The 57,671-nt window shown below is 28.5% G+C and carries 59 protein-coding genes, 2 pseudogenes, 1 riboswitch and 1 other annotated feature (1 of these 63 running past the window's edge); of the genes and pseudogenes, 52 read left to right on the top strand and 9 right to left on the bottom strand.

All coding sequences use genetic code 11. The annotated features are described in order from the left end of the window. A protein-coding gene (locus ABCM86_RS03775) for a UDP-N-acetylmuramoyl-L-alanyl-D-glutamate--2,6-diaminopimelate ligase (protein ID WP_343003519.1) crosses the window boundary here: on the top strand, nt 1-516 show its final stretch. It extends 939 nt beyond the left edge of the window; 516 of the gene's 1,455 nt are visible here — the last part of the coding sequence; the start codon falls outside the window, past its left edge; it ends in the stop codon at nt 514-516. Nucleotides 517-566: 50 nt separating this feature from the next. Here the strand turns inward: ABCM86_RS03775 and ABCM86_RS03770 are convergent, their stop codons facing one another. Further along, the gene (locus ABCM86_RS03770; RefSeq protein ID WP_195929877.1) at nt 567-1,469 is read right to left on the bottom strand and encodes a LysR family transcriptional regulator; all 903 of its coding nucleotides are present in this window, start codon (nt 1,467-1,469) and stop codon (nt 567-569) included. Nucleotides 1,470-1,813: 344 nt separating this feature from the next. On the opposite strand from ABCM86_RS03770, the gene tyrS reads away from it, so the two are divergent. The 20 genes from tyrS to ABCM86_RS03670 all read left to right on the top strand — a co-directional run bounded on the left by tyrS (nt 1,814) and on the right by ABCM86_RS03670 (nt 21,387). Continuing rightward, nucleotides 1,814-3,019 (top strand): tyrosine--tRNA ligase, encoded by a 1,206-nt coding sequence (gene tyrS, locus ABCM86_RS03765; RefSeq protein WP_295574847.1) that lies wholly within the window; start codon nt 1,814-1,816, stop codon nt 3,017-3,019. A gap of 277 nt (nt 3,020-3,296) precedes the next feature. Continuing rightward, the gene (locus ABCM86_RS03760; protein ID WP_295574844.1) at nt 3,297-4,262 is read left to right on the top strand and encodes a bile acid:sodium symporter family protein; all 966 of its coding nucleotides are present in this window, start codon (nt 3,297-3,299) and stop codon (nt 4,260-4,262) included. A 231-nt stretch (nt 4,263-4,493) separates the two neighbouring features. Continuing rightward, a complete protein-coding gene (locus tag ABCM86_RS03755) occupies nt 4,494-6,128 on the top strand; it encodes an ABC transporter substrate-binding protein (protein WP_343003518.1) in 1,635 nt (544 codons plus the stop codon). 94 nt (nt 6,129-6,222) lie between these two features. Continuing rightward, nucleotides 6,223-7,209, top strand: a complete 987-nt coding sequence (locus ABCM86_RS03750) for an ABC transporter permease (RefSeq protein WP_295761151.1) — start codon at nt 6,223-6,225, stop codon at nt 7,207-7,209. Then, the gene (locus ABCM86_RS03745) at nt 7,209-8,078 is read left to right on the top strand and encodes an ABC transporter permease (protein WP_195929882.1); all 870 of its coding nucleotides are present in this window, start codon (nt 7,209-7,211) and stop codon (nt 8,076-8,078) included. The genes ABCM86_RS03750 and ABCM86_RS03745 overlap by 1 nt, the downstream gene beginning before the upstream one ends. Before the next feature lie 9 nt (nt 8,079-8,087). Continuing rightward, nucleotides 8,088-9,026, top strand: coding sequence for an ABC transporter ATP-binding protein (locus tag ABCM86_RS03740; RefSeq protein WP_195929883.1), 939 nt, complete (start codon nt 8,088-8,090; stop codon nt 9,024-9,026). After that, entirely contained in the window at nt 9,016-9,642 is a 627-nt protein-coding gene (locus ABCM86_RS03735; RefSeq protein WP_295761149.1) for an ATP-binding cassette domain-containing protein, read from the top strand. Before ABCM86_RS03740 ends, ABCM86_RS03735 begins: the two co-directional genes overlap by 11 nt. 231 nt (nt 9,643-9,873) lie before the next feature. Continuing rightward, nucleotides 9,874-10,068: a sulfur carrier protein ThiS gene (thiS, locus tag ABCM86_RS03730; protein WP_195929885.1), complete on the top strand. Its 195-nt coding sequence runs from the start codon at nt 9,874-9,876 to the stop codon at nt 10,066-10,068. Nucleotide 10,069: 1 nt separating this feature from the next. Next, the gene (gene thiF, locus ABCM86_RS03725) at nt 10,070-10,873 is read left to right on the top strand and encodes a thiamine biosynthesis protein ThiF (protein WP_295761147.1); all 804 of its coding nucleotides are present in this window, start codon (nt 10,070-10,072) and stop codon (nt 10,871-10,873) included. An 88-nt stretch (nt 10,874-10,961) separates the two neighbouring features. Next, the gene (locus ABCM86_RS03720; RefSeq protein ID WP_295574833.1) at nt 10,962-11,732 is read left to right on the top strand and encodes a thiazole synthase; all 771 of its coding nucleotides are present in this window, start codon (nt 10,962-10,964) and stop codon (nt 11,730-11,732) included. A gap of 12 nt (nt 11,733-11,744) precedes the next feature. Further along, nucleotides 11,745-12,848, top strand: coding sequence for a 2-iminoacetate synthase ThiH (gene thiH / locus ABCM86_RS03715; RefSeq protein WP_343003517.1), 1,104 nt, complete (start codon nt 11,745-11,747; stop codon nt 12,846-12,848). After that, entirely contained in the window at nt 12,849-13,472 is a 624-nt protein-coding gene (locus ABCM86_RS03710) for a thiamine phosphate synthase (protein WP_343003516.1), read from the top strand. It abuts the gene before it with no gap. A gap of 225 nt (nt 13,473-13,697) precedes the next feature. Beyond that, a complete protein-coding gene (locus tag ABCM86_RS03705; RefSeq protein WP_295733514.1) occupies nt 13,698-14,603 on the top strand; it encodes a DMT family transporter in 906 nt (301 codons plus the stop codon). 111 nt (nt 14,604-14,714) lie between these two features. Then, the gene (locus ABCM86_RS03700) at nt 14,715-16,127 is read left to right on the top strand and encodes an MATE family efflux transporter (RefSeq protein WP_343003515.1); all 1,413 of its coding nucleotides are present in this window, start codon (nt 14,715-14,717) and stop codon (nt 16,125-16,127) included. A gap of 150 nt (nt 16,128-16,277) precedes the next feature. Continuing rightward, on the top strand, nt 16,278-17,228 hold the full coding sequence (locus ABCM86_RS03695; protein WP_295677372.1) for an alpha/beta fold hydrolase: 951 nt from the start codon (nt 16,278-16,280) through the stop codon (nt 17,226-17,228). A 43-nt stretch (nt 17,229-17,271) separates the two neighbouring features. Further along, nucleotides 17,272-18,408 (top strand): aminotransferase class V-fold PLP-dependent enzyme, encoded by a 1,137-nt coding sequence (locus ABCM86_RS03690; RefSeq protein ID WP_343003514.1) that lies wholly within the window; start codon nt 17,272-17,274, stop codon nt 18,406-18,408. Nucleotides 18,409-18,441: 33 nt separating this feature from the next. Beyond that, nucleotides 18,442-18,975 carry a (Fe-S)-binding protein gene (locus ABCM86_RS03685; RefSeq protein WP_295574812.1) on the top strand — a complete coding sequence of 178 codons (534 nt, stop codon included), beginning with the start codon at nt 18,442-18,444 and terminating at the stop codon, nt 18,973-18,975. A 199-nt stretch (nt 18,976-19,174) separates the two neighbouring features. Then, the gene (locus ABCM86_RS03680) at nt 19,175-19,717 is read left to right on the top strand and encodes an NADH peroxidase (protein ID WP_295677365.1); all 543 of its coding nucleotides are present in this window, start codon (nt 19,175-19,177) and stop codon (nt 19,715-19,717) included. Between the two features lie 258 nt (nt 19,718-19,975). After that, nucleotides 19,976-20,590, top strand: a complete 615-nt coding sequence (locus ABCM86_RS03675) for an N-acetyltransferase (RefSeq protein WP_295778949.1) — start codon at nt 19,976-19,978, stop codon at nt 20,588-20,590. Nucleotides 20,591-20,844: 254 nt separating this feature from the next. Further along, the gene (locus ABCM86_RS03670; protein WP_195931491.1) at nt 20,845-21,387 is read left to right on the top strand and encodes an NADH peroxidase; all 543 of its coding nucleotides are present in this window, start codon (nt 20,845-20,847) and stop codon (nt 21,385-21,387) included. 184 nt (nt 21,388-21,571) lie between these two features. Here the strand turns inward: ABCM86_RS03670 and ABCM86_RS03665 are convergent, their stop codons facing one another. The 3 genes from ABCM86_RS03665 to ABCM86_RS03655 form a co-directional block, all read right to left on the bottom strand. Further along, nucleotides 21,572-21,727, bottom strand: coding sequence for a hypothetical protein (locus tag ABCM86_RS03665; RefSeq protein ID WP_195931492.1), 156 nt, complete (start codon nt 21,725-21,727; stop codon nt 21,572-21,574). Between the two features lie 261 nt (nt 21,728-21,988). Further along, nucleotides 21,989-22,414: a cytidine deaminase gene (locus ABCM86_RS03660; protein ID WP_295571789.1), complete on the bottom strand. Its 426-nt coding sequence runs from the start codon at nt 22,412-22,414 to the stop codon at nt 21,989-21,991. Further along, nucleotides 22,404-23,090 carry a Crp/Fnr family transcriptional regulator gene (locus ABCM86_RS03655; RefSeq protein WP_343003513.1) on the bottom strand — a complete coding sequence of 229 codons (687 nt, stop codon included), beginning with the start codon at nt 23,088-23,090 and terminating at the stop codon, nt 22,404-22,406. Before ABCM86_RS03655 ends, ABCM86_RS03660 begins: the two co-directional genes overlap by 11 nt. Nucleotides 23,091-23,463: 373 nt before the next feature. On the opposite strand from ABCM86_RS03655, the gene ABCM86_RS03650 reads away from it, so the two are divergent. The 4 genes from ABCM86_RS03650 (at nt 23,464) to ABCM86_RS03635 (ending at nt 26,199) form a co-directional block, all read left to right on the top strand. After that, the gene (locus tag ABCM86_RS03650; RefSeq protein WP_295571793.1) at nt 23,464-24,006 is read left to right on the top strand and encodes an NADH peroxidase; all 543 of its coding nucleotides are present in this window, start codon (nt 23,464-23,466) and stop codon (nt 24,004-24,006) included. 181 nt (nt 24,007-24,187) lie between these two features. Then, entirely contained in the window at nt 24,188-24,556 is a 369-nt protein-coding gene (locus ABCM86_RS03645) for a GntR family transcriptional regulator (protein WP_295677748.1), read from the top strand. A gap of 1 nt (nt 24,557) precedes the next feature. After that, a complete protein-coding gene (locus ABCM86_RS03640; protein ID WP_343003512.1) occupies nt 24,558-25,442 on the top strand; it encodes an ABC transporter ATP-binding protein in 885 nt (294 codons plus the stop codon). Further along, nucleotides 25,435-26,199 carry a hypothetical protein gene (locus ABCM86_RS03635; RefSeq protein WP_343003511.1) on the top strand — a complete coding sequence of 255 codons (765 nt, stop codon included), beginning with the start codon at nt 25,435-25,437 and terminating at the stop codon, nt 26,197-26,199. The genes ABCM86_RS03640 and ABCM86_RS03635 overlap by 8 nt, the downstream gene beginning before the upstream one ends. 45 nt (nt 26,200-26,244) lie before the next feature. On the opposite strand, the gene ABCM86_RS03630 is transcribed toward ABCM86_RS03635, so the two are convergent. Next, nucleotides 26,245-26,805 carry a hypothetical protein gene (locus ABCM86_RS03630; RefSeq protein ID WP_295572156.1) on the bottom strand — a complete coding sequence of 187 codons (561 nt, stop codon included), beginning with the start codon at nt 26,803-26,805 and terminating at the stop codon, nt 26,245-26,247. A gap of 323 nt (nt 26,806-27,128) precedes the next feature. On the opposite strand from ABCM86_RS03630, the gene ABCM86_RS03625 reads away from it, so the two are divergent. Further along, complete coding sequence (locus ABCM86_RS03625; RefSeq protein ID WP_343003510.1) at nt 27,129-27,476, top strand: hypothetical protein; 348 nt, start codon at nt 27,129-27,131, stop codon at nt 27,474-27,476. A gap of 175 nt (nt 27,477-27,651) precedes the next feature. After that, nucleotides 27,652-28,392, top strand: a complete 741-nt coding sequence (locus ABCM86_RS03620) for a TIGR02206 family membrane protein (protein WP_195931555.1) — start codon at nt 27,652-27,654, stop codon at nt 28,390-28,392. Between the two features lie 91 nt (nt 28,393-28,483). On the opposite strand, the gene ABCM86_RS03615 is transcribed toward ABCM86_RS03620, so the two are convergent. The 3 genes from ABCM86_RS03615 to ABCM86_RS03605 all read right to left on the bottom strand — a co-directional run bounded on the left by ABCM86_RS03615 (nt 28,484) and on the right by ABCM86_RS03605 (nt 30,688). Beyond that, the gene (locus ABCM86_RS03615) at nt 28,484-28,720 is read right to left on the bottom strand and encodes a hypothetical protein (protein WP_195931556.1); all 237 of its coding nucleotides are present in this window, start codon (nt 28,718-28,720) and stop codon (nt 28,484-28,486) included. Nucleotides 28,721-29,287: 567 nt separating this feature from the next. Beyond that, complete coding sequence (locus ABCM86_RS03610) at nt 29,288-29,650, bottom strand: DUF1697 domain-containing protein (protein ID WP_343003509.1); 363 nt, start codon at nt 29,648-29,650, stop codon at nt 29,288-29,290. A 228-nt stretch (nt 29,651-29,878) separates the two neighbouring features. Continuing rightward, nucleotides 29,879-30,688, bottom strand: coding sequence for a MetQ/NlpA family ABC transporter substrate-binding protein (locus ABCM86_RS03605; protein ID WP_295734327.1), 810 nt, complete (start codon nt 30,686-30,688; stop codon nt 29,879-29,881). A 111-nt stretch (nt 30,689-30,799) separates the two neighbouring features. After that, nucleotides 30,800-30,901, bottom strand: a riboswitch (SAM riboswitch). A gap of 324 nt (nt 30,902-31,225) precedes the next feature. Here ABCM86_RS03605 and ABCM86_RS03600 point away from each other — a divergent pair. From ABCM86_RS03600 to ilvB, 25 genes and pseudogenes are all read left to right on the top strand, one after another. Continuing rightward, the gene (locus ABCM86_RS03600; RefSeq protein ID WP_343003508.1) at nt 31,226-32,065 is read left to right on the top strand and encodes a putative ABC transporter permease; all 840 of its coding nucleotides are present in this window, start codon (nt 31,226-31,228) and stop codon (nt 32,063-32,065) included. 102 nt (nt 32,066-32,167) lie between these two features. Continuing rightward, the gene (locus ABCM86_RS03595) at nt 32,168-32,884 is read left to right on the top strand and encodes a hypothetical protein (RefSeq protein WP_343003507.1); all 717 of its coding nucleotides are present in this window, start codon (nt 32,168-32,170) and stop codon (nt 32,882-32,884) included. 80 nt (nt 32,885-32,964) lie between these two features. Beyond that, nucleotides 32,965-34,113, top strand: coding sequence for a DUF362 domain-containing protein (locus ABCM86_RS03590; RefSeq protein ID WP_343003506.1), 1,149 nt, complete (start codon nt 32,965-32,967; stop codon nt 34,111-34,113). 111 nt (nt 34,114-34,224) lie between these two features. Then, on the top strand, nt 34,225-35,493 hold the full coding sequence (locus tag ABCM86_RS03585; RefSeq protein ID WP_343003505.1) for a dihydroorotase: 1,269 nt from the start codon (nt 34,225-34,227) through the stop codon (nt 35,491-35,493). A gap of 152 nt (nt 35,494-35,645) precedes the next feature. Next, on the top strand, nt 35,646-35,969 hold the full coding sequence (locus ABCM86_RS03580) for a hypothetical protein (RefSeq protein ID WP_195931597.1): 324 nt from the start codon (nt 35,646-35,648) through the stop codon (nt 35,967-35,969). Between the two features lie 157 nt (nt 35,970-36,126). After that, on the top strand, nt 36,127-37,344 hold the full coding sequence (locus ABCM86_RS03575; protein WP_295572144.1) for a VanW family protein: 1,218 nt from the start codon (nt 36,127-36,129) through the stop codon (nt 37,342-37,344). 332 nt (nt 37,345-37,676) lie between these two features. Then, nucleotides 37,677-38,729: a Fic family protein gene (locus tag ABCM86_RS03570; protein ID WP_295676950.1), complete on the top strand. Its 1,053-nt coding sequence runs from the start codon at nt 37,677-37,679 to the stop codon at nt 38,727-38,729. A 359-nt stretch (nt 38,730-39,088) separates the two neighbouring features. Then, complete coding sequence (locus tag ABCM86_RS03565) at nt 39,089-40,036, top strand: ATP phosphoribosyltransferase regulatory subunit (protein WP_295734338.1); 948 nt, start codon at nt 39,089-39,091, stop codon at nt 40,034-40,036. 11 nt (nt 40,037-40,047) lie between these two features. After that, a complete protein-coding gene (hisG, locus tag ABCM86_RS03560) occupies nt 40,048-40,698 on the top strand; it encodes an ATP phosphoribosyltransferase (RefSeq protein ID WP_295734341.1) in 651 nt (216 codons plus the stop codon). A 33-nt stretch (nt 40,699-40,731) separates the two neighbouring features. After that, the gene (hisC, locus tag ABCM86_RS03555; RefSeq protein WP_295778874.1) at nt 40,732-41,763 is read left to right on the top strand and encodes a histidinol-phosphate transaminase; all 1,032 of its coding nucleotides are present in this window, start codon (nt 40,732-40,734) and stop codon (nt 41,761-41,763) included. 113 nt (nt 41,764-41,876) lie between these two features. Continuing rightward, the gene (gene hisB, locus ABCM86_RS03550) at nt 41,877-42,455 is read left to right on the top strand and encodes an imidazoleglycerol-phosphate dehydratase HisB (RefSeq protein WP_295778877.1); all 579 of its coding nucleotides are present in this window, start codon (nt 41,877-41,879) and stop codon (nt 42,453-42,455) included. After that, the gene (hisH, locus tag ABCM86_RS03545; protein WP_343003504.1) at nt 42,455-43,063 is read left to right on the top strand and encodes an imidazole glycerol phosphate synthase subunit HisH; all 609 of its coding nucleotides are present in this window, start codon (nt 42,455-42,457) and stop codon (nt 43,061-43,063) included. The genes hisB and hisH overlap by 1 nt, the downstream gene beginning before the upstream one ends. Further along, nucleotides 43,060-43,773 (top strand): 1-(5-phosphoribosyl)-5-[(5-phosphoribosylamino)methylideneamino]imidazole-4-carboxamide isomerase, encoded by a 714-nt coding sequence (gene hisA / locus ABCM86_RS03540; RefSeq protein WP_295778880.1) that lies wholly within the window; start codon nt 43,060-43,062, stop codon nt 43,771-43,773. Before hisH ends, hisA begins: the two co-directional genes overlap by 4 nt. Next, nucleotides 43,767-44,525 (top strand): imidazole glycerol phosphate synthase subunit HisF, encoded by a 759-nt coding sequence (gene hisF, locus ABCM86_RS03535; protein ID WP_295778883.1) that lies wholly within the window; start codon nt 43,767-43,769, stop codon nt 44,523-44,525. The genes hisA and hisF overlap by 7 nt, the downstream gene beginning before the upstream one ends. Before the next feature lie 167 nt (nt 44,526-44,692). Beyond that, the gene (gene hisIE / locus ABCM86_RS03530) at nt 44,693-45,358 is read left to right on the top strand and encodes a bifunctional phosphoribosyl-AMP cyclohydrolase/phosphoribosyl-ATP diphosphatase HisIE (RefSeq protein WP_343003503.1); all 666 of its coding nucleotides are present in this window, start codon (nt 44,693-44,695) and stop codon (nt 45,356-45,358) included. Between the two features lie 197 nt (nt 45,359-45,555). Continuing rightward, a complete protein-coding gene (locus tag ABCM86_RS03525; RefSeq protein WP_343003502.1) occupies nt 45,556-46,350 on the top strand; it encodes a polysaccharide deacetylase family protein in 795 nt (264 codons plus the stop codon). A 15-nt stretch (nt 46,351-46,365) separates the two neighbouring features. Continuing rightward, a complete protein-coding gene (locus tag ABCM86_RS03520) occupies nt 46,366-47,319 on the top strand; it encodes a peptidylprolyl isomerase (protein ID WP_331469818.1) in 954 nt (317 codons plus the stop codon). Between the two features lie 437 nt (nt 47,320-47,756). Beyond that, a complete protein-coding gene (locus tag ABCM86_RS03515; RefSeq protein WP_343003501.1) occupies nt 47,757-48,326 on the top strand; it encodes an HDIG domain-containing metalloprotein in 570 nt (189 codons plus the stop codon). A 23-nt stretch (nt 48,327-48,349) separates the two neighbouring features. Beyond that, nucleotides 48,350-48,967 (top strand): annotated as a pseudogene (locus ABCM86_RS03510) (SDR family oxidoreductase); the annotation flags it as partial. Nucleotides 48,968-49,120: 153 nt separating this feature from the next. Continuing rightward, the gene (locus tag ABCM86_RS03505; RefSeq protein ID WP_343003500.1) at nt 49,121-49,693 is read left to right on the top strand and encodes a hypothetical protein; all 573 of its coding nucleotides are present in this window, start codon (nt 49,121-49,123) and stop codon (nt 49,691-49,693) included. Nucleotides 49,694-49,867: 174 nt separating this feature from the next. Next, the gene (locus tag ABCM86_RS03500) at nt 49,868-51,208 is read left to right on the top strand and encodes a sodium-dependent transporter (protein ID WP_343003499.1); all 1,341 of its coding nucleotides are present in this window, start codon (nt 49,868-49,870) and stop codon (nt 51,206-51,208) included. Between the two features lie 188 nt (nt 51,209-51,396). Further along, on the top strand, nt 51,397-52,143 hold the full coding sequence (locus tag ABCM86_RS03495) for a SprT family zinc-dependent metalloprotease (RefSeq protein WP_343003498.1): 747 nt from the start codon (nt 51,397-51,399) through the stop codon (nt 52,141-52,143). A gap of 191 nt (nt 52,144-52,334) precedes the next feature. Then, nucleotides 52,335-52,590 (top strand) — a binding site (T-box leader). A gap of 120 nt (nt 52,591-52,710) precedes the next feature. Beyond that, the gene (locus tag ABCM86_RS03490; protein WP_295572122.1) at nt 52,711-52,929 is read left to right on the top strand and encodes an ACT domain-containing protein; all 219 of its coding nucleotides are present in this window, start codon (nt 52,711-52,713) and stop codon (nt 52,927-52,929) included. 309 nt (nt 52,930-53,238) lie between these two features. Next, nucleotides 53,239-54,228 (top strand): ketol-acid reductoisomerase, encoded by a 990-nt coding sequence (gene ilvC / locus ABCM86_RS03485; RefSeq protein ID WP_195931910.1) that lies wholly within the window; start codon nt 53,239-53,241, stop codon nt 54,226-54,228. Nucleotides 54,229-54,925: 697 nt separating this feature from the next. Beyond that, nucleotides 54,926-56,608 (top strand): biosynthetic-type acetolactate synthase large subunit, encoded by a 1,683-nt coding sequence (gene ilvB, locus ABCM86_RS03480; protein WP_343003497.1) that lies wholly within the window; start codon nt 54,926-54,928, stop codon nt 56,606-56,608. A 298-nt stretch (nt 56,609-56,906) separates the two neighbouring features. On the opposite strand, the pseudogene ABCM86_RS03475 reads toward ilvB, so the two are convergent. After that, a pseudogene (locus tag ABCM86_RS03475) lies at nt 56,907-57,671 on the bottom strand (hypothetical protein); the annotation flags it as partial.

Below are 57,671 nucleotides of genomic sequence, written 5' to 3'. Positions count from 1 at the left end.
GGGTGTGAAGAAGTAATAAGTAGAGTTAAAACTTTAAAAAGTGTACCAGGCAGATTAGATCGTGTTGAAAATGAAAAAAACATAAATATAATTGTAGATTATGCTCACACTCCTGATGCACTTCTTAATTTAATAAAAAGTGCAAGATTATTTACAAAAGGAAGAATAATTTTAGTTTTTGGATGTGGTGGAGATAGAGATAAAACAAAAAGACCGATAATGGGAAAAATCGCCCAAGACAATTCAGATATTTCAATTATAACTTCAGATAATCCTAGATTTGAAAATGAAACAGAAATAATAAATGATATTTTAAAAGGTATAAATACTAAATTAGACAATTACTTAATCGTAAAAGATAGAAAAGAGGCGATAAAAACTGCGATAGAAATATATAAAAACCAAGATTTAATAATTATAGCGGGTAAAGGTCATGAAGATTATCAAATAAAAGGAGATAAAAAATATTATTTTGATGATAAAAAAATAGCTAAAGAAATAGTAGATAAATTATAAATCAATAAAAATACTATAAAGAGGGGAGGTTCATTCCCCTTTTTTTAATATTAAGATATCTGTTTGTCGAACCATTTCAAAGCAAAATCCTTAAATATAGTCTCGTTTTTAGATAATTTTTTATTTTTTATATTAACTAAATAAGTCGTCGCATAAAAATTATCAAATAAATTGATGATTTTTATATGGCTATTTATGTTGTTTTTATATGACATAGCGATAGTATCGGGAAGAAGAGTTATACCCATATCTTCAGATACTAATGCAAGTAATGTTTTTGTCTGACTATCTATATAAGACACTTCTGGAAAAAAGTTTAAGTTACCCCAAACACTTAAAAATATATTGTGTAAAGTTGAGTCGCCGCTTAACGAAATATATTTTTCTTTTGATGTTTTTGAAAGAGCAATAGTTTTATTTTCTAAAAATCTATGGTTTTCAGAAGTGACCATGACTAAATTATCATGAAAAAGAGCACATGAATCTAATAATTTGCTATTTGTGCCTATATTGTTTACAAATGCTAAATTAAATTTAGACAGACTTAAATATTCTAATATGGAATTGTTACTTCTTTCTATAAGCTCTATTTGAATATTTTGATATTCTTTGTGAAAATCGCCTATAAGAGCTGCCAGTCCATATTCAATCATTGTATCTATAACCCCAATTGTAATAATTTCACTTTCTTGACTTTTGTATTTTTCTAAACCCCTTTGCATTTTGTCATAGCTATCAACGCTTTGTTTTGCAAATTCAAGAAATTCTTGCCCTGCTGGTGTCAACGTGATAGTCCTATGTTCCCTTTTAAAAAGCTCAATCCCAATTTCCTTTTCTAAGGCTTTTATATGTTTAGATATTGATGATTGAGATATAAATAATTGCTGGGAAGCTAGTGTAAAGTGATTATTTTTTACAACAGCTAAAAAAGACCTTAATTGTTCAAATGTCATTGTTTTTCCCACCTTAAAAATAAAATAAATAAAAAAATCCCCTTAAAAATATTATAACAGATAATAGATAAAAATAATGAAAATAGGATATAAGTTTATATTGATGAAAATAGAGATTATCTAGGTAATATATACGAATGTATAAATTTATAAAATGATTGACAAACTATAATAATATTAATATATTTAAATTAAAGATATATTTATAGTTGAGATAATAAATAAATTCAATCGAATTTAAAGAGAGGTCTTGGCTAAAAAGAGATTTAAGAGTTAGTGAATATAGGAGCTCTCGTCCTTATGGATGAGAGCTTTTTGAGTATTATGGGGAAGGAAGGTCATTTATGAAATCTGTAGAAGAACAATTGAAAATAATAAAAAAGGGAACATTAGATATAATTAATGAAGAAGAATTAATAAAAAAATTAGAGAAATCAATAAATAATAATAAGCCATTAAAAATAAAATTGGGGCTAGATCCTAGTGCACCAGATATACACCTAGGACATACAGTTATTCTTAGAAAACTAAAACAATTACAAGACTTAGGACATGAGATTATTATAATAATAGGTGATTTTACGGGTAAGATAGGAGACCCCACAGGAAAATCAAAAATGAGAAAGTCTTTAAGTGATGAAGAAGTATTACAAAATGCAAAGACATATGAAGAACAAGTATTTAAAATCTTAGATAAAGAAAAAACAACTATAAAGTTTAACAGTGAATGGCTATCTAAATTGACGTTTGAAGATGTTTTACAGTTGACACAATATACAACAGTAGCGAGAATGCTTGAGAGAGAGGATTTTAGGCTGAGATTTGAAAATCAAAGACCTATATATTTAAATGAATTTTTCTACCCTTTAATGCAGGCTTTTGATTCGACTGCTATTGAAGCAGATATAGAATTTGGAGGAACAGACCAAAGATTTAATTTGCTTTCTGGCAGAACTCTGCAAAAGGAGATAGGAAAAGAGCCACAAGTTGTAATTATGATGCCTCTTATAGAGGGATTAGACGGCAAAAATAAAATGAGTAAAACTCTAGGTAATTATATAGGAATTTACGAATCGGCAAAATCAAAATATCAAAAGGTCATGGAAATACCAGATGAACTAATTGTAAAATACTATACATTATTAACTGATGTAAGTGATGAAAAAATAAAAGAAGTAAAATCTAAATTAAAAGATGAAAACATAAATCCAAGAGATATGAAAATGGATTTAGCGAGAGAAATAGTCAGCTTATATCACACAGCAGAAGAAGTAGATCAAGCAGAAGAGAGATTTAAAATGATATTCCAAATGGGACAAAAGCCAAAAGATATAGATACAATAAATGCAGAAAAAGAAAACTTCGATTTAATCCAAATAGTAGTAGATAAAGGTTTAGTATCTAGTAAAAGTGAATTTAGAAGACTTTTAGCACAAGGTGGAGTAAAAATAAATGATAAAAAAATAACTAAAGAAGAGTTCTTGCCAAAAGAAGGCGAACTTGTCGTGCAAATTGGAAAGAAAAAATTTATAAAAATAATAGTGTCTTAAATTAAAATAAGGTAAGTTTAACTTGCCTTATTTTTTATACAATTGAGAAAAACAAAATATTACAAGGTTATATAAAAGGCAGATTAGATTGTATAGAAAATGTAAGTTTTTAAATTATCTAAATAAAATTATATATAATAATTAATTAAAAATAATGATTTTTTTGAATATTATGTTACTATTATGTAAATAAAGCCTTTTATTCATATACAGTTCATAAAAGGGCATTTGTTATTATAATTTTATGGTAAATAATTAAATAAAAGGGGGCATTATCATGAATTTTGTAGACAAATTAGGTGTATTTGTAAAAAAATACTTATCACTACTAGTTTTAATTGGAGCAGCTATATCTTATATTAATCCAAATATATTTATAGGTATAGTGCCATATTTCAACTATATTTTAGGATTTATAATGTTTGGTATGGGTATGACATTAACTAAAGATGATTTCATACTTATACTTAAAAAACCAAAAGATGTTATATTAGGACTTTTAATTCAAATGGTTACTATGTCAATTGGAGCATTTATAGTAGTGAAATTACTAGGTTTAAAAGGTGATGTAGCAGTAGGACTTATATTACTTGGGGCTTGTCCAGGGGGAACTACTTCAAACGTAATGAGTTTTATAGCTAAAGCAGATGTTGCATTATCAGTAACATATACTTCAATATTTACATTTTTAGCACCAATAGTAACACCAGCATTAATTTACTTATTTGCAGGGACTTACGTTCAAGTCGACGGTATAGGAATGTTTATATCAATATCTCAAGTTGTTTTAATACCAATAATATTAGGTGTAATAGCTAATACTTTATTTGCTAAAGCAGCGGCTAAATGTATAAGAGTATTGCCTTCTGTATCTGGGCTTGCTATGGTAGTTTTAGTTGCAGGTATCGTAGCTGCTAATGCATCAAAATTAAATGCATCAGTAATAATAGTAGCTTTAGCAGTAGTAATTCATAATATATATGGATATTTATGTGGTTACTTCGGTGGTAAAGCTGTTGGATTTAAAGAAAGAAAGAGAAGAACTCTATCTATAGAAACTGGAATGAAAAATGCCACATTAGCGACAGTTTTAGCAGCAGCACATTTTGCACCAGAAGCCGCAATAGCACCAGCAATAGCAGGTATATGGCATGCATTTTCAGTATCAGTACTTGCAAATTATTGGGGTAATAAAGAAATAACTGATGAAGACGATGAAGAAGTAAAAGAAAGCGTGGAATAAAATATAAAATTTAAATAAAAATAAATTTTGTCAATAAATTGTTGAGAAAATATTAACAATGTGTTACACTTATCGTAAGTTAATATTTAATTTGTAAGATATCAATGAATGATATAAAAGCCATGAAGGTCTATGCCTTCATGGCTTTTTATATTCAAGAAGGTTACTTGTAAATTATATATTAATAAAAAACTGAGGAGTAGTTAAAAAAGAGAATTAGGGAGGATAATTATGAAATTAAAAAAGTTTTTAGCAGTAGGGATGGCTGTGATGCTGTCTGTTGGAAGTTTAACAGGGTGTTCTTCTAGTAACAACGCCAGTAACAATGAAAAGGTTTCTTCTAATAAAACTACATCAAAGAGAGAAGAGAGAATCAAAAATAATGAGTTAATAGTGGCAATTGGAGAAGAGGCAGAATCAGGATTTGATGCTACAACAGGCGGACATGGATCGCTTACAAAAGTATTTTTCTCAACTTTATTTAAAAGAGATAAAGAGTTAGGATTTGAAAATGATTTGGCAACTGGATATAAAGTATCTGATGATAAATTAACATGGACAGTAACTATAAGAGACGATGCTAAATTTACAGATGGAGAGAAAGTAACAGCAGAAGATGTAGCATTTACATATGAAACTGCTAAGAACTCAGGTTCAGAAATAGATTTAACAATGATAGATAAGATAACTGCAAAAGATGATACTACAATAGAATTTAAATTAAATAGAACATATTCTGCATTTATGGAGAGATTAGCATACTTAGGTATAGTTCCTAAACATGCTTATGATGAAAACTTTAAAGATAATCCAGTTGGATCAGGGCCTTATGAATTTGTACAATGGGATAAAGGTCAACAAGTTATAGCAAAAGAAAATGAAAATTATTATGGCGATAAACCAAAAATTAAACAATTGACAATGGTATTTTTAGATACAGATGCTGCTTATTCTGCTGTCCAAACTGGAGATGTAGATGTGTGCCAAATAAACGGAAACTTAGCAGATAAAAAAGTAGATGGAGCAAATGTAGTTGATATAGAAAGTATCGAATGTTATGGTGTTGAGTTCCCAATGGTTAAAGCAGGAGAAAAAGCAAAAGACGGATACGATATGGGTAACAATGTAACAAGTGATGAAGCTATAAGAAAGGCTTTAAATACTGCAGTAGATAGACAAAAGATAGTAGATGGAGTACTTAATGGATATGGTACACCTTCTACTACAGGGCTTGAACAAATGCCATGGGAAGATAAAAGTACTGAATTATCTAAAGATGAATATGCAAATGTAGACGAAGCTAAAAAAATATTATCAGATGGTGGATGGAAAGACACAGATAATGATGGAGTATTAGAAAAAGACGGCCAAAAAGCTGAATTTAAATTACTATATACTGAAGGTGAATACAGACAAGAAATGGCTTTAGAATTTGTAAATGTAGCAAAAGAAATAGGTATAAGCGTTAACTTAGAAGTTAGAACATGGGATACAATACTTGAAGATATACATAAAGAAGCTGTATTATTTGGATTTGGTTCAGGAGATCCATCAGAATTATACAACTTATATTACGGTCCTATAGCAGGTGGAACAGTTGCATGGGACAATGCAGGTGGTTATAATAACGAAAAAGTAAACGAAGATATAGATAAAGCATTAGATGCAAAAGATGAAGATGAAGCATTACCATATTGGAAAGACCTTCAAAAATATACATCTGCAAAAGGCGACGCACCATATTGCTGGCTTGTAAATGCAAATCACGTTTACTTAGCTGCAGATGGATTTGACTTTGGAAACCCAGTAGTTCAACCACACGGCGGAAGAATATTTGACAATGTTAATGAATGGTCATGGAAATAAACATTAAATATAAATAAAGCTAAGATACAAACTAGTACCTAGAAATATGTACTAGTTTGATATTGTATTTTTGAAGATTTTGAGGAGAGAAAATATGAATAAGGGAATAGGGGAATTTTTAACTAAAAAAGTTTTGAAATTAATAACTCTTTTAGTAGCTCTTTGTATAATTACTTTTGTTTTAATGGAATTATCTCCAATCGACCCAGTTACAGCTTATGTCGGAGCATCAACAAAAGTAAGTGCTGAACAAAGACAATTAATAGCAGAACATTGGGGCTTAAATCAACCTCCTATAATTAGATTTTGGTCTTGGTTTAAATCGATTATAAGTGGAGATTGGGGAACTTCTATGATATACAGAAGACCAGTTTTAGAAGTAATAGGACAAAAATTTATGTCGTCTATATGGCTTATGGGAATATCTTGGATACTTTCTGGAATTATAGGATTTATTTTAGGGATTATAGCAGGCATAAAAGAAGGAAAATTAATAGACAAAATAATACGTGGATATTGCTATATAATAATGTCGACTCCAACATTTTGGCTTGGAATATTATTTATAATATTATTTTCTGTAAAATTAGGGTGGTTCCCAGTTGCACTAAGTGTACCAATCGGCGTTTTATCAGAAAATGTGGGATTTGCTGAGAGAATGCAACATATAATACTACCTGCACTCACTCTTTCAATAATAAGTATTTCGAGTATATGTATGAATACAAGACAAAAGGTCATAGAGATAATGGAAAGCGACTATATATTATTTGCAAAAGCACGTGGCGAAAGTCAAATAAGTATAATATTTAATCATGTTCTTAAAAATGTATCACTTCCAGCAATAACACTTCAGTTTTTATCCTTTAGCGAATTATTTGGAGGAACAATATTTGTAGAGCAAGTTTTTTCATATCCTGGACTTGGTCAAGCGACAGTTTCAGCAGGACTTAAAGGTGATTTACCACTTCTTATGGGAATAGCGATAATAAGTTTAGTATTTGTCTATTCTGGAAATATAATTGCAGATTTATTATACAGAGTTATAGATCCTAGAATTAAGGAGGGACAAAATTTATAATGGAAAAAATCAAAGAAAAAGGACAACTAAAAAACAAAAAACTTCTTATTAATTACGGGGCTAGAGAAAGAACAATATTCTGGATAACAGTATTTGTTATTTTATTTGCAGATATATTAATCTGGGGAACTTTTATAGGTGAAGATAATTTATATGTAGATTTATTAAATAAATTTCAACCTCCATCACTTGATCATTTATTTGGAACTGATTGGGTGGGAAGGGATATGCTTACTAGAACTATAAAAGGTCTTAGCATAAGTATGAAAATAGGTATTTTAGCTACTCTTACAAGTACAATAATTGCAGTATTATTAGGTATTATTGGTCCTACATTTGGGAAAAAGGTAGATTTTATTGTAACTTGGCTTATAGATTTAGTCTTATCAGTACCTCACACATTAGTTGTAATACTTATATCAATTGCTATGGGTGGAGGTATAAAAGGTATTGTAGTCGGTGTTTCGCTTACTCACTGGACATCGCTTACTAGAGTTATAAGAGCGGAAGTTATGCAGATTATGGAGTCGGATTATACGAAGATTGCGAGAAACTTTGGCAAATCAAATTGGTATATAGCAAAAGAACATATCTTGCCTCATGTAATACCGCAGATAATAGTTGGAGCTGTACTTATATTCCCACATGCAATCTTGCACGAAGCATCAGTAACTTTCTTAGGTTTTGGGCTTCCACCACATGAACCAGCCATAGGTGTAATACTTTCAGAAAGTATGAAATACCTTACAAGTGGAGACTGGTGGCTTGCATTTTTCCCAGGGCTTAGTTTAGTTTTAGTTTCTATGATGGTAGACAGAATAGGCAAAAATATAGAAAAATTAATAAATCCTAAAACAGCGTATAAATAGGAGGTAGAGATGAAAGAGCCAATTTTAAAAGTTGAAAACTTGGGAATATCATTTTCTCAATATACAAAAGGATTAGTTAGAACTGATTTAGAAGTAATTAAAAATTTAGATATAGAATTAAATAAAGGTGAGATATTGGCAGTTGTAGGTTCTAGTGGTTCTGGAAAAAGTCTTCTTGCACACGCTATTTTGGGAATACTTCCACATAACTCGTCTACACATGGAAGGATAATTTATAACAAAGAAGAGCTGACAGAAAAGAGAAAACAAAACTTAAGAGGGCGTGAGATTGTACTTATACCTCAATCTGTAAATTATCTCGACCCTTTAAAAAAGGTAGGAAGTCAAATTAAAATATCTATAAAAAATAAGGATAAAAAAGCTAAAGACGAAATTGTAGATAATCTCTTTGAAAAATATAATTTAGACAAAAAAGTTAAAAATTATTATCCATTCCAACTATCAGGAGGGATGGCGAGAAAGGTGCTTTTATGCACAGCTTTAGCATCAAACAGCAAGGTAATAATTGCAGATGAGCCGACTCCAGGATTAGACGAAGAATCCTTAAATGAAGTACTAAAAGACTTTAGAAAAGTGGCTGATAGCGGATGTTCAATACTGATGATAACACACGACATATCTGCTGCACTTAAAATTGCAGATAAGGTGGCTATTTTTTATGCAGGTTCTACTTTAGAAATAGCTAATACAGATGATTTTAAAAATATAGAAAAATTGAGACATCCTTATACAAAGGCACTTTACAAGGCACTTCCAAACCATGAATTTAAAGCTTTAGACGATAAGACACAGCCACTTCCAAGTGAACTTCCAAAAGGATGTGTATTTTGTGATAGATGTAAAATCAAAACAAAGGAATGTGAAGTTAGAGTACCGGAAATTAAAGAAATTAGAAATGGAAAGGTGAGATGTATTCATGCAACTTAAAGCTAAAAATATAAATTTTAAATATAATGAGGATAGATATATATTAAAGGATATTGATTTTTGTGTAAATAGCGGTGAAGTCGTTGGACTTATTGCTCCAAGTGGATTTGGTAAGACGACACTTGCCAAAATATTGGCTGGATACATAACTCCAGAAAGCGGAGAAGTGATACTTAAAGGATGTAAAAGAGAAAAAAATGGATACAATCCAGTTCAACTTATTTTCCAACATCCCGAAAAATCTGTAAATCCAAAGTGGAAGATGAAAAAAATAATAAACGAGGCATTTATTCCATCAAAGGAATTGATAGAAGCTATGGGTATTAAACAAGGATGGATGAATAGATGGCCGAGTGAATTATCAGGTGGAGAACTTCAACGTTTTTGTGTTATAAGGGCATTATCACCGAAGACTAGATTTTTAATTGCTGATGAGATGACAACTATGTTAGATGCAATAACACAAGCACAAATTTGGGATGTAGTTTTAGATTATGCCAAGAAAAATGATATAGGTGTAATAGTTATAAGTCATGAAAAAGCTTTAGTAGACAAAATATGCGATAGAGTTGTGAATTTAGAAGAATTTAAAGAAGAGCAAAAAGAAGTAGTTTAATTGTATAAATATATTTAGCAATAAAAATAAGTTTTGATGCAAAAAGAATAAATTGAATATATAAAAAAATAGAAAATATTTCCTCAAAAACAATTGACATGTACTACATAAAATGGTAATATATCAGTAGCTTAAAAAGCAGAAAATGGGGCATACCACCGCGGGTATGGTTTATTTTCTGCTTTTTTTGCTTTTAAATAAGATTTCTAATCAATAAAAAGGGGGAACAATATGATATTAAACGGTAAAACTGTAGATTTAAAAGAAGATATTTCTGTAAAAGATCTTTTAGAAAATTACGACTTAAATCCACAAAAGGTCGTTGTAGAAGTAAATATGGAAATACTAGATGACGAAGTCTACAGTACATATTTATTAAAAAATGAAGATACAGTGGAAGTTATAAGCTTTGTAGGGGGTGGTTGATTTGAAGATATTCTTAAATGAGATTCAGACAGAAATAGAGGAAAACTGCACAGCTTATAAATTACGAAATAAAGTAGATAAGAATTGTGATGTGCTTATCTTAAATGGATTTCCATTAAAGGAAGATAAAATTTTAAAAGAAGATGATAGACTTACACTTATAGAGAGGGGAAAAATCCCAACAAAAGACGAGTTAGAAAGAGTTATGATTGCAAGACATACGCCAAATTTACATAATAAGCTCAAATCTGGAAAAGTTGCAGTTTTAGGTCTTGGAGGACTAGGTTCAAATATAGCTATCTCACTTTCTAGAGTAGGAGTAGGCGAAATTATTTTAGTAGATTATGATGTAGTTGAACCGTCTAATTTAAATAGACAGCAGTATTTTGTAAAACATATAGGTATGAAAAAAACAGAGGCACTAAAATCTTTAATAAAAGATATAAATCCTTTTGTAAAGATAAAAACTAAGGATATATTTGTTACAAAAGAAAATATAGATTTTTTAAAAGAATATGATATCGTAATCGAGGCCTTTGATGATCCAAAAAACAAGGCTATGATATGTAATACTGTACTTAGAAACTTTAAAGATAAATACCTAATTGCATCATCTGGAATGGCTGGATATTACGATTCAAATATAATAAAAACAAAGAAAATAAGAGATAAATTTTATATTTGTGGAGATTTTGAACACGAGGCAAAAGAAGGCGAAGGACTAATGGCTCCAAGGGTTTCAATATGTGCAAATCATATGGCAAACTTAGCTATGAAAATTTTAATTGAAGATATAAAAAGATAAAAGTTAGTAAAAATATTATGATGTACTATAAATATAAAACAGTAATTTGATTTAAATTTTAGATACTAAATTAAAAAGGGGAGACAAAATGGATAAATTAATATTAGGTGGACACGAATTTGACAGCAGACTTTTAATAGGGACAGGGAAATTTGGAAGTAACGATATTCTTCCAGAAGTTATAAAAGCAAGCAATAGCGAAATAATAACAATGGCAATAAGAAGAGTTGATTTAGACAATCCAAATGAAAATATTTTGACTTATATACCAAAAGAAATGACTATACTTCCTAATACTTCGGGAGCTACTAATGCAGAAGAAGCAGTTAGAATAGCTAGGATATCTCGTAAAATGGGCTGTGGAGATTTTATAAAAATAGAAGTTATATCAGATACAAGATACTTACTACCAGACAACGAAGAGACAATAAAAGCAACTAAAATTCTAGCAGATGAAGGGTTTGTAGTTCTTCCATATATGTCACCAGACTTATACGCAGGAAGACGTTTAATAGAAGCTGGAGCAGCTGCTGTAATGCCACTAGGCGCACCGATTGGGTCAAATAGGGGATTAAAAATGAAAGAAATGATTCAGATAATGATAGATGAGTTAGACACTAATATAATTGTAGATGCAGGCATTGGTAAGCCATCACAAGCGATGGAGGCTATGGAGATGGGGGCAGCTGCAGTTTTAGTAAACTCAGCAATTTCATCAGCACAAGACCCAGTAAAAATGGCAAATGCATTTAGATTAGCAGTAGAAGGTGGAAGAGAGGCATACCTAGGAAAAACTGGACCAGTGAGCAACTTTGCAAATGCATCATCACCTTTAACTGGATTTTTAGGAAGTCTATAAGGGGGAATATAGATGAGTTTTTATGAAGTTTTAGAAAAATACAGAGATTTTGATTTCGACGGATATTTTAAAAATGTTACAGAGCCAGATGTTTTAAGAAGTTTAAATAAAAATAAGTTAGATCATATGGATGTTTTAAACTTATTATCACCAAAAGCCACACAACACCTAGAACAGATGGCACAAAAAGCTCATAGATTAAGTCTTCAACATCTTGGCAAAACAGTAACTTTATATACTCCTATGTATATTGCAAATTACTGTGTAAATCACTGTGTATACTGCGGATACAACTGTAAAAGTGGGATAAACAGAAGAAAATTAAATATGGAGCAAATTAAAAACGAAGCAGATTATATAGCTGATATGGGATTTAAACATATTTTAGTACTTACAGGCGAAAGTGAAAGACATTCTCCAGTTGAATATATAGGAGAGGCGGTAAATCTTATTTCAGGCAGATTTTCGTCAATAGGGATAGAAGTATATCCAATGGAAGTAAGAGGGTATAAACACCTTGTTGAAAATGGTGCAGACTCACTTACTGTCTATCAAGAAACATATGATGAAGTAGTTTATAAAAAGGTACACATAAAAGGACCAAAGGCAAATTTCAAATTTAGACTAGATGCGCCGGAAAGAGGGGCAATGGCAGGAATGAGAAGTTTATCAATAGGCGCACTATTAGGACTTGCTGACTATAGAAAAGATGCATTTTTCACTATTTTACATGGAGAATATTTAAAAACAAAATATCCACATATAGAGCTTTCTTATTCAGCACCTAGAATGAAGCCATTTAAGGGGAGCTTTGACGATATAAATCCAGTAGACGATAAAACAGAATTTCAAATAATGACGGTTATGAGACTTTTCGACCCTCATGCAGCATTAAACGTTTCGACAAGAGAGGATTTAGAATTTAGAAAAAATGTAATGCCATTAGGAGTTACTAAATTAAGCGCCGAAGTAACAACAGACGTAGGGGGACATACTTTAGGAGAAGGTGGAACAAACCAATTTGAAAATAATACAGATGCCAGCTTAGAAGAAGTAGGAAAAATGTTAAATTCAATCGGATATCAATATGTATTTAAAGATTGGGAGAGATTTTAGATGTATTTAATCAGCAACAGAAATCTATGCTCCAAAGAAAAATACATAAAAACTATAGTCGAAGCTGCTAAAAATAATGTAGAGTACTTGATTTTAAGAGAAAAAGATTTAAAATATAGTGAATTGGAAAAACTATATAATGAGATAGTTTCAGAATTAAAAGAAAATAAAGCAGATATAAATATAATTGTAAATAGCTCGATTGAATTATATGAAAATTATCCTGTTTATGGAGTACACCTTCCATATAATTTATTTAAAGATTTGATAAGTAGGGGTTATAAGTTCGATAAAAATAAAAAAATAGGACTATCTCTACACAGTACACATGAGCTTATTGAGTTAAATAAAATTATAGAAAGTAAAAAAATAGATATAGATTATATAACTCTTTCACATATATTTGATACAAAATGCAAAGAAGGGCTAACACCTAAGGGAGTAGATCTTTTAAAAAATGCTAAAGATTTGACTAAAATAAAGATTGTTGCGTTAGGCGGAATTTTGTCTCAAAATATAAAACAAATTATAGATTACTGTGATGATTATGCAGTTATGAGTACTTTGTTTAAAAGCGATAATATTCAAAATACTATAGAAGACTACAATAAAAATTGGAGATAATATTAATTTAAAACCCAAAGAGAAAAACAAATTCTTTGGGTTTTATTTTTTGCATAATTCAAAACCCTAAAATGTAGCAATATAGAAGATGATGTAGTGCAATGATATAATTATAATAGTAATAAAATAAACTATAGATAATCGGTATAAGGATGTATTTTAAAATTCTAAAATATTGTATAGGTTCTTTAAAAATTAATTTACAGTTTTTTAAGGGGGGATTTTATGTTTACTAAATACAAAGGAGAGATTGGACTAGGTTTGACTGCTTTTATCTGGGGAAGTGGATTTATAGGGGTTTCAATTTCTTTAAGCGGTGGACTTACACCACTTCAGATATTGACAATAAGATTTTTTATAGGAGCAGTTTTACTTGGAATTATATTTTTTAAAGAAATTAAGAATAATATAACTAAAGAAGCTGTAAAAGCAGGTAGTTTAATTGGTGTATTTTTATTTATTGCGTTTGCATTTCAAACGATTGGAATGTCTTATACAACAGCATCAAAAAACGCCTTTTTAACAGCTATAAACGTAGTAATAGTACCGTTTATCGGTTTTATATTATACAAAAGACCACTAGACAAATACGGAATAATAAGCAGTATAATAGCGATTTTGGGAATAGGAATACTATCTTTAGAAGCCGACTTTAGCATCAATTTTGGAGATTTTTTGACAATGATATGTGCATTTGGATTTGCATTTCACATATTTTTCACAGGCGAATTTGTTAAAAAAAACAACGCAATAGTTCTGACTGTTGTTCAATTTAGCGTTGCAACTATTTTATCACTAATAGTACAGATATTGTTTAATGAAATAAAAATACAAGCGCAGATATCATCTATAATAGGTGTACTTTATTTAGGCATATTTTCTACGACAATTGCATTTTTACTTCAGACTATTTGCCAAAGAGATGTAAGCCAGACAAAGTCAGCTATAATTTTATCACTAGAATCAGTATTTGGAACTATATTATCAGTTATAATTTTACACGAAGTTCTAACTTTAAAAATGATAGCTGGATGTTTGATAATATTTTGTGCAATTATAATTTCAGAGACAAAATTATCTTTTTTAAAGAAAAATAATTTAAAAGAAGAAGATACAAAATCTATAAATTAACTCAATATAAAAATTCAAATTAAAAATAAAAAAGTAAAATTTAATAAAACTCAAACACATATTTAACTAAAGAAAGGAGAATAAAAAGTATAATTTACTTTTAAAAGGCGTATGGAAAATTATATGACAGAAGGTAATGCAGCAAAATCAATTGCATATTTTTCAATACCGTTAGTTTTAAGCAGCGTATTTCAACAACTCTACAACTTAGTAGATTCAATAATTGTCGGAAATTATGTCGGTGAAGATGCACTAGCAGCAGTAGGAGCATCTTATTCAATAACTATGGTATTTATGTCAATTGCTATAGGAAGTGGGATAGGATGTGCAGTTGTAATATCTCAATATTATGGGGCAAAGATGATTTATAAAATGAAGACATCAATATACACATCTATAATAGCTATAGGAGTGCTTAGTATTTTTTTAGCTTGTATAGGATTATGTATGTCGAAGTTTTTATTAAAAATAATGAAAACCCCTGTAAATATATTTGATGATGCACTAAATTATTTAAACATATATTTCTTAGGGCTTACATTTATGTTTTTATACAATATAATAACTTCGATTTTCAATGCGCTTGGAAAATCTAAAATACCTCTGTACTTTCTTATATTCTCTAGTTTCTTAAATATACTTTTAGATTTAATATTTGTTGTAAAACTCCAATATGGAGTGATTGGAGTCGCTATGGCTACTTTGATTGCACAAGGTATATCGGCTTTTTTATCTATAGGATACTTATTTTTTAATTTGAAAAAATTTGATAAAAAAGACTCTATAAATAGTGAATATAAAAAAATAAATAGTGATAAGGAAACTTATAAAAATAATGAAATAGATGATTTAGATTTTAAACTTTTTGACTTTAAAATACTAAAAAATATGAATGAAATAGCTATACCATCTATATTTCAACAGTCATTTGTATATATAAGCATATTTTTAGTTCAAATAATAGTAAATACATTTGGATCATCTATAATAGCTGGATATACTATAGCGACAAAAATAGATTCAATAACTATGATTCCACTTGCGTCATTTGGAAATGCAATAGGTACATTTACAGCGCAAAATATAGGTGCTAAAAAAATAGATAGAGTAAAAGAAGGATTAAAAAGTACCTTAATTATGATATCAATTATGAGTTTAATTATATTCAGTATATTATTTATTTTTGGAAGGGATATAATAGATTTATTTTTAGATGAAGCTCAAAGTGAAGATGCTATAAGTTTTGCAATCAAATACCTTCGTGTAGTTTCAGCATTTTATATATTAAAAGGTTTTATGAATGCTTATTGCGGAGTGCTAAAAGGTGCTGGAGATATAAGTATATTTGTAATAGCTACAATGTTAAATTTCTTTATTAGATTGATAATCGTATATATTTTTTCAAACAAAATTGGACCATCAGTAGTTTATTATGCTATTCCTATAGGATGGTTTGTAGGTCTATTGATAGGATATATAAGATATAAAAATGAAAAATGGAAATTAAAAACAATAATTAAATAAAACTTTTTAAAACTGTCATGAGTTTATAACTTATGGCAATTTTTTTGTTAAAAAATTTACAGCAAAGTAATAAAATGTAATATAATTTAATAAATAATCCATTTTCCTTTATTAGAATAAAGAAAAATTAATTGTAAAGGAGAGTTTGAAATGAAAAAAACAGAACTTTATATAAAATCTACTAATAATGAAAATAATCTACACACAATTGTGTGGGAGCCTGAAGGTGATATTGAAGCGATTGTCCAGATATCACATGGGATGATAGAGTACATAGATAGATATGATAGATTTGCAAGATTTTTAAATTCAAAGGGGATATTAGTTGTGGGAAATGACCACCTTGGTCATGGTCTTACAGCAAAAGATGATGATGAATTGGGGTATTTTCCAACACAATACAAAAGTAAAACAGTAGTAGACGATTTATATGAGATTACAAAAGAAATAAAGTCTAGATTTGGAGAAGAAATACCTTATTTTGTATTGGGGCACTCTATGGGATCTTTTATGATTAGAAGATACATAATGACTTACGGAGATAAGGTAGATGGAGCAGTAATAGTTGGTACTGGTAGTCAGCCAAAAGTTGTATTAAAAGGTGGAAAAGCAGTACTAAAAATATTAAAGGCCTTTAAAGGAGAGAATTACAGAAGTAAATTTGTAGAAAAAATGGCGTTTGGTACTTACAATAAAAAATTCGAGCCAGTAGTTACACAAAATGATTGGATAAGTAGGGATAAAGATATAGTACATAAATATGTAAATGATAAATACTGTACTTTCTTATTTACATTAAACGGATATGAGACGTTATTTGATGTATTGGAATTTATACAAAGTCCACAAAATAAAGTCAAAATACCAAATGACCTACCATTATTATTTGTTGCTGGAGATATGGACCCAGTTGGAAATTACGGTAAAAGTGTAAAACAAGTATACAATAATTATAAAGTCCAAGGTGTAGAAGATATAGACATAAAACTTTATAAAGATGGACGTCATGAGATACTTAATGAACTTAATTATGAAGATGTATATAATGATATTTATAATTGGTTAAAAAAACGTATTGAAAATACTCAAAAAGCGTTTTAATTTACATATATAAAATAATATAAAGGTAATATTAGGAGGAAAAATGGGGATTTACTTAGATAATGCAGCGACTTCTTTTCCAAAACCAAAAGAAGTTGCAGATGCAGTATATGATTTTATGATAAATAATGGGACCTCTTCTGGAAGAGGCTCATATAAAAAAGCAATGCAATCAGATTATATTGTTTATGAATGTAGAAAACTTATTGGAAATCTTTTTAATTTTGATGATCCTAAAAAAGTTGTATTTACAAGCAATGTAACTGATTCTTTAAATATTGCAATAAGAGGAATACTAAAGGAAAATGACCATGTAATAACAAGTAGTTTGGAGCATAATGCCGTTTGGAGATGTCTAAAAACTTTAGAAAAAGATATAAATATAAAAATAGACACAGTAGAATGTTCAAAAGACGGGATTACAAATCCAGAAGATATTAAAAAATACATAAGAAAAGACACAGCATTAATAGTATTTACACAAGCATCAAACGTACTTGGAACAATACAACCTATAAAAGAAATAGGCAAAATAGCGAGAGAAAACAAAATAGTATTTTTAGTAGACGCTGCACAAAGCGCTGGAGCTATGAAGATAGATATAAAAGAAGACAACATAGACATTCTTGCATTTACAGGACATAAAAGTTTACTTGCTCCTATGGGGACAGGAGGTCTTATAATAAATACGGATATAGACATAAAACCGCTAAAAGCAGGGGGGACAGGTGGTGATTCTGCATATGAATATCAGCCTGATTATTATCCAAATCATTTAGAAACTGGAACCTCAAATGTAAGTGGGATAGCTGGCCTTAGAGCAGCTATAAAGTTTTTAAATAGAGAAGGAATAGACAATATACATAATAAAGAAAAAGAACTTACAAAATACGCCTTACAGAGATTGGAAACTGTAAAAGATATAGAAATTTACGGACCAAAAGACTGTGAAAAAATCTTAAGTGTAATAAGTTTTAATATAAAAAACAAAAGACCAGAGGATATATCTACTATATTAGATCAAAAATACGACATAATGCTTAGGGCAGGACTGCACTGCGCACCAACTGCACATAGCGTAATCAATACAAAAGACAGGGGTAGTCTTAGAATTGGTATTGGATATTTTAATACAAAAGACGATATAGATAAATTAGTTGAAGCTTTAAATAATTTATAATAAAATTTATTAAAAAATTATAGGGGGATAATTATGTTTTTAGAACAAATCAATTTAAGTTTTATACAACCATGCACAACAGACTCAAAGAGAATAAGAATAATAGCAACTCCATCTAGAGATGTATCAGAGCTTTTCCCATATTTAAATACTTACTTAAAAACAGCTATATACAACAAAAAAGGACAAACTCTAACATATAACTACGGTCCAAAAATAATAGTAATAACAAAAGACGATATAAAAGTATCTAAATTATTAAATGAAACAGATGCATTTGAGACATTAGATTATATAAAAGATTTTATAAACGATTGTTATGAAAAAAAAGACAGCATAAAACCTAGTGATGAAAAACGCAACTTACCTAGTCCATTTGATGTATATGAAGTACTTCCTCGACTAAATTGTGGAAAATGCGGAGAGTCAACTTGTATGGCATTTGCAGCAAAGTTGGTAGCGGGAAAATATAAACCTAATATGTGTTCTCAAGTTAGGGCAGAGGGCAATGAGAAGATGAGAGAAGAGTTGGAAAATATATATTTAACATTGGGGTATGAGCTTTAATTAGATAACTAAATAATTACAAAATATTGCAAAAAAAATTAGAAAAGACTAAAATTATATTGTCGAGAAATTTTAGGGGTATGAGTATTATATATAAAATAACTAAAAAGTTTTATAAAAACTGTTTAAGTATAAAAATTTTAGGTATATATAATACAAGATAAATTTAATAATAAATAATATTTAGGAGGAATTAATTATGAAAAAATGGGTATGTCAAGTATGTGGTTATATATATGAAGGAGAAAATCCACCATCAGAATGTCCTGTCTGTCATGTAGGACCTGAAAAATTTGAAGAATTAAAAGGTGAAATGGTTTGGGCTGATGAACACAGAATAGGTGTAGCTCAAGGGGTAGATGAACAAGTAGTAGAAGATTTAAGAGCTAACTTCACTGGAGAATGTACAGAAGTAGGAATGTATTTAGCAATGAGTAGACAAGCTGATAGAGAAGGATATCCAGAAGTAGCAGAAGCTTACAAAAGAATAGCTTTCGAAGAAGCTGAACATGCTGCAAAATTTGCAGAACTTCTTGGAGAATGTGTAGCAGCTGATACTAAAGAAAACTTAAGAGTAAGAGTTGATGCTGAATACGGAGCAACTGATGGAAAATTAAAATTAGCTAAAAGAGCTAAAGAATTAGGATTAGATGCTATACATGATACAGTTCATGAAATGTGTAAAGACGAAGCTAGACATGGTAAAGCATTCTTAGGATTATTAGAAAGATATTTTGGATAAAATAAGATTTTTATATACAGAGGTGTTGTGAAATAGAGATATTTTGCAACACTTTTTTTATTATAAGGAAATTACGCATTATCTTAGTCGCATGAACGAAGAGAATTTTAAGCAACGGAATCTTCGATTCGTTGGCGCCATGAACAAAGTGAATTTTATATCTAAATTAATATATTTAGAAGGATTTGAAGATAAAAATTTTAAATATTAAATATATGATATAATTAGAAAAAACTAAGCGTTATAAGGGGGATTAATATGAGTTTAATTATAAGAAAAATTGAAAAAGATGATTATAAAGAAGTAGAAGTTTTGACGAGAGAGGCATTTTGGAATGTATATAGACCAGGGTGCAGTGAACATCTAGTACTACATAATTTGCATCACAATAATAAATCAATAGAAGATTTAGAATTAGTTGTAGAGTGTAATGGGAAGATTGTAGGACATATTGTCTATACAAAGGGATATATAGATGGAGTTGATAACGAAACGTTTATAACATTCGGTCCTATCAGTGTACATCCAAAATTCCAAAGAAAAGAAATAGGAAGCAAACTGATCAGAATATCTATGCAAAAAGCAGCGAGATTAGGATATAGTGCTATTTTTATAACAGGAGATGAAAATTATTATAAAAGATTTGGATTTGAAAGTGCATCAAAATACAAAATCCACCTTGAAGGTGTACCAGTAGAAGACGAAGCTCCATTTTTTATGGTTAAAACTTTAAAAGAAGATGCATTAAATAATATAGAAGGATTTTTTATATTTGACGATTGTTATAATGTAAATCAAGATAAGGTTGATGAATTTGATAAAAAATTTGAACCTAAGAAAAAAGAAAAAAGAGCTGGACAGTTAGAATTTTAAATAAAGGAAATTCAAAGCAAAGATATTATGAAATTGCTAGTTATCTAATAAGAAAATAATTTTTTTAAAAAATTTAAAAAATATGTTTAAGATGTTACATACGTGGTATATATAAAGTGTAAAGTTTAAGATTTACAAAAATTAATAAATTTTTTAAAAAAAGTAAAATAAAATGTTTGAAAAAAATATCTTTAGGGTATATACTAAAGAGACAAATATAAGAAGAATTGTATAATATTAGGAGGAATTTAACTATGAAGAAATGGGTATGCCAAGTATGTGGATATATATATGAAGGAGAAAACGCACCAGCTGAATGTCCAGTATGTCACGTTGGAGCTGAAAAATTCGAAGAATTAAAAGGTGAAATGGTTTGGGCTGACGAGCACAGAATAGGTGTAGCTCAAGGTGTAGACGAGCAAGTAGTAGAAGAATTAAGAGCTAACTTCACTGGAGAATGTACAGAAGTAGGTATGTATTTAGCAATGAGTAGACAAGCTGATAGAGAAGGATATCCAGAAGTAGCAGAAGCTTACAAAAGAATAGCTTTCGAAGAAGCTGAACATGCTGCAAAATTCGCAGAATTATTAGGAGAATGTGTTGTTGCTGATACAAAAGCAAACTTAAAAGCTAGAGTTGATGCTGAATACGGTGCAACTGATGGAAAATTAAAATTAGCTAAAAGAGCTAAAGAATTAGGATTAGATGCTATACATGATACAGTTCATGAAATGTGTAAAGATGAAGCTAGACACGGTAAAGCATTCTTAGGATTATTAGAAAGATATTTCGGATAAGATAAAATATTCATTAAATAAAACCTTATAAAAAAAGACCTTACAAAAGTAGGGTCTTTTTTCAATTCTAAGGAAATTAGATATTATCTGGTTTGTGGATAATGTATAATTTCCAACCTATTAACTAAAGCAATGGACGAAGTCGTTGGCGCCATGAGCGAAGCGAATTTTTTCATACATAAAATTAATAAATATCATCTTCTTCTAATTCAATTAAGCCTTTAGAATCTAAGAACTCTTGTTGTAATTCTAAAACCATCTCGATTTGCTCTTCTGTTAAATCATCAGCGCATCTGTCGTATATAAATTCAACCATTTCTTCTATTGAAACTTCCATCATTATGTATCCCTCCTTTATTTTTATTGCGAATAATATAATACAGGAAAAAGTAGGATAAATCTTGTGGTAATTTATGTAATATAGTGATGGAGATATTTTTAATAAAGCCTAAATAAAGCATAATTTATAGAATTACATTTTGTTTAAAAATTATATATCAGTAAAATAATAAATAAAGATATTAATAAAATAATAAATAAAAAGACGTATTTTAAATAAAAATACGTCCAAAATTTAAATTTATAAATATAAAATACTTTCTTATTTATCTAATGCTTTTCCAGTAAAAGCAAGTGGTAAAAGCTCACCTAAAGTATACTCTTTATAATCATTTATATCTTTAGCCATTATAACTTTAAATGTATCTAAGTCACAAAATTCAGCCATAACTTGTCTACATACTGCACAAGGTGCACAATAATCACCTTCTCCTTGTTTAATACCGTCTTTGTTTCCAACAACAGCTATAGCGACAAAGTCCATTTGACCTTCTGAGATAGCTTTAAAAAATGCTGTTCTTTCAGCACAGTTAGTTGGTGTAAATGCAGCATTTTCTATATTACATCCTTGATATATTGTTCCATCAGATGTAAGAAGTGCAGCACCAACATTGAAGTTTGAGTATGGTGTGTAGCAAAACTTTTGAGCCTCAAATGCTTTTTCTATTAATAATTCTCTATTTATCATTGTTTTTTCCTCCACATTTTCTTTGAAAATTTGATACATTGTCATTAGGAGACATAATGAAATGCATAAGTTTATCCATTTCATTGACTTTTATAAAGCCTTTGTTGTATTCAATAAGTTTTTCATCTACTAATTCTTTAATAATTCTATTTACACTTCTAATATTAGATCCAACGCCTTCTACCAAAATATCTTTGTGAACAGTATCTATATTATGTTCATCAAGAAAGTTCCATAAAAAGAAGATAAGTCTTGATTTTAATGGGTAAGTTACATTGGCTCTACTATTTATAGATGTATAATACATTTTTTCAGAAAGCTGAATATGTATAAAAAATGAAAAATCACTATCTGATTTAATCCATTTTAAAAAATGAGATTTTGGTATTTTTATAGCTTGGCAAGGTTCTATAGCTTCCACAAAATTTAATATTGGTTTGTCAATAAAGGCCTCTAATTCGCCAAATATCTCATAATTGCAGTAGATGCGCTCTAAATATTTAACTCCAGTAGGTGTCAGGGAATACACCTTAACCTTTCCAGTTTTTATAATATACACAAAATCAGACTTTTCATTTTGAATTAAGATTTTATCAAATGTATTAAAGTTTATATTTGAAAAACTATTTTTTATAAAGTCTGGACAAGTATCTAAATAGAAAGATAGTTTGTTCATTTTAAATCTCCTCATAAACACTTTGAGTAAAGTATAATGATTATATCACAATAAATATTAAAATCAATAAGTATAATTGAATTAGGGGACAAATGTCCAAAATAAAAGTTTATATAATATATTATAAATAAATATAAGAAAAATTTACAACCCTTGTATAAATAATTATTAATATATAATTAGAAATAATTGAATATTAAAAAAGTTAAAAATAAATGTTTAGTTTTAGATATGAAGGGTATAAATTAAACATAAGTTAATAGTAATAAATATTTAGTAAGAGCAATAATTATAAGACAAAAAAATTAAGAATATAAAGTATATTATATATATTAATTTAATAAAATAATTTATATATTTAGGAGGAATCGTTATGAAAAAGTGGGTATGTCAAGTTTGTGGATATATATATGAAGGGGATGTTGCACCAGAAGAATGTCCAGTCTGTCATGTAGGAAGTGAAAAATTCGTTGAATTAAAAGGCGAAATGGTTTGGGCTGATGAACATAGAATAGGTGTTGCACAAGGCGTAGACGAAGAAATAGTAGAAGCATTAAGAGCTAACTTTACTGGAGAATGTACAGAAGTAGGGATGTATTTAGCAATGAGTAGACAAGCAGATAGAGAAGGGTATCCTGAAATAGCAGAAGCATATAAAAGAATAGCTTTCGAAGAAGCTGAACATGCTGCAAAATTTGCTGAACTTCTTGGAGAATGTGTAGTAGCTGATACAAAAGAAAACTTAAGAGTAAGAGTTGATGCTGAATACGGAGCAACTGATGGAAAATTAAAACTAGCTAAAAAAGCTAAAGAATTAGGATTAGATGCTATACACGATACAGTTCATGAAATGTGTAAAGACGAAGCTAGACACGGTAAAGCATTCTTAGGTTTATTACAAAGATATTTTGGATAATAAAATTTGATTTAAATATAAAAATAGAGATTTATATAGATAAAGACCTTGCCAATTTGCATGGTCTTTTTTATATTTAAAAATATTTAATAAAAAACTATTGCCAAATATATGAAAATAGAATATTATATAGATGTGTGGTTGACTACTCAAGTAACTAACCATATAAGGAGGTGGCGCTTTGAAGTTAGAACTTAATGATCATGAGCCGATATTTATCCAAATTTCAAAAGCTATAGAAGATGAGATTTTATCAGATTCAATAAAAGAGGAGATGCAAGTTCCGTCTACTACAGAGTTATCAAAATTTTATAAAATCAATCCAGCTACAGTTTTGAAAGGTGTGAATATATTGGTCGATAAGGAGATTTTGTTTAAAAAGAGGGGTATAGGTATGTTTGTATCTAAAGGTGCAAAAGAGATAATTAAAAATGGAAGAAAAGAGAATTTTAAAGAAGTTTATTTAAAAGATTTAATTTCAGAAGCAAAAAAGCTTGGAATTACAAAAAAAGAACTTTTAGATATGATAAGTGATTTTAAGGAGGAGTAATATGGATTTGGCAATAGAAATAAAAAACTTAAATCATAGCTTTGGGAAAAAAATAATCTGTACTAATATGAATATAAACTTTGAATACGGAAAGATTTATGGTCTTTTAGGGAAAAATGGTACTGGAAAGAGTACACTTATCAACTTAATCGGCAATCAGCTTGTATGTAAAAGTGGTGAAATTAAGATATTTGGAAAAACTGTTAAAGAAGACATTTCAGTTTTGGAGGATATATGTATTGTAAGAGAGAAGGAGTTTTTCCTAAAAGATTATAAGGTTAAAAGCATTTTTAATATGCATTCTAAATTTTATAAAAACTATGATTATAACTTACAAAACAAATTATGTAGATTGTTTGAAATAAACGAAAAACTTACATATAAAAGTTTGTCTAGAGGTCAAAAGACCTTGCTTTCAAATATAATCGGAATTTGTTCAAACTGTCCTATCACAATATTTGACGAGCCGACAGTCGGGCTAGATGCAGTAAATAGAAATTATTTTTATGACGTTCTTATCGAAAGTTATAGTGAAAATCCAAGAACAATAATAATTGCAACTCACTTAATTGAAGAAGTTGAAAATCTATTAGAAGAAGTTGTAATAATAAAAGACGGGGATGTAAAAATTACTGATAGCTTAGAAAATATAAGACAAAAGGCTTATTTTATAAGCGGAAATAAAAATAAGATAAATAATATTTTTGAGCTTAAAGATCAAAGGCCATTAAAACATTTTGGAGATAATTATACTTACTGGTATTACGGCGATTTGAATAAAACTATAAAAAATAAGATGGACGATTTTAATATATCTTATGAAAATATATCGCTTAATGAGTTATTTTTAAGCATGAATAGAAAGGATGTGACTTTATATGAATAAAAATCCGTTTTATGAAATTTTCAAAGGATATATTCCAAAACTTATAATGATAATATTTATATTGATTGCTGTGAACAATATAATCCCATTTATAAGCGGTATGAGAGATTATTTTTCAAATAATAGAGATGGGTTAATTTTTATAAGTAGAACGTCTGATATATGTTATATGGGAGTATTTCTTTTAACTTTAATATTTACGAATAACTTCCTACCACAGATGCTAAATATAAGAGGGGATAGAGATGCATGTATAAAATCATTTTTCAAGATGATGCTAATTGTTATAATAATAGCTGTAGTATCTGGAGTGGTAGTTGAATTTTCTTTAGATTATATATGTAAATTATATAATGTTAAAGCCGAATTTTATACTAGAACAAGCACAGTAGAGTGGCTTGGAGAAGGTATGGACAATATATTTATAATTTCAGGAATTAGATTTTTAAACAGCTTGTTTTTTATGTCAATCGCCTATATTTGTGGTTCTATGTTTTATAGATTGAAAATGAAATACAATATATTAGTTTTTATATTAATTCCAGGAATATTATTTGGCGTTGTACTTAATATTTTATTTAGTAATAGCTATATTGGAGATAAACTTGGAACAATAGCGTGGAGCATAACTTGTTTTGTTGAAAAGCCGATCGTAACGATTGTTTTAGAAGTTTTACTTACAGCATTATTTACGATAATCGGAAATAAATTTTTAAAAAATGCGCCGATTGCAGAATATGCTCACGATTTAATATAAACAAAAAAGTAGGTATTATACTAAGTGATGTAATACCTACTTTTTTTAATATTTTCCTATAACAATCATAAAGAACCATATAATCATAAACGGTACATTTAGCATTAGCACCCATGATGGGGCGAAAGGACTTATTATGCTATAGCCTGCGATAAAGATTCCAGCAAGTACACCACACACCTTAATAACTTTATTACTTGTTGTAAATGCAGATGATATCAACCAAATTCCTTCAAAACAGTGCGCAGCAAGTCTTATTGTTAGACATAAAGAAAGACCATTTTGGACTGCAATGCCAAGAGAAGCATCTCCAAGGATGCTATAAAAATTGTTTATATAGAGAATACCGCTTAATATATCGAGTACAATCCAAAAGATACCAGCTGTTTTACCCCATTTAGGAGTTGCTAATTTGTTGATAAAGAAAAACATAGAAATGTGCCATATTATACCGAAATATTCTCTTACATATTCGCCAATTCCACCGTTTAATGCAAAAAGTGGCATAGAACATAGTAATATCACAAAGGATATCGTAGCCAAGGTTTTAAGTGGTGGTAAGTAATCATCTTCCATTTTAAAAGATACATTTAATTTTTCTTTCATAATAACCTCCATTTTAAGCAAAAATGCTTTATTAAAAATAATAAATATATTTGGTAAAGTCATTTTAATATACAAAAAGAAATGCTACAATAGTATCACAACTTATAAAACGGAGGCGATATAAATTGTATCATATCAAGCATGATAAACGTGTATATAAGTCAGCAAATCTTATATGTGATGGATTAGCAGAGATGTTAAAAGTGAAATCATATGATGAAATAAGTATTACAGATGTATGAAATATAAATGGAATAGCCAGAACAACATTCTACAGACTTTTTGATACATTAGATGATGTATTATTATATCAGTTTGATAACTTGTTTGAGCAAAGTATCAACAAATATAAAAAAGACAGTGATTTAGGTAAATCTTATGCTAAGATGATATTAAAATTAGCTATAAGCAATAAGACATTAATTACAGCAATTGTAAAAAGTAGACGATATGATATATTTTTATTTTCTACAAGAAAAAAAGAAAGTCAACTTATACAGAATATAGAAGTTGAAATGAATAAGCATGATTTGATGTATTGTACTCCCATACTTAATCAAATAGCCTTCGTAGCACTTGAAATTTGGGTAGAGAATGGTTGTAAGGAAAGTGCAGAAGAACTTTATAGTATTTTGAAACGAGAATTGAAGATAATCAGTGAAAATATGTAGTAAAAAAGGAGTGAATAGAATCACAAATTTTTAATTGTATTCACTCCTTTTTTAACACATATGAATTATATTAATTTATACATAGCCACAAATTATAAATTATATATATGTGTTTTAAAAATAGTTTTATTATAATATAAACTATTTTAATAAATAAAACTGGGAGTTAGACAAAATGGATTTTTTAAAATATTTTTTTAGAAAAACATCAAAATACTGTAATTTTAAGATGTTTGGATGGCAGCATATAGCTATATTATTCATAGGTACTTTGGGTATAATATCTATGATAAAGAGAATTGCTGTAAATAGGAAATTCGAAAAAATTATAGGTATAGTATTATTATCACAACAAATAATATTATATGCATGGTATTTACTATCAAAATACCATGTATTAACTGAAGGTCTACCATTATATCATTGCAGAGTTGCAATAATACTTATGGGAATTGGACTATTATTTAATAAAAGTATCTGTAGAAAATTAGGTTCTATGTGGGGATTGATAGGTGCAGTATTTGCATTAATATATCCATCAGGATTAGACCCATTTTTATTTCCTCATATAACTCAATTTTCTTTCTTCATAGGACACCTATTCCTTCTTTGGGGTTCTGTTTATTGCATATTTATAGAATGTGTTAAATTTGATAAAAAGGACTTTAAAACAGCTATATATTTCACTAATATATACCATGTATCTATGTTTATATTAAATCATATAATAGGATCTAATTATGGCTTTATGAGAGTGTCACCTATTGGTATAGGTAATAATTTGCATCCATTAGTATATGGATTTATAGTTATAGGTATATTTAATTTATTAATGATTTTCATGAATGTATTGATAAATAGACAAGAAAATAGTAGTGAAACAGTAGAATTAAACCTTAATGCAAATGCTTTATAAGTAGTAAAAATTTGGGCACATTATGAAAAAACTAGCTAATTTATTATAAATTTAGCTAGTTTTATTTTTTAAACATCTATCTCAATATGTTTTACATAAAATCTATATTAGGATATCCAGGTAAATTGTACTGTCCATTTTTTAAAGGAGTACCTAAGCTATCGATAAAATTATTTAGATCTTGCAAATTTGATTTTATCTTTCTTTCTGAATAGCAGTTTTCCTTTTTGAATGTAAGAATGAGCAAAACTACCTTAGATGCATTTGCTTTTTTTGCCTCTTTTAAGACACCTTTTGTAGATGTTAAAAGTTGATATCTTATCTCCATATTCTTATATAAATCATATCCATAAATATCATTATATAGACTATTTACTCTTGTAAATTTATTGTCAGATATACTATAAAGTAATTGTTTATAATCATTATTTCCAAATAACTCTTCATGAGCTGATTTCCCAAAATCTTCATCACTCTTGGCTTCAATTCCTATTACAACTTCACTTTCCTTAACACGTAATAAGTCATGGTGACGACCACCACCTCTACCTTCAAGACTTGTTACTGCTTCGGGTTCACCATAGAATATGCTATTTGGATTGCATCCTAACTGAGACAGTATAATTTCTATTTCTTTTGGAATACATCCATTTCCACCTATTATATATTTGGCTAATTCTTTAGCACTTCTTCCATCTTTCTAGTGTAGACTTGAATTTTGGGGTGGTGCAAAGTTGTACCAATCATCTACAGAATTAATTTGCTTAGTATTTTTCTTTAATTCTAACTTGTACATTTTGTATAAAAAGCCCCCCTACTTAATTAACATTTAAGTTCATCAAGATATTTTGATGATAACTTAATTATCTCATCAAGCTTTGTTTTAGCATTAATATTATTTATTAATAATTTTCCTTACGGTATTTGCAGTTCTAATTGTAATATTATCACTTATATTAGAACTAGTAGTTCTTGACCACCAATCAGGTGCATTATTTAATATTTCTTTTAATTCTTCTTGTAAAATAATAAAAATCGGTATGTCTAAATCAAATCTGTCTTTTATCATGGATTTTATATTATCTGAAAGAATATTTTTATCATCAATATCACTTGAAAAAATAACATTACCACTATTGAGATATGTAGAAACATCTGTAAAATGAAGTTTAATAAAGCCTTCTTTTAATTCAGACATAGCTATCTTATTTTTTCCGCTTATATTTATTCCTCTTAATAAAGCAATATATCTGTTCATATAACAATTTTACCTCCATAATTATAATTTAAAAACTTCTTTAAGACATAGCTTATGACAAATGATTAAGTGTATTTCTAAGAGACTGGCGTATTTATATTTCAGAACGATTTGTTTTTTATAATTTATCTTATTAATATTTTAACACTAAAATATATTTAATGAAGGCTATTTCATAAAAATGAAATACAATAAAAAAACCTCGCATTTTGTGCGAGGTTTTCTTGTCTAAAATACAGGTACTATAACACCTTTATAATGTTCTTCTAAGAATTTTTTAGATTTTTCACTAGTTAAAACTTTTTTAAGAACTTGAATTTTTTCACTATCTACATCATCAGTTCTACTTACGAGTATATTTGTATAAGTTCCATCTAATTTTGGGCAGTAGATACTGTCTTTATTAGCATCTAAGTTAGCTGCAACAGCGTAGTTACCATTTATAAATGCGCAAGTTACATCACTTAAAAGAGATGGAAGTTGAGCTGCATTTGCTTCGATAAACTCGATTTTTTTAGGATTTTCAACTATATCTTTAACTCCAGGATTTTCAACACCATCTTTTAATTTTATTAAACCTAGCTCATCTTGTAGATATTTAAGAGCTCTTGAGCCATTTGTTGGATCATCTGGAAGAGCAAATTTGTCGCCTGCTTTTAAATCATCAATAGATTTTATTTTATAAGAATATACGTATAATGGAGATTCATATAAACCAACTACTGGTGATAATTTATAACCTTTTTCTTCTTTTGCTTTATTTAAATATGGCTCATGTTGGAATAAGTTTGCATCGATTTCACCGTTGTCTAAAGCTTCATTTGGAAGGTTGTAATCATCAAATATTGTTATTTTAAGTTCGTAACCTTCTTTTTCAATATCGTCTTTTAAATACTCAAATAAATCTCCACCAGGAACTTGAGTTGCTCCCACTTTAATTACTTTGTCTTCGGCCTCTGATTTAGAGCAACCTACTGAAAGTGATAATACTGCTAATAAGCATAATACAATAGATATGATTTTTTTTGATTTCTTCATAATAAGAAATACCCCCTTGTTGTAATTTTTTAAATAAGTCTATCTTCTTATATAAAGAATTTAAAAACTAAAAAAGGTCTGAGTATAAACTCAGACCACGTTATCAGTTTATACTTATCTTTCAGCACAATGCTGCAGGATTTAGCACCATATATAAATTATATTGGTTGCCGGGTTTCATAGGGCCAGTCCCTCCACCGCTCTTGATAAGACTTATTTAATTTATGTTATGAAGTATATTACAAATATTTTGAAAAGTCAACTAGTTTTTTGGAAATATTTGAAAAAATCTTAAATTTAAAAATAATTTATTTATATTTCGATAGTTGTTTGTTTTTTAGTATTTCTTATAAATGATTTATATGGTTATTATAGTTGGAGAAAAAGAAAAAAAATTCAGGCAGAATTATCATAATTTAATATAAACATGTATTTATATAGTATAATTAAAATATTGTTTATTTCTAAAAATTGTAAAAAGTAATGAAGAGTTAATAATTATAAGGTAGAATATAAATAAATATTAAGGAGGAGTTTATGAGTATAGTATATAATTACATGTTGTATTTTTTTATATATTCATTTTTAGGCTGGGTTTGCGAGAGTATATACTGTTCTTGTCTACAGAAAAAAATCATAAATAGGGGATTTTTGAATGGACCAGTATGCCCAGTTTATGGTGTAGGAGCGTTGATTATAATTATTGGGTGCTGGTCTTATAGAGATAGCATGATAGGTGTATTTATATCGGGAATGATTTTGACATCTATGCTTGAATATATAACAGCAACTATACTAGAAAAGTTATTTCATGCAAAATGGTGGGATTATTCAAATCATAAATGCAATATAAATGGCAAGGTTTGTTTATTAAATTCTACTATGTTTGGAATTATGAGTGTATTTGTTGTTGAATTTTTGCATCCATTTATTATAAATAATTTAGAAAAAATGAATACTACAGTGTTGTATGTGCTTTTAATTTTCGCTATTATCACTATGATTAGTGATTTAATAGTTACAGCAAGGGCATTAGGAACATTGACATTAAAAGTAGATTCACTGACAATGCTTGTAGATGATATGAAGAAAATACATTCAAAATTTAAATTATATGAAGATGATGAGTTTTTAAGTAAATTAAAGAAAAGTCCAGAAGAAGTCGCTCAGAAATTAAAAATGGCTTCATCAAAATACGGCGATTTAGCAATACAAGATAAAATTGATGATATACAATTTAAATTTAGATCTTTAAAACAAAAGGCATTTATACACAGAAGATTGATAAATGCATTCCCAAATATGAGATCTTCAGGAAATAAAAAAAGAGATGCACATTTTCAATATATTAAAAAGATGCTTAGAGAAAAAAAATAAATAAACCTTATACTATAAATACGAGGGAATATATCTATTTAGATAGAAATAAGATATATTTAAAAAGGGTATAATTTATAAGAAATGAAGGGGAGAAATAAAATGAAAAAATTAATTTTTACACTTATTATATGCATAGGATTAATTACAATAGGGTGTGAAAACAGCTTGAGTTCGAGAGAAAATTTTAATACGAATACTTCTTCAGAGATAAACGACAATGAAAATTTAGCAGGTAGTGATAACGACTTATCTAGCAGTGATAATCAATCAGGCTCTACACAAAATACTGTAAAAGAAAAAATAGATATATCTTCAGAAGAAGTTATTATATCATCAGTTTTATATAATATGTACCAAGAAAATATAGATTACGATACTGCAGTAAATTCAACATATCTGCCAAATACAGCGTATATGGTCTTAAATACTTATGTAGGTGGCGACTATTTTATAATGTCGAATAATGGCTATTGTATAGCTAGAGATGATGCAAATCAATATATTAAAGTTATATCTAGTAAATTTAATGGAGCTAGATTAAATGACACAATAAATGATTTTTCAAATTTATTATATTATTCAGAATCAGAAGATATGTATTATATAACACCAGCAGATGGAGGGCCTTGGATTAGTATAGAAGTACTAGATGCATATGATAATAACGATAAAACATATACAGCTATTGTAGATGCATATTTTGAATCTAATGGTGGAGATCATGATTATATAGGAAAATATAAAGTTTCATTAGTCGATAATGATAGCACATCGAGGTTTAATTATCGTATATCAAATATTGAGTATATAAATTAAATAGAAAAATATAAAATGTTGGGATATATTATTCCAACATTTTTTTAGAATATATAATAAAAACGAAAGGGAAAACGAATATGAAACAAGTGAGTATTAGGGGATGTGAAAGTTATGATTATGATATTTTAAAAAAATCATTTGAAAATTTGATAAGTGATATAGGACCTCTTGAAAATTTTATAAAACCCAACAGTAAGGTACTTATAAAGCCTAATTTAGTAATAAAAAAATCTCCAGAAGAAGGGGCGACTACTCACCCTGTTCTTGTTAGAGTTGTTTGTGAAGAATTATTAAAATTAAATTGTAAGGTGATAATTGCTGAAAGTCCGGGCGGTCCATATACAAAAAACAACTTAAAAGGATTTTATAAAACATGTGGATTGATAGATGAGCTAAAAGGCTTAGATGTAGAGTTTAATTACGATACTTCTGAAACAAAAGTTCAAAATGACAACGCGATATATTTAAAAAGTATGAATATTATAAGTCCAATAACAAAAGTCGACCATGTTATAAATTTATGCAAATTAAAGACACACAAGATGGCAAAATACACAGGTGGTGTAAAAAATCTATACGGTGTAATTGCAGGTTTAGAAAAGACGGAAATACATTATAGATTTCAGACAGAAGAGCTATTTTGCGAAAATGTACTATTAGATATATGTCAATATATAAATCCAAGCCTTACAATTATGGATGGAGTTTATGGAATGGAAGGTGAGGGGCCTACTGCTGGTGATATTAGAAAAATAGGTGTTTTATTAGCATCTGCTAGTCCATATGCACTCGATATAGCTGGATGCAAACTTATAAATTTAGACCCTATAAAAGTTGGAACAGTAAGGGGCTCTATAAAGAGAAACTTAATAAAAGATGATTTTTCTGATATAGAGTTTTTAGGAGATAGTATAGAAAACTTTATAGTAAAAGATTTTAAAATTCCGATTACAAGTTCTGATTTTAGACTTTTATCATTAAAACTACCTAAAGTTTTAGGCGATATAGTAGATAAAATAATAACTCCAAAGCCGATAGTAGATTATAAAAAATGTGTAAAATGTGGGAAGTGTAAGGTGTCTTGTCCTGCCAAAGTAATACAAATTACAGACAAGGGCGCCGAAATAAATTTAAAAAAATGTATAAGATGTTATTGCTGTCACGAGCTTTGTCCTAAAAAAGCTATACATATAAAACAAAATATATTTTTTAAACTTGTTAAGTGATTAAATACAATATAAAATAGATATAATCAATTAAAACTTGAAAATTAAAATATACATATAGAGAGGAGTAATTAACGTTATTTATATAAATTATACGTTAATAAGTGAGTTATGATTTTAATAAAAAATGGTAGATTAATAGATCCACTTTCTAAAAGAGATGAAATAGTAGATATAGCGATTGAAAATGAAAAGATAAAAGAAATAGGGAAAAATTTAGCTGAAAAAGATTTTGAAACTGTTATTGATGCAAGTGGATGTGTAGTTTCTCCAGGTCTTATAGATATACATGTGCACTTTAGAGACCCAGGTTTTACACGCAAAGAAGATATATTTACAGGAGCAAAATCAGCAGCAAAAGGTGGTTTTACAACTGTTGTATGTATGGCAAATACAAAACCAGTAGTAGATAATCCAGAAACTTTAAAATATGTATTAGATAAAGGTAAAGAGTCTGATATAAATGTACTTCAAGTTTCGACTGTTACAAAGGGACTTAGAGGAAAGGAACTTGTAGATTTTGATGAAATGTTTGAAGCTGGAGCTGTAGGATTTAGTGATGATGGTATCCCAATAAAACACACTAGACTTGTGTATGAAGCTATGAAAAAAGCAAAAGAATTAAATGTACCTATAAGTTTACACGAAGAAAATCCAGTATTTATAACTAAGGCAGGGGTAAACGAAGGTAAAGTATCAAAAGCGTTAAATCTTGAAGGTGGAGCACCATCTATAGCTGAAAATATAATGGTGTCGAGAGATGTTATGATAGCTTTAGAAACAGGGGCAAAAGTAAATATTCAACATATAAGTTCAAAAGAGGCCGTTAAAACTGTCAAGTTTGCAAAGTCTTTAGGTGCTAATGTCTATGCAGAAGCTAGTCCACACCATTTTACATTAAATGAAGAAGCAGTTTTAAAATACGGTTCACTGGCAAAGATGAATCCTCCTCTTAGAACAGAAGAAGACCGTCTAGCTATAATAGAAGGATTAAAAGACGATACAATAGAAATAATAGCGACAGACCACGCTCCACACACAAAAGAAGAAAAAGACAACGAGTTTACTAAATGTCCAAGTGGTATAACTGGTCTTGAAACAGCTTTAGGTCTTGGGGTAAAAACTTTAGTTAAAGGTGGTCATTTAGATTTAATGCATTTATTAGAAAAAATGACTATAAATCCAGCAAAACTTTACAATTTAGACAGAGGTTTTATAAAACAAGGCTCATTTGCTGATATAGTAATATTCAATCCAGATGAAAAATGGGAAGTAAAAGAATTTGCATCTAAGGCTACAAATACACCATTTATAGGAGAAATATTAGACGCAAAGATAAAATATACTATATCTGAAGGAAAAGTAGTATATAAAGGGTAAGTCGATATAAATACTCAGCTTAAATTATATATAAATAGTGATTTTATCTAAATTATTATGTATAAATAGCTATTTATCTAAATTAACAAAATATGTAAAAATATGATATAATTTATATGGAATATGAAATATATTTTGAGGGGGATTTAGATATGGCTAGAGGGAAAAAATTCAATGTTTTTATGGAACATGTGACAATTGACTACCCAACACTTATGAAATACAGAAATATTTTAGATGAGTACATAAAAAAACACGATTTGTGGGATGTAAACACTAGAGAATGTTGGTTATTTGACTTAATCGACTTTAAATTACAAGGTAATTCAGGACTTTGTTATAGAAGTATACGTATGTTAGAAACTCATTGGGGATTTGATAGCGACAATGACGATATTGATTTTTATATAATAAGACATATGCAAGAACTTCAAAAGAAAATACTAGAAGAAGAAAAAAATGAAAAAAAAGCGTAAGAAGATTTAAATAAATTGAATTAAAACTATTAGATAATATCACATTTGATAATATCTAATAGTTTTTTTGTATTATTAAAGAAACAAAAAGGAAGAATAATAAATATGTAAAAGAAAATACACAAATTTCTTGTGTATTGAAACGGGAGGATTTTATATGTATAAAAAAATTATAAGTGTTATCTTTACTTTTATTATTCTAACTTGTTGTTTGGGAAACACTATAATAAAAAATAAAGAAGAGAAAATTTATAAAAATGTATATATTGAAAATATAAATATGGAATCTATGACAGAAAAACAATGTATAGATATTTTAAATGAAGCTTATCCACTAGAAGATATAAATTTAAAATACAACTCAAAAGTGTGGACAATACATCCTTCTGATATAGATTTTAGATATAAGGTGAAAGAGGCGACTAATAAAGCACTTTCCTACACAAGAACAGCTAAAAAACTAGAAAATTTAAAACGAAAATCAAAACTTATCTTAAATGAGAGGCATCATATAGCACTAGAAGCCACTTATGACAAAGACAAATTAGATGTGATAATCGACTGTATTGCACAGCAAATAGATAGAGAGGCTTTAAGTGCTACTTTGGCGATAGAAAATGACGGAAGTTTTAAAAAGTTACCATCAAAAGATGGTAAAGAACTTCAAAAAGACGAAATAAAAAAAGAAATAGACGATATTATAAAAAATAAAAATATCATGGATCTAAATCTTCCAGTAAAAACTACAATACCTAAATTAAAAACAGAGGACGTAGAAAGTGTAAATTCTATATTAGGACAATTTTCAACTGCTTTTAATAATGAAACATCTAGAGGTAGCAATATTCATGTTGCAGGCGAGAGTTCAAGTGATATAATCATCATGCCCCAGGAAACATATTCATACAATAATGCAACTGGACCTAGAGTTCTAAGCAAAGGATACAAATATGCACCAGTAATTGTCGGAGGAAAATATATAAATGGTGAAGGCGGCGGAGTGTGCCAAGTATCTACAACAATATACAATGCAGCACTACTCGCTGGATTAGAAATAGTAGAAGTTCACAACCACACTTATTTATCTCACTATGTTTCAGGTGGAAGAGATGCGACAGTAGCTTATGGATATTATGATCTAAAATTTAAAAATCCATATTCTCATCCAATATATATAAAAAATATAGTGGGCAAAGGATCTATTACAAGTAAGATTTATGGGTGTAGAGATGATGCACAAAGAATATACGTAAGAACAGAGCATGAATATAAAAAAGATAAAATAATAATAAAGACATATAGAGTTTATTTAGATAAAGAAAATAAAAAAATAAAAGAAGAGTTGATATCGACTAATAAATACGACAATAAATAAAATAAAATCCCTCTAAATACAAAATTAATTACAATATATAATTAAAATGTATAAAGGGGGATGTTTATTTTTACAAAGATTACAAAATTTCATATTAAAAAACTATTGATAAAATAGAATAAACAAAACTAAGTTTAAATAAAGAAAATTAAGTCGATTTTTAGTATATTACCTTGATTTTTTATCTTTTTTTGAAAAATACTATACTTTTTAAATTGTTAGAAAAAATATAGAGTTACTATCAAATTGTAAGAAATGTAAAAATATGCTAAAATTAAGTCAAAATAAGGTAATTAATTATAAAAAGTGAAATTTAGGTTTGGAGTGATTTTATGGAATACATTATAGGGAAAAAATTGCTAGATACACCTGTTAATATGAAAGTTGTCAAAATGATATCGATTATAAATGAATGTAAAGGCAAACAAATAGTTTATAAGAAGCAGCCCAAAGAAGTATTAGAAAAATTAACGGAAAAAGCAGTATTAGATTTTACTATAGACTCATGTGAAAGTATCATATTAAAGGGAGAAGAAATAAGAAATATATTTTTAAATGAGGTAAAACCAAAAACAAGAGAACAAGTCAGCATAATGGAATTTAGGGATAGTTTAAAAACTGTAAATAGTGCATATGAAGATATGTCATTAAGTTCACAGACGATACTAGAGCTACATGGATATCTACATCGCCTCTCTTTAGTTAGAGGAGGAAAATATCGAACTGAGGAAAATAACCTTCTACGTACAGATTTTTTTAGAGACGATATTTTTAATAATCACGGTGTATTAATCAAGAAGAACATAGAAGAAAGACTAGATCAATACATAGAAGATTTGTGCAGAGAATATAATAGATTGATTAGAGAAAATGAAATAGACAATTTAATAATAGTTGCAGCATTTATACTAGATTTTATATTAATTTCACCATTTGAAGAAGATAATGTAAAAATGGCCAAACTATTGACTGTGCTATTGCTTAATAAAAATGGATATACAATTTCAAAATACGAAAGCTTAGGAAAAATCTATGATGAAAGTGAAATGGTCTATTTTAAAGGATTATTTGCTAGAAAAAACGACACAGAGAAGTTTTATTATAGTATAAATAAATGGATAGAATATTTTTTAAAATTTATATTAGATGCATATTTAAATCTAGGAGAAGAACTTAACTTAAATAGTATCAAAAAAGAAACCAAAACAAAGAGAATTGAAAAGATAGTCAATTCTACTTTAGGGTATTTTACAAAAGATGATATAAAAATACAATGCCCAGATATACCAGAGCCTACAATAAATAGAGTTTTTAATAATATGAGAAAAGACGGGAAAATTGAAGTTGTGGCAAAAGGTAGAAGTGCAAAGTGGAAGAGAATATAAATAATAAAAAATTATTGAAAATTAAAAAGAAGTGTACTACTATTTAAAGTATCAAAATAAATATTAGAAAATGTAACAAAATACAGTTTTCGACATAAATTAAATTACAGTAAATAATTGAAGTGGAGGAATGGAAGATGAATTTAATAAGCAGACAATTTAATAAATTAAATATAGAAAAATTAAATCATCACCATCATCATAGATATTAGGGATTGTAATTATGGAGAATATTTTTCATAGATACAAGCCCTATTTGTGTTAGCTAAAGGCTTGTATCTATGATGGGATAAAGTTAAAACCATGTAGGTAAAAGCCTACATGGTTTTTTAATATATAAAAAGTAGAGGTGTAATGAAATGGAGTTTTTAAGAATACAAGATGAATTAAACTTTGCAAAGAAGAGATATGAACTAACAAAGAAAATAGAGACATCTTTTGTAGATGCAGGTTTCATACAGATAAAACCCGAGATATTTGAAGAATATGACGAAATTACACAAATTGATAAAAATATTTCGACAAAGTCTATGGTAAAAGTAGTTAGCAATAAAGTTATGGTACTTAGACCTGATATAACTATAAGTCTTATGAAAAACTTAATACCTAGATGGGAAGATGATTTGAGTTTGAAATTATTTTATCATTCAACAGTTTATAAAAACAAAAGAAATGGAGATGGAATTATACAATGTAGACAGTTTGGATGTGAGTATTTAGGTGAACCATCAATGGATGCAGATAGAGAAGTTGTAAATTTAGCTTTTAATATTTTGAGAAAGTTTACAGATGAATTTTTACTTGAAATAGGAAGCGGCAACTATATAGATGGATTTGTTGAAGCATTAAATATAGATTCTGATACTGAAAGACAATTTAAAAAATTGCTGTATAGAAAAAATAAACCCGAACTAGAGGCATTTGCACAAAAATTAGATATAAAACCAGAATTAAAAGAACTAATGGTAAATATTTTGAGCATTAGGGGTACTTTAAAAGAAGTTACAGAAAGAGCAAATAAATATTTTACAAATGCCAGAATGAAAAAAGGAATTGATCAATTAAATACAATAAGTACTTTAATTTCAAAAGAAGACTTAGACAAATATACATTATTCGATTTATCTATGGTATCTAAGCTAGATTATTATGATGGAATAATGTTAAAGGGGTATTATAAAAGTTTATATAAAGAAATATTAAGCGGAGGTAGATACGATTCTCTTACAAAGTCATTTGGAAAAAGAGTCCCTGCTATAGGATTTACAATCTACTTTGACGCATTGATGGAAGCTATTAATAGATAGGAGATGGGGTTATGGACAATTTAACAATAGCAATTGCAAAAGGGAGAATTGAAAAAGATATTTATAGAAGACTTAAAGATTTAAATATGGAGAAATGGATAGATAGAGATTCTAGAAAATTAATATTTACAGATGAGGAAAATTACATAACGTATATTCATGTTAAACCTAGTGATGTTGTGACTTATGTTGAAAAAGGTGTGGCAGATTTGGGAATTGTAGGTAAGGATACAATCTTAGAAAATGAAAACAAAAGTGAAGTTTATGAACTTTACGATTTGGGATTTGGAAAATGCAAGTTTTCAGTAGCTGGTATGAAGGGCAAAAAGGATAAGTATTTGACTTGTGAAAATTTAAAGGTGGCGACTAAATATCCTGTAATAGCAAAAAACTTCTTTAAAAGAAGAGGGCAAAAGATAGAGATAATTAAATTAAATGGCTCAGTAGAATTAGGCCCTATTGTAGGTCTATCAGATGTAATTGTCGATTTAGTCGAAACAGGAAATACAATAAAGGCAAATGGACTAGAAGTATATGAGGATTTATTTGATATAAGCGCCAGAATAATCGCAAATAGAGTTAGTTACAAGTTTAATTATGAAAAAATTCAAAAAATAATAGATTTATTCGATTCAACAGTAAAAGCAAGTGACTATAAATAATTAGATAAAGAATTTAAAGTGAGGAGTGGTGATATGAATAGAGAAAAAGAAAGTATTAGAACCTTAGAACCGTATGTTACAAATCCAACAGTATGTTCAGTAAAATTAGACGCAAATGAAGGCGATAAAGATCTATATCTTGATTTATTAAAAAAATTAGGAAATAGCGACCTTAAATTAAATTACTATCCAGACGATTCGTATACCGAGTTAAAAAAAGAAATCAATAATTATGTCGGATATGAGCCTAAGAATATAACTGTTGGAAATGGTTCAAGTGAGCTATTGGATTTATGTGTAAAGACTTTTTTAGATAAAGACGAAATGATACTGAGCCTAGATCCTACTTTTAGTATGTATTCAATTTATGCACAAGTTTTTAGTGCAAAATATGTGGGCGCTAAGACGGAGGACGATTTCAAATTAAATGTAGACAGTATAATTGAAGATATTCAAAAAAATAGTCCAAAGTTAATCATCCTTTGTAATCCAAACAATCCAACAGGCTCAGTTCTTACAAAAGAAGAAGTTAGAAAAATCGTAAAAAGCACAGATGCATTAATAGCTTTAGACGAAGCTTATATGGAGTTTGGAGATGAATCTCTAATTGATGAAGTTATGAATTACGACAATTTGTTAATTGTAAAAACTCTATCAAAGGCATTTTCGCTAGCGGGAATAAGAATGGGATATATAGTTGCAAATGAAGATATAATAAATTCAATCGAAAAAGTTAGAGCTCCTTACAATTTAAATTCTCTATCGACATATATAGCTACAGAAGCCTTAAGACAAAAGGATAGAATGTATGATTATGTGAAAAGCATAAAAGAAGAGAGAAAAAAGATGTATAAGACGTTGATTGATTTAGGTGTTAAAGCGTATAAATCAAGTGCAAACTTTATATTTTTCAAAAGCGATATAGAAGATTTACAAAAGAAATTAATTCAAAAAGACGTCTTAATTAGAAAGTTTAGTTCTAAATTAGAGGGATTTTATAGAGTGTCAATTGGTACAAAAGAGCAAAATCAAAAATTCTTAGAAGCATTAAAAGAAGTTATATAGGATTTTGAGATATATAAGTAGATGAAATATATATTAAATGAAATATAGATATTGAATGATATATATAATAGATTGAGATAAAATTATAAATTAAGTTAATCGCGGGGGATAAGATGAGAACTTACAAAATAAATAGAGATACATTGGAGACAAAGATTTCAGTTGAGATAAATTTAGATGGAAGTGGTAAATCAGAAATAGATACAGGGATTGGTTTTTTCGACCATATGCTTACCTTAATGGCGTTTCACGGCAAATTCGATATAAATATAAAATGCGAAGGCGATACTTATGTAGATGATCATCACACAATTGAAGATATAGGAATAGCACTTGGGCAGTGTGTAAAAAATGCCCTAGGAAATAGACGAGGAATAAAAAGATATTCTACAGTTTTTATTCCTATGGACGAATCACTAGCACAGACCTCAATTGATATAAGCAATAGACCTTACTTAGTATTTAATGCAGAATTTAAAGATAAAAGAGTTGGAAATATGACGACACAAATGGTCAAAGAATTTTTTAGAGCATTTGTAAATGAGTCAAGAGTTACGCTACACATAAACTTATTATATGGGGAAAATGACCATCACAAAATAGAAGCGATATTTAAATCTTTTGCAAGAGCATTAAAAGAATCAATAAAAATAGTTTCAGATGAGGTGTCTTCATCAAAGGGGGTTTTATAATGAATATTATAGTTGATTATGGCTTGGGAAATTTGGGTTCTGTAATTAGAGGGTTTAATAGAGCAGGGATAGATACAAAATTATCTAGAGATTTAGAAGAAATTAAAAATGCAGATTCGCTGATTTTGCCAGGGGTTGGAGCTTTTGGCGATGCAATGAATAAATTAAATGAGCTTGAGTTAGTAGATACAATTAAAGATTTTGCAAAAACAGGGAAGTACATGATAGGTATTTGCCTCGGGATGCAGATAATGTACGAACAAGGAACAGAATATGGAACTCACAAAGGACTCGGTCTTATAGAGGGCTCTGTAGATTTTTTAGATATAAATTTAAAAGTGCCACATATGGGTTGGAACGATTTAAAATTCGAGAAAAAGGACGACTTAATTTTAAAATATATAAAAGAAGGCGACTATGTATACTATGTCCACTCATATTACGCAAATTCTAATAACAAAGAATTAATTGCTTATTCAGAATATAAAAAGAAGATACCAGGAATAGTTAGAAAAGATAACGTATATGGATTACAATTTCATCCAGAAAAAAGCGGTCAAGTAGGAGCAGATATATTAAAAGCGTATAAGGAGTTGATTTTAAAATGATAATTTTCCCAGCAATAGATATAAAAGATAATAAATGTGTAAGACTTACACAAGGCGATTTTGACAAAGTAAATATATACAGTGAGGACCCATATCTTATGGCTAAAAAATGGGTAGAGTGTGGAGCTAAATTTATACATGTTGTAAATTTAAATGGTTCAAGAGATGAAGTAGGAATAAATGACGAGACACTAGAAAAAATAGCAACATCAGTAGATATACCAATCCAAGTTGGAGGTGGAATTAGAGATGAGAAAAGAGTAAAAGAGCTTTTAGATTTAGGAATAAATAGAGTAATTGTAGGGACTATGGCGATTGAAAATAAAAACTTGCTAAAAGAATTAATCAATAAATACGGTCAAGAAAAAATAGTAGTTTCAATAGATGCGATAAATAAAAAAGTTGCGACTCATGGTTGGGAAAAATTAAGCGACATAGATTCCGTTGATTTATGCAAAGAATTAGAACAAATCGGTGTTAAGACAATCGTATACACAGATATATCAAAAGATGGAATGCTTAAAGGACCAAACTTCGATATATACAAAGAATTATCACAAAAAACTTCACTAGACATAATAGCATCAGGAGGGGTTACATCTATAGATGATATTAAAAAACTTAGAGATATGAATATGTATGGTGCAATAATTGGAAAGGCACTTTATGATAAAAAATTAGATCTTAAGGAGGTAATTGACTTATGTTAACAAAGAGAATAATACCGTGCTTAGATGTGAGAAATGGAAGAGTAGTAAAAGGAAAGAAATTTAAAGATATAGTTGATGTAGATGAACCAGCGACTTTGGGCAAATTTTATAGTGATTGTGGTGCTGACGAATTAGTATTTTACGATATAACTGCATCTAATGAAGAGAGAAAAACTTCGCTCGAATTTGTCACAAGAGTTGCAGAAAAGATAAATATACCATTTTGTGTAGGCGGTGGAGTTAGTACTATTGATGATTTTACAAACATACTTTTAAAAGGGGCTGATAAAGTATCTATAAATTCATCTGCAGTAAAAAATCCAAATCTTATAAGAGAGGCATCAGAAAAGTTTGGAGCACAATGTGTAGTACTATCTATGGATGCAAAGAAAAACGATAAAGGCTCTTGGAGTGTGTACGTAAAAGGCGGTCGCGAAAAAACAGACTTAGATGCCATTGAGTGGGCGAAAAAGGGAGTTGAACTTGGGGCTGGCGAAATCGTAGTAAACAGTATAGATGAAGATGGAATGAAAAATGGATATGATATAGAATTATTGTCCAAGATAACTTCTGCTGTAAATGTTCCAGTAATAGCATCAGGAGGGGCTGGAAATATGGATGACTTTGTAAAAGCTGCAAAACAAGCAGATGCAGATGGAATACTTGCGGCATCAGTTTTTCATTTTGGCGAAATAAAGATAAATGATTTAAAGCAATATATGAAAAAACAAGGTATAGAAGTTAGAATATAAAAAATATGAAATTTAACAGATAAATATATAGAATAAAATGGAAAAGTGAAGAATATTGAGTTAAAATATAGATATGGTGAAAATTACGATAAAAAGAATATGTTAAAAATAAATTATAAAATATAAATTTTCATACGTATAAAATTAAAAAATATGGGGAGATAAATATGAGAGATAATTTAATTACAGAAAAGACATTAGAGGGAAAAATTGATTTAGACGCCATAAAAAACTTAAAGTTTGACGAGAAAGGACTAATTCCAGCAATTGCACAAGATATAGATACTAAAGAAGTGTTGATGATTGCGTATATGAATGAAGAATCAATAAGAAAAACTTTAAGTGAAAAAAGAGCATGTTACTATAGCAGAAGTAGACAACAACTTTGGACTAAAGGTTTAACTTCAGGCAATATACAAGAAGTTAAAGGACTATATTATGACTGTGATGCAGATTCAATATTAGTTTTAGTAAAACAAAGTGGGGTTGCATGCCATACTGGTAATTACTCATGCTTTTTTAACCCAATTATGGAAAAAGAAAAAATAGATACAAAAGACGTATTAGAAAAATTATATGCATTATTAGAAGATAGAAAATCAAATCCAGTAGAGGGTTCTTATACAAATTACTTATTTGATAAGGGATTAGATAAGATACTTAAAAAAGTAGGCGAAGAAAGTGCAGAAGTAATAATCGCTGCAAAAAATAAAAGCCAAGAAGAAATGACTTATGAAATAAGTGATTTAGTTTACCATACATTAGTTCTTATGGTCAATTCAGGTGTAAAAATTGAAGATATAAAAAAAGAATTAATAAGTAGAGAAAAATAAAATTAGATTTTTTATATAAAATAAAAGTAGGTGATAATAAGAAGCTATAGTTTTATTATTGTCTACTTTTATTTTAAGTATTTAAAAATGTGCCTTTTTATGACAAGATTACTAAAAATTCAGCATTGATTATAGAAATTAAATATAGGAAAATGAGAACAATAAATATTATAAAAAAATTATAAGGGGGGATTATCTTGAGATTAAAAAATAAGCTGACAGTAATCATTTTAGTTGCATTGTCTTTATTTTCGCTGACAGGGTGTAGTAATAAAAAAACAAGTGAAGATGAAAATAATATAAATGCAACACTAGCATCTACAACATTATCAGATATGATTTACAATTCATCACAAGAAATAAACAAGGGCCCAACAAAAACCTATGGGAAGATAGTTTACCTAACTATAGATGATGGACCATCTCAATATACTGATGAAATGGTAAAAATACTAAAAGATAATAATGTAAAAGCTACATTTTTCATGATAGATGGGAATATGAAATCTTATCCAAATCAAGTTAAAAATGCATTAGAAGCTGGAAATAGTATAGGATTTCACAGTGTAAGTCACGATATACACAAGTTGTATAAAACTCCTATGTCTGCCAAAAAAGAATTTGATACTTGTCAAAAGACTTTTGAAAAAATAACAGGAGAGACATCAAATCTTATAAGGCTGCCATTTGGAAGTAAGCCATATACTTCACAAGCATCATATGACAACATAGTAAATGCTGGATACAAAATATGGGACTGGACTTTAGACACTGAAGATTGGAAGTCTACATCACCACAAATTGTTCAAAGTATAAAACAAAATGCAAAGGGAAATGAGATAGTAATCCTTATTCATGAAAGAAAACAAACTGTTGCTGTATTAGATCAGATAATCAAGTATTTAAAATCACAAGGATATGAAATAGTTCCAATAACTCAAACACAAGAAGAGCAAAATTATTGGAATAAAAAATTAGGAAGTCAAGGTTAGAGGTAGGTGGATAAATTGAAAAAAACGCTATATTTAGGATTAGTAAGTTTATTATGCCTATCTATGATAGGATGTTCCAGTAAAAATACATTTAAAGTAGGTGATATTGAATTTTCAAATCAAGATGTAGAGAGGGTTGAGTCGATATTGACAGCCACTTCAAACTACACAGATGCAAATTATCTTTCTGATTTTAAAAGCTCAAAAGATAATAAAGAAATAACAAGTAAAGTAATAGACTATATGATAGATAACGAAGTTGTATACCAAAAGGCTCAAAGCGAAGGCATAAAAGTAGATGAAAATGATGTAGAGCAAAAATACAATCAAATTAAAACTATGTTAGATGCAAATGGTGATTATAAAAAATCACTAGAAAAAGCTAATATAGACGAAGCATATTTGAAAGAAACTATAAAAAAAGATTTAGTAATAAATAAATATAAAGAGAAGTATGAAGAAGATTTAAAAGTTACAGATAAAGAAATAGAAACTTATTACAACAAAAATAAATCAGACTTTAAAGAAGAATCAATAGAAGCTTATCATATATTAGTTTCGACTTTAGATGATGAAAATAAACAAGTAAGCGATTCTGAAAAAGATAAATTAAAATCAAAAGCTAATAAAATAGCAGAGAAAATAAAATCTGGGGAGGATTTTGAAAAACTAGCAAAAGAGAATTCGGATGATAAAAGTACTGGTAAAAATGGCGGATATCTAGGTTATTTTACAAAGGAAGATAAAAATCCTGAATTTACAAAAAAAGTATTTAGTCTGGATAAAGGTCAAGTATCAGATGTATTTGAAACACCTTATGGATATGAAATAGTAAAGGTGACAGATAAAAAGACAAAACAAAAATCATTAGAAGATTGTAGAGAAGATATTGTAAATAGAATACTTGCAGAAAAATATCTACAACATATAGAAAAATTAAAAGACGATACTACTATAGAAAGAAATTAAGATAAATATAAAAAAGACATACTGCCAAATTACATAGGGAGTATGTCTTTTTTTTGTTGACATTATTATAAATAACGTGAATTTAATTCAATGGATGAAGCCTCCCGCGCTGAATTCTGAGTAACGTATGAAATCATTGACGCTAAACTTTGAGCAAAGGATGAAGTCGCCCACGCCCAACTTTAAGCAACGAACGAAGTCGTTGGCGATATAAACGAAGTGAATTTTAGTATGTATTATATATAATTTTATGGATACAATATATAAATATTGATTTTATAGTAAAAAGCAGTATTTATTGATAAAAATGTAAATAAGTAATATAATTTATTTAATAAATCTAAATAGGAAAATGTTTACAAAGCGTGGCTTTGTTTTCCTATTATTATAATAAGAATTATATGATTTAATAAATAATATAACTGGGAGGTAATAAAATGTATCCAACAAGGGAAGAAGCATGGGAAATTTTCACTGAATACAACAAAGATGAACATCTAATAAAACATGGATTGACTGTAGAAGGGGTAATGAGACATTTCGCCAACTTATATGGTGGCAATCCTGATGAATGGGGAGTAGTAGGACTACTTCACGATGTCGATTATGAATTATATCCAGAAGAACACTGCAAAAAAACTATAGAAATACTACAAGATAAAGGCATAGACGAAGAAGTAATTCATGCAATAATAAGCCATGGATATGGTCTTGTAAACGATGTAAAACCAGAAACAGATATGGAAAAAGTTTTATATACAGTAGATGAATTGACAGGTCTTATAACAGCGGCTGCTATAATGAGACCATCAAAAAGTGTATTAGATATAACACTTAAATCTGTTAAAAAGAAATATAAATCAAAAGGATTTGCAGCAGGGGTAAACAGAGAAGTAATCGAAAATGGATGTAAGATGTTAGGAAAAGAATTAAATGAAGTTATAGAAGAGACTATTTTAGGTATGCGAGAAGTTGCAGAAGAAATAGGTCTTAAAGGGGATCTTTAAATATAGTCTATTTTAGAGATGATAAAAAATATGGTGAAATTGCAATGCTTATAAATGGAGCGGGAGTTTCTCCAAGCCAAGCATCTATAGAGACTATTTTAAAAGTAGACCTTTATGGAACAGCAGTATTATTAGAAGAAGTAGGTAAAGTGATAAAAGAAGGTGGAGTTGGAGTAACGATATCTAGCCAATCAGGATATAGAATGAAAGATTTAGGAGCAGAAATTGACAATCAACTAGCGACAACACCAACAGAAGAACTTTTAGATTTAGAAGTTTTACAAATTAAAAATAGAAAAGATACTCTACATGCATATCAACTTGCAAAACGTTGCAATGTAAAACGTGTAATGGGTTGTGCTGTAAAATGGGGAGAAAAAGGAGCAAGAATAAACTCTATCTCATCTGGAATAGTTGTTACACCTTTAGCAATAGACGAATTCAACGGTCCAAGAGGCGATTTTTATAAAAATATGTTTGCAAAATGCCCAGCGAGAAGACCGGCAACTGCAGACGAAGTGGCAAATGTAGCCGAATTATTGATGAGTCCTAAGGGTGCATTTATAACAGGAAGTGACTTTTTAATAGATGGAGGCGCTATAGCATCTTATTTCTATGGGGCATTAAAATCAGAAAAATAGAATATAAATTATTAAATAAATTAAAAAACATCTCTATATCATAAATACTTAGAGATGTTTTTTAGTTAAAATATAGAAAATAAAATAATTTGAATAATATTTAATATTAACCAAATACTATATATAATAAGCATGCTAAGGAGATATTTTACTATGAAAAAGCAAAATATATTTAATATAATTCACGTGATAATATATTTAATCTATGCTTTATGCATAGGATATTTTGTTACAGTAAGAGATTTTCGATCAATTATTTTATCAATTTTAAGCTTAATCGGAATTATAATTTTAGTTATACTAAATAAAAAGTATAATCATCTATTTGGAAATTTACTTGTAACGACCTTAATTATTTTTATACCAATAGCAATAATCGGCGGTACTTGTTTTGATTTCTATCGATTTAATCATTTTGACGATGTTTTGCATATAACATCTGGTTTTATTGGATGTATGGCAGCAAAAATAATATTTTATTTTAGTCAAAATGAAACAAATACACGTAGAAAGAGATTATTCTTTGTTATATATATGTTTATGTTTAGTATGGGTGTTGCAAGTATATGGGAGCTTATTGAATTTGGGCTTGATAAGTATTTAGAATTTGACTGTCAAGCAGGAGGTCTTACAGATACTATGTTTGATATACTTGACTGTCTAGTTGGAAGTATTATCGCGACAACATACTATTACTTTAAAATAAAAAAGCAAGATGTAAATTAAATTGCCATCTCCTATATTTTAATAAAATAATAAAAACGTCCCTCTTATAATTTAGTGGGGCGTTTTTAAATTATTTTATATAGAGCTATACTTATTATTATGATAGAATATGTTTATTATATATTTTACTGAGTAAAGAATATAAATAAATATTTATCAAAGGGAGGATAGTTAATGTCAAACAATGAAAAACAAACGAATAATGAAACGCGCGACAGTTTTACATCGAAGACGGGATTTATACTTGCTTGTATAGGTTCTGCAGTAGGGATGGGAAATATATGGCTATTCCCTTATAGAGTAGGTCAATTTGGTGGAGCTGCGTTTTTAATTCCTTATCTAATATTTATCATCCTGTTAGGATATACAGGTCTTATGGGGGAGTTCGCTTTTGGTAGAATGACACAAACAGGTCCAATAGGATCGTTTAAAAAAGCATTAGAAACAAAAAATAAAAAATGGGGTGGGATTCTAGGTGCAATACCAGTTTTAGGAGCATTTGGAATAGCTGTTGGATATGCAGTTGTTGTAGGATGGTTTTTAAGATTCTTAGTTGGATTTATAACTGGAAGTGCAATGGCATCTTCAGATAGCGCCCTTTATTTTGGAGAAATAGCAGGACCTTTTGGAAGTATAATATGGCATATAATTGCCCTTGTTATAGTATCTATAATACTTGTTTCAGGTGTAGCAAAAGGTATCGAGATAATGAATAAGATAATGATGCCGGCATTTTATATATTATTTATAATAGTTATGGTAAGAGTATTTATGTTAGATGGAGCGATTGATGGACTTAAATATTTAGTTGTGCCAGATTGGGCTTCTTTAGCAGAACCTAAAACATGGATTTATGCATTAGGGCAGGCATTTTTCTCACTTTCTCTAGCGGGATCTGGGATGATAGTTTATGGAAGTTATCTAAAAAGAGATGTAGATATTATATCTAGTGCAAAAAATACAGTAATATTTGATACTTTAGGTGCATTTTTAGCAGGGTTAGTTATAATACCAGCTGTTTTTGCATTTAATTTAGACCCAGCATCAGGACCACCACTGTTATTTATAACAATACCATCAGTATTTAAATTAATGCCGTTTGGTAGACTTTTCGGAATAATATTCTTTGTATCTGTTTTATTCGCCTCAATAACTTCTTTAATGAATTTATTAGAAGTACCAATAGAAGCAGTACAAAGTACATTTAAATTAAATAGAAAAGTTTCAGTTGCAATAGTAGTGATAGCAACATTCTTATTAGGATTATTTGCTGAAGATGGAGATGCATTAGGAATGTTAATGGACTTCGTATCAATTTATATAATTCCACTAGGTGCATTTATATCAGGTGTTATGTTCTTCTGGATTATAGGAATTAAAAAAGCAAAATCAGAAATAGAATGTGGCTCAGAGAAAAAATTAGGAAAATTATTTGGAATAAGTGCTAAATATGTATTTGTATTTTTAACAGTATTTGTACTTATAGCTGGTATTCTTTTAGGAGGAATAGGCTAAATATAATAGAAATAATTAAATAAAATCATATAAAAATCCCCTCTAGTATCTAGAAGGGATTTTTATAATACAGAGAAAATTATATTTATAAATTAGAATATTATAATAATTTATAAATTATGAATAAGTATTATAAATTATAGATAAGTGTAATTGATATATATGTATGTAAAAAATGAGGTGAAAAGATGAAAAAAATAAGCTTTAATTATGAGGGGCGAGAGTTGGCTGTTGATATTATATATAGAAAAAGAAAAAACATATCTTTAAAAGTAAGTCCAAAAGAAAACATACAAATAATAGCGCCACATAGAGTTTCTTCAGATTTATTAAAAAAAGTACTACAAGATAATTCAAAGTGGATACTATCTAAATTAAATAAATTTAAACATTTTGACGACACTCTTATAAAAAGAGATTATGAAGATGATGAAATATATTATTATATGGGCAAACAATATAAACTTAAAATTTTAAAAGATATGAATTTACAAAATAAAAATAATAAAAACTATAACTATATAGAGTTAAAAGGCGACAATATAGAAATTAGAACAAATAATTGGGAAAAAGATTATATAAAAGAAAGTCTAAAAAATTGGTATAAACTGAGAAGTGAAGAGATAATAATGGATAGAATTGATTATTTAAGAAGCAAAAGTGATGATTTTAGAAAAATTGAGCCCAACTTAGTAAAAGTTAAAGAACAAAAGAAAATTTGGGGCAGTTGTAATACATCTAAGAACATATATATAAATTCTAAAATATCAATGCTGCCACTAGATGCGGTTGATTATATAATTGTGCATGAGTTTTGTCATATAATTTATATGAATCACTCAAAGGATTTTTATAAATTAGTTCAAAATATTATACCTAATTACAAAGAAATAGTATTATGGCTTAAGGAAAATAATTATAAATTTGTATTATAGTAGTTGTTATTCTTGTTTTTTGAAAATATACTTATAATTTAAAAATTAAAAATATACTTATAAATTGTGAATTTTAAGTTAATTAAAATTAAGTTTTTTGCGAATATAATAAATTTTCTAAAAACTTAGAAAAAATGATTGACTTAATATACCAATACAAATATAATATAAATATAATAAATGAGAAACAAATAAAAGCTTTGACGGAGACAAAAATGTTCGTTGATTAATTACAGAGAGTCGGTGTTGCTGAGAGCCGGTGTTAATTTGAGCATATAATGATCACTCCTAGCTTCCGTATTGAACAGGTAACTTATTAAATATGGACGTCTGCTAACGTTACATAGCTATAGTTAAGATTTGCTCTGACTAGAAAAATGAGGGATAGTCATTTATTGTATGGCTATAAATAAGGTGGTACCGCGGAATATAACTTTCGTCCTTATGAGTAATAAAGTGTTGCTTATATAGGAGAAAGTTTTTTTTATTGCAAAAATTCCTATAAAGCACACAGATTTGAAAAAAATACTTAAATTTCAATGAATTAATTTATAGGGGGTAAAAATAATGAGAAGAAACGTATATGCAAAATTAAATCAAGGTATGGATTCATTTTTAAGAGTAGCCATGACATTAAGAAGAAAAGAACTATCTATAGAAGAAATAAGTATGAATAGAGAACAATCAGGAATGTATCTTACAATAAATGAAGATGAAACATCTTTAGAAGAAGTAGTAAACCATATGAGAAAATTATATGATGTAACTGATTTACATGTTCAATAATAAAGAGAATAATCAAAATATTTGAAAAGATAAGAAAAATAAAATATTAACAAAGAAAAATATTGAAAAAAATGGAAATGTAATATATAATACTTATAAAAAAAGCAAAGAGTAAAAAATACTTGTAAAAAACAAATAAAAATAAATAAAAGCTTTAAAATATAAAATAAAAACTAACTTACAGTTTAAAACTTAAAAATATTATCTGGAAATTGAATTATAGTTTTATACTTAAGAAGATAATCTATTTTTATAGTTTTATCACTAAAAATAATTAATATATATAAATAACAAGGGGGATTTTCACTAATGAGAATGTTTTATGACAAAGATGTAAGCATGGATGCTTTAAAAGGGAAAAAAGTTGCAATACTAGGATATGGTAGTCAAGGCCATGCTCATGCACAAAATTTAAGAGACAGTGGAGTAGATGTAGTAGTTGGGTTACACGAAGGATCAAAATCAGGAGTTAGGGCTAAAGAAGATGGTTTTGAAGTATTAAGTGTAGCAGATGCTACTAAAGCAGGAGATATAGTAATGTGTTTATTACCAGATGAAGTTCAAAGGGTAGTATACGCTGAAAGCATAAAAGATAACTTAAGAGAAGGACAAACATTAGCATTTGCTCATGGATTTAATATACATTTTGGATATATAACACCACCAGAATATGTAGACGTAATAATGGTTGCACCTAAAGGACCAGGTCACTTAGTAAGAAGTGTATACAAAGAAGGAAGCGGTGTACCAGATTTATTCGCAGTTTACCAAAACTACACTGGTAAAGCTGAAGAAACAGTTTTAGCTTATGCAAAAGGTATAGGTGGAACTAGAGCTGGTGTACTTGAAACAACATTTAAAGAAGAAACAGAAACAGATTTATTCGGTGAACAAGCAGTTCTTTGTGGTGGATGCGAAGAATTAATAAAAGCAGGTTTCCAAACTCTAGTAGATGCTGGATACCAACCAGAAATAGCATACTTTGAATGTCTACATGAAATGAAATTAATAGTTGACTTAATGTATGAAGGTGGACTTGAAAGAATGAACTATTCAGTAAGTGAAACTGCTGAATACGGTGGATACGTATCAGGTAAAAGAGTTATAGGAGAAGCTTCAAAAGCTGCAATGAAAGAAATACTAGCTGATATACAAAGTGGTAAATTTGCTAGAGATTTCATAGCTGAAAATGAAAGTGGATGCAAAAAATTCCACGCTATGAGAGAAGAACAATATAGCTCTCAAATATCTGAAACAGGTAGACAATTAAGAAGCATGATGACTTTCTTAAAAAAATAAGAAGATAAAATTATAAATTTAAAAAGCACAACAGTTATAAATCTATATTGAAAATTAAACTTTTTACTTAGTTTAATTTTCAATAAATTATAACTAAATTAAACAAATATAACACTAATATAAAATGTAAAAAATATAAACTTATTTAAAATAATTGGGAATTAAATATTATCTCATGTGATTTATACAAACTAAAATCAAGAGAGATAATAACTATAAATTTATTATTTAATAATTTAATTTTTATTTCAATTTTACAAATTGAATTTTAATAATATGGTAAATAATTAATATAAAATAACTGGGAAATATGTATAAAGAGCTAAATTATATTATATAAAAAGTAAAAAGATAAAAATTTATACTTATAAAGAAGCAAAAAGAACTAATTTATAATATATGCATAAAATATAAAAAAATATAAAGATAAATAATTAATATATTTAAATAACAATGGCAAAAATAATGGGAAAAATAAAAGTTAATATGAGTATTTTTTAATACTAAAATACATAGCAAATTATATTCTTCTAAAACTTGAAATTATATTCTTTTAAAATTTTTGGATCAATATAATTTTTTATGTATATGAAAAAACTTAAAATAAAACAATAAAAACTAAGAAAAAATACTTTATATAAAAATTACAAAGTTTAATTAAATTGACAAAAGAAATATTTAAGGGGGACAAATCAAGATGCAAGGTGCTAATCTTATAATAGAATGTCTAATAAAAGAAAGCGTAACCACTATGTTTGGTTATCCTGGAGGAAGTGTAATACCAATATATGATGCACTATATGATTATACAGACCAAATAAAACATATAAGAACATCTCATGAACAAGGCGCAGTTCATGCGGCTGATGGATACGCTAGAACTTCTGGAAAAACAGGTGTATGCGTTATAACTTCGGGACCAGGAGCTACTAATGCAGTTACAGGAATAGCAACTGCATATATGGATTCATCACCTCTTGTAGTAATATCAGGACAAGTTGGAACAAGTTTATTAGGAAAAGATACATTTCAAGAAATTGATATAACAGGAGTAACCTATTCTATAACAAAACACAATTTTTTAGTTAGAAACTTAGAAGAACTTCCAAAAATAATAAGCCAAGCGTTTACAATTGCAAATGAAGGAAGAAAAGGACCTGTTTTAGTTGATATACCTAAAAATCTACAAGTTACAGACATAGATTATAATATGGAAAATTATATACCATCATGTCAAAACTCCAAAATAAAAGATGAGTTTGAAATAAGAGAAGAAAATGAAACAAAAAATAAGCTTAAAGATGTAGCAAACTTAATAAAAGAATCTAAAAAGCCTGTAATATATGCAGGTGGTGGAATAAAATCAGTAGATCAATATGATTTATTAAAAAACTTTGCACAAAAAATCAATACACCAGTATTAAATACACTTATGGGACTTGGAGGAATAGACAGACAGGATACACTTTCATTAGGGCTTGTAGGAATGCATGGAAGCAAAGAAGCAAACCTAGCTATATCAAACTCAGACTTAGTAATATCTATAGGAGCACGTTTTAGTGATAGAGTAATTGGTAATAAAGATGAATTTGCAAAAAATGCAAAAATAATACAAATAGATATTGATTCATCAGAAATGAGCAAAAATATACCTGCAGAAATTGAATTAATAGGTGACTTAACAGATGTTCTTAACGGTATTTTAGAAATAGTAGAACCTAAAAATAATTCAGAGTGGTTATCTGAAATAGATACTTTTAAAGATACAGAACACATAATAGATAAAAATGCCTTCCATCCTAAAAATATATTAGAAGCATTTAATAAAAAATTAGGAAGCGAAAATACAACAGTAGTAACAGATGTCGGACAACATCAAATGTGGACCGCACAATATTGGAGTTTTGAAAAAGGAAGAAGTTACATAACTTCAGGAGGCTTAGGCACAATGGGATTTGGCCTAGGAGGAGCTATCGGAACAAAATTAGGAACACCGCAAAAAAACGTCCTACTAGTTACAGGTGATGGAAGTTTTAAAATGAACTGCAACGAACTTGCAACCGTAGCAACTCAAGATTTGCCTATAGTAATACTCCTATTTAACAACAATGCACTAGGAATGGTTAGACAATGGCAAAACTTATTCTCACATAAGAGATATTCAGAAACAGATATATACGATAAAACTAATTACATAATGCTAGCAAATGCATACGGAATAGAAGGACATAAGGCGCAAAATTTAGAAGAATTAAATCAAATTCTAGAAGATTTAACACTAGACAAACCAGTCCTTATAGAATGTCAGATAGATCACGACATCAATGTATTCCCAATCGTTCCACCAAACGATAATTTGCTTAATTTAATATGTAATTAATCTAAATAAAAATCAATGTAAAATGGGGCAGTATAAAAATATATTTTTGTACTTGCTCCTTTTTATTTGTTAAAAATTGATGGTATAAAATAAAATATTACTTATTACTTATTACTTATTACTTCAATACATTATGATTATATTAAACAACTTTGTGATAAATAATATATAAAGTGTATGGGAGATAAAATACAGAATAGAGAAAATATAATAATTAAGTAATTAAAATTATTAAAAATATAAATTAAATTTATAAATAAATAATAATCTTCATATTAAACATATATATTTTTTAAGTCTAAATAAATTCTACTTTTCTAGTTTGAATTTCTTTTTTAGTTATAGATAAATTTTTTGTCGCAAATTCCATAAATAAGTCGTTTATTTTACTAATTTTAGTTAATTTCTGAACTTTAGATAAAAAAGAGTACCATGCTAAATAATTATTTAGATATTTAGTAGCAACACCATGGAAGTTAGCCAACCAATTAGATAGTTTTGTATGATACATAAGCACATGATGTACTGTATAAATTGGAGCGCTCATTCGACTTTTAGCTTTTTTAAAATTAACTTTAAATTTATTCGAAATCATTCTATATGGATAATTTAAAAAAGAACATAATGTTACATTTTTCTTCAGTTTGCCTTCAAAGAAATATAGTTCATCTTGACAAATTTTCTTATTATATGACCTAAAATATGGATTTTCTATTATTCTTGTTAGAATATGACCATTTCTGTCCATTGTTGTATTAATTTTGACTTGTATAGGTTTTAGATATTTAGCTGGATTTTTTAGAAAAATATTTGAATTCATAAAAGTGAAAGTTATACTTCTAGGTAAATTTTCATATTCAAAATTTTTAAAATAACGGTCTTCTTCTATAGATTTGTTATTACTTTTTCCTTTAAAAGATTCATTTAGATGGTATTCATCGACATATACAAGACCTTCAAAACTTTGATTTCTCAATGATAAATTTAAAACATCTAAGATTCTATGACGCATAAAAAATGATGTTGGAATACTGACTGAAACTTGTTGTGCACAATACTTTAT

Origin of the sequence: Clostridium sp. 2218st1_F5_2218SCRN_220325 (assembly GCF_039062665.1) — a bacterium.
GTDB lineage: Bacteria > Bacillota > Clostridia > Peptostreptococcales > Peptostreptococcaceae > Intestinibacter.
Note: the sequence above shows the minus strand (reverse complement) of the source record. Positions and strands in the feature narration are given on the sequence as shown.

Bases quoted from the DNA above. Each gene is read 5' to 3' on its own strand.
- ABCM86_RS03610 (WP_343003509.1), bottom strand. From the start codon at position 29,650: ATGAACAGATATATTGCTTTATTAAGAGGAATAAATATAAGCGGAAAA.
- hisA (WP_295778880.1), top strand. From the start codon at position 43,060: ATGATAATTTTCCCAGCAATAGATATAAAAGATAATAAATGTGTAAGA.
- ABCM86_RS03740 (WP_195929883.1), top strand. From the start codon at position 8,088: ATGAAAGAGCCAATTTTAAAAGTTGAAAACTTGGGAATATCATTTTCT.
- ilvB (WP_343003497.1), top strand. From the start codon at position 54,926: ATGCAAGGTGCTAATCTTATAATAGAATGTCTAATAAAAGAAAGCGTA.
- ABCM86_RS03670 (WP_195931491.1), top strand. From the start codon at position 20,845: ATGAAGAAATGGGTATGCCAAGTATGTGGATATATATATGAAGGAGAA.
- ABCM86_RS03720 (WP_295574833.1), top strand. From the start codon at position 10,962: ATGGATAAATTAATATTAGGTGGACACGAATTTGACAGCAGACTTTTA.
- hisC (WP_295778874.1), top strand. From the start codon at position 40,732: ATGAATAGAGAAAAAGAAAGTATTAGAACCTTAGAACCGTATGTTACA.
- ABCM86_RS03500 (WP_343003499.1), top strand. From the start codon at position 49,868: ATGTCAAACAATGAAAAACAAACGAATAATGAAACGCGCGACAGTTTT.
- ABCM86_RS03675 (WP_295778949.1), top strand. From the start codon at position 19,976: ATGAGTTTAATTATAAGAAAAATTGAAAAAGATGATTATAAAGAAGTA.
- ABCM86_RS03620 (WP_195931555.1), top strand. From the start codon at position 27,652: ATGGATTTTTTAAAATATTTTTTTAGAAAAACATCAAAATACTGTAAT.
- ABCM86_RS03710 (WP_343003516.1), top strand. From the start codon at position 12,849: ATGTATTTAATCAGCAACAGAAATCTATGCTCCAAAGAAAAATACATA.
- ABCM86_RS03605 (WP_295734327.1), bottom strand. From the start codon at position 30,688: ATGAAGAAATCAAAAAAAATCATATCTATTGTATTATGCTTATTAGCA.
- ABCM86_RS03705 (WP_295733514.1), top strand. From the start codon at position 13,698: ATGTTTACTAAATACAAAGGAGAGATTGGACTAGGTTTGACTGCTTTT.
- ABCM86_RS03695 (WP_295677372.1), top strand. From the start codon at position 16,278: ATGAAAAAAACAGAACTTTATATAAAATCTACTAATAATGAAAATAAT.
- ABCM86_RS03595 (WP_343003507.1), top strand. From the start codon at position 32,168: ATGAAAAAATTAATTTTTACACTTATTATATGCATAGGATTAATTACA.
- ABCM86_RS03650 (WP_295571793.1), top strand. From the start codon at position 23,464: ATGAAAAAGTGGGTATGTCAAGTTTGTGGATATATATATGAAGGGGAT.
- ABCM86_RS03680 (WP_295677365.1), top strand. From the start codon at position 19,175: ATGAAAAAATGGGTATGTCAAGTATGTGGTTATATATATGAAGGAGAA.
- ABCM86_RS03635 (WP_343003511.1), top strand. From the start codon at position 25,435: ATGAATAAAAATCCGTTTTATGAAATTTTCAAAGGATATATTCCAAAA.
- ABCM86_RS03750 (WP_295761151.1), top strand. From the start codon at position 6,223: ATGAATAAGGGAATAGGGGAATTTTTAACTAAAAAAGTTTTGAAATTA.
- ABCM86_RS03575 (WP_295572144.1), top strand. From the start codon at position 36,127: ATGTATAAAAAAATTATAAGTGTTATCTTTACTTTTATTATTCTAACT.
- ABCM86_RS03590 (WP_343003506.1), top strand. From the start codon at position 32,965: ATGAAACAAGTGAGTATTAGGGGATGTGAAAGTTATGATTATGATATT.
- hisH (WP_343003504.1), top strand. From the start codon at position 42,455: ATGAATATTATAGTTGATTATGGCTTGGGAAATTTGGGTTCTGTAATT.
- hisG (WP_295734341.1), top strand. From the start codon at position 40,048: ATGGACAATTTAACAATAGCAATTGCAAAAGGGAGAATTGAAAAAGAT.
- ABCM86_RS03655 (WP_343003513.1), bottom strand. From the start codon at position 23,090: ATGAACAAACTATCTTTCTATTTAGATACTTGTCCAGACTTTATAAAA.
- ABCM86_RS03660 (WP_295571789.1), bottom strand. From the start codon at position 22,414: ATGATAAATAGAGAATTATTAATAGAAAAAGCATTTGAGGCTCAAAAG.
- tyrS (WP_295574847.1), top strand. From the start codon at position 1,814: ATGAAATCTGTAGAAGAACAATTGAAAATAATAAAAAAGGGAACATTA.
- thiH (WP_343003517.1), top strand. From the start codon at position 11,745: ATGAGTTTTTATGAAGTTTTAGAAAAATACAGAGATTTTGATTTCGAC.
- hisIE (WP_343003503.1), top strand. From the start codon at position 44,693: ATGAGAGATAATTTAATTACAGAAAAGACATTAGAGGGAAAAATTGAT.
- ABCM86_RS03770 (WP_195929877.1), bottom strand. From the start codon at position 1,469: ATGACATTTGAACAATTAAGGTCTTTTTTAGCTGTTGTAAAAAATAAT.
- ABCM86_RS03745 (WP_195929882.1), top strand. From the start codon at position 7,209: ATGGAAAAAATCAAAGAAAAAGGACAACTAAAAAACAAAAAACTTCTT.
- ABCM86_RS03735 (WP_295761149.1), top strand. From the start codon at position 9,016: ATGCAACTTAAAGCTAAAAATATAAATTTTAAATATAATGAGGATAGA.
- ABCM86_RS03755 (WP_343003518.1), top strand. From the start codon at position 4,494: ATGAAATTAAAAAAGTTTTTAGCAGTAGGGATGGCTGTGATGCTGTCT.
- ABCM86_RS03760 (WP_295574844.1), top strand. From the start codon at position 3,297: ATGAATTTTGTAGACAAATTAGGTGTATTTGTAAAAAAATACTTATCA.
- ABCM86_RS03685 (WP_295574812.1), top strand. From the start codon at position 18,442: ATGTTTTTAGAACAAATCAATTTAAGTTTTATACAACCATGCACAACA.
- ABCM86_RS03515 (WP_343003501.1), top strand. From the start codon at position 47,757: ATGTATCCAACAAGGGAAGAAGCATGGGAAATTTTCACTGAATACAAC.
- ABCM86_RS03565 (WP_295734338.1), top strand. From the start codon at position 39,089: ATGGAGTTTTTAAGAATACAAGATGAATTAAACTTTGCAAAGAAGAGA.
- ilvC (WP_195931910.1), top strand. From the start codon at position 53,239: ATGAGAATGTTTTATGACAAAGATGTAAGCATGGATGCTTTAAAAGGG.
- ABCM86_RS03490 (WP_295572122.1), top strand. From the start codon at position 52,711: ATGAGAAGAAACGTATATGCAAAATTAAATCAAGGTATGGATTCATTT.
- ABCM86_RS03630 (WP_295572156.1), bottom strand. From the start codon at position 26,805: ATGAAAGAAAAATTAAATGTATCTTTTAAAATGGAAGATGATTACTTA.
- hisB (WP_295778877.1), top strand. From the start codon at position 41,877: ATGAGAACTTACAAAATAAATAGAGATACATTGGAGACAAAGATTTCA.
- hisF (WP_295778883.1), top strand. From the start codon at position 43,767: ATGTTAACAAAGAGAATAATACCGTGCTTAGATGTGAGAAATGGAAGA.
- ABCM86_RS03665 (WP_195931492.1), bottom strand. From the start codon at position 21,727: ATGATGGAAGTTTCAATAGAAGAAATGGTTGAATTTATATACGACAGA.
- ABCM86_RS03585 (WP_343003505.1), top strand. From the start codon at position 34,225: ATGATTTTAATAAAAAATGGTAGATTAATAGATCCACTTTCTAAAAGA.
- ABCM86_RS03505 (WP_343003500.1), top strand. From the start codon at position 49,121: ATGAAAAAGCAAAATATATTTAATATAATTCACGTGATAATATATTTA.
- ABCM86_RS03690 (WP_343003514.1), top strand. From the start codon at position 17,272: ATGGGGATTTACTTAGATAATGCAGCGACTTCTTTTCCAAAACCAAAA.
- ABCM86_RS03700 (WP_343003515.1), top strand. From the start codon at position 14,715: ATGGAAAATTATATGACAGAAGGTAATGCAGCAAAATCAATTGCATAT.
- ABCM86_RS03570 (WP_295676950.1), top strand. From the start codon at position 37,677: ATGGAATACATTATAGGGAAAAAATTGCTAGATACACCTGTTAATATG.
- ABCM86_RS03615 (WP_195931556.1), bottom strand. From the start codon at position 28,720: ATGGAGATAAGATATCAACTTTTAACATCTACAAAAGGTGTCTTAAAA.
- thiS (WP_195929885.1), top strand. From the start codon at position 9,874: ATGATATTAAACGGTAAAACTGTAGATTTAAAAGAAGATATTTCTGTA.
- ABCM86_RS03600 (WP_343003508.1), top strand. From the start codon at position 31,226: ATGAGTATAGTATATAATTACATGTTGTATTTTTTTATATATTCATTT.
- ABCM86_RS03580 (WP_195931597.1), top strand. From the start codon at position 35,646: ATGGCTAGAGGGAAAAAATTCAATGTTTTTATGGAACATGTGACAATT.
- ABCM86_RS03495 (WP_343003498.1), top strand. From the start codon at position 51,397: ATGAAAAAAATAAGCTTTAATTATGAGGGGCGAGAGTTGGCTGTTGAT.
- ABCM86_RS03640 (WP_343003512.1), top strand. From the start codon at position 24,558: ATGGATTTGGCAATAGAAATAAAAAACTTAAATCATAGCTTTGGGAAA.